This window comes from Pirellulaceae bacterium (genome assembly GCA_029243025.1).
Classification (GTDB): Bacteria; Planctomycetota; Planctomycetia; order Pirellulales; family Pirellulaceae.
Window position 1 is genome coordinate 115,343 of record JAQWSU010000055.1, and the last position, 57,671, is coordinate 173,013.

The following is a 57,671-nucleotide window of genomic DNA, read 5'->3' on the forward strand; positions in this document are numbered from 1 at the left end:
AGCCCATGGGCAATCGGGCGGCGGAACATTGATTCCTTGGCAAAGTCGTCATTCATATGGAGCGGATTGAAGTCACCCGTCAAGTGAGCAAACTTGGTGACGTCGGTTTTGGTGACCGTGCGAGTTGGACTGATCCAACGGTCTCCGCTTCGCACATCTTCGAAGTGAAGTACTTCTGACATCGCTTGCTCGCCTCCTAAGCTGGTGCCTTCTTGCCCCGGCCGGTTTGGTTGACTCTCAATGGCAGGCTGTCCATGGCCGCGTGGTTGACAGGATAAGCATCCGAGAGAGAAAAGCCAACCCATACCCGTCCATTGCGGAAAGTCCAACCTTCATTGTTGTCGGCAACGTTTTCCCCGTCCAGCTTTTCTTACTATTCCGCAAAGTTGCCCCATAGGCTCTATTCGAATTCGGTGATCGGTGTCAAGGGAAGTTCGTCGGTTCGCCCGCTTCGAGGAAACCGCTCTTTTCTGCCTCGAATCTTTCGTGAAATCCACGCCCGTCGCGGGGCAGCCTAATGACGTAAGTCAAAAACCAGCCTGCGAATAGACCGAGTGCAATGGCGAGAAGCGAGGCGAGTAGACCGAACAATGTGCCCAGGGGAGAGATCCAGGCCAGGGCTAGCAAACCATTCGACAACGCGACGATTGTCAGCAGAATTCGCCGTCGGCTCGATCGGCTTTCTGCTGGATTCGGTTTGAAATCTGGCCGGCGAAGCATGATGGAAAAAGTTTCCTCCGAAAAAATCTTTTTGAAATTGGCAGCTCTTCAAGCTGAAAGGCTCTCGTTGACCACCTTTTTCATTTTTTCCAAACCGGTTCGAACTACCTGGTGGGGATCTTGTTTCCAATAGTCACGATTGAACAATTCGAGGGATAGCACACCTTGGAAGCCGTTATCTCGCAAGTTCCTGAGAATCTGTCCGATCGGGGCAACGCCATCGCCCGGATAGACACGATCGGCGTCAGAAATTTTCTCGCGGACGATGTTTGGGTAGTCATTCATGTGCATGACATGAATCGGGGTTCCGGAAACAAGACGCAGCCCGTTGAAGGGGGAGCCACCTTTGTAGATGTGATAGACGTCTGGTAGAAGGCAAGCGTTAGGATGGCCACATTCCACAGAAACATACATCAGTTCTCCAAGTCGACTAAGTGACTTGGAGAAGCCCCAAAGCTCGAGTTGAGGTGTGACGCCCGTCTGTTGACCGAGTTCCAGCAAATCGTAATAACGTTCGGCCACCTTCGCCAAATTAAGGTCGGGCTGATCGGTCGCACCGACGGGAGGCGCCGCGATTCGCGTGCCTCCTAGCTCAGCCACAAGTTGCATGTCGCGTTTCATGTCCTCGAAGCCACGAGTACGCTTGACTTCATCATCGACAATCCAGTTTGCGAATCCAATGGCGCTGTCGACTGACAGGCCGTTATCGTTGAGTTGTTTTCGCAGTTCCCTCGTCTTCCCGCCGTTTTCGACATGTTGATGAATCTCTCGCATCCAAGGTTCGATACCCTGGTAACCGGCTTGGCCGATCAGGTCGATCTCTTGGGGAAGGGACAGCTTCTGACCTCGAATTGTGCTGGTGTTCAGGCAGTATCGCCAATCAGCGACCGGTTCCGGTTCGGCTGCTTGGGTGGTGTTGGGAGCTTGAATGATCGTGCCGGCCGCCAGGGCGGCAGTCATTTGCTGAAGAACTTGACGTCGGCATGGCTGAGCGAATTGCGGCATAGTAGTCGATTCGATTTGATTGAGGGATCTCCACTTCTAGGCCGTAATTTTATACGCTGGGGAGTTAGCATGTGAGGCGAATTTCTGAGATTGGCAGATTAAGCCCGCTGGGCGAAGGACCGAAGTATGGACAAAGCGATCATCGCTCTGGTGGCATTGACCGCCATGGAAATCGTGTTAGGGATCGACAACATTGTGTTCATTTCGATCCTTACCGGGCGATTGCCCAAGGCGCAACGTACCTTGGCGTTTCGCCTCGGTCTTGGCCTTGCCCTGATCATGCGAATCTTGTTGTTAGCTACCTTGACCTGGATCATGAAGTTGAGCCAACCCGTCTTCACTCTCGAGGCGTTAGGCATTCATGGTGACTGGTTTTACCGAGCGGATCCCTCGGATCCAGTGGCGATGGCCCATTGGAAGGAGGTTTGGCATCACATCAATGAAGTCTCTTGGAGAGATTTGATCTTACTGGGCGGCGGCCTGTTTCTCGTGGGTAAAAGTGTGTACGAGATCAATCATTTGGTGGACGACAGTCATGGACCTAAAAAACAAGCCTCGCACGCTAAACTGGGAAACGTTCTGTTGCAGGTGGCAATTCTTGATATCGTTTTCTCGCTCGACTCGGTAATTACTGCCGTTGGAATGGTGGACGAAGATCAGCTGTGGGTAATGGTTACCGCCGTGGTATTGGCGATCGGAATTATGGTGCTGTTTGCCAGTAAGGTGGGTGAATTCGTCAACAATCACCCCTCTTTGAAAATGTTAGCGTTGAGCTTCTTGATATTGATCGGCGTGATGTTGATCGCGGAAGGCGCCGGCACGCATATCAATAAAGGCTACATCTACTTTTCCATGTCGTTTGCTTTGATTGTGGAAGTATTGAATATGCGGGCACGAACCGCGCGGAAGAAAAGAGAGGCCGCTGCTGCAACGCATTAACCGCAAAGAGCCGGCTAACAACGGGATTGAGTGCAGTGGGCGGTCAGCTTCTGAGCCTTGACGTTTCGACGATTAACGCTTTTTAAGCTCGATAAGACGTCGGTAGGCAAGTTTTTTCACGGATCCGCGACTGTGACGAAAGGCGGTGCGAAAAAAAATCCGCGCGACTCCCTTTTGACCGCGGGAGAGGTTTTCGTCACCCTGGTGGATGAGTCGCAACGCTTCCTCGGAAGCTGGGTCCGTTTGTTCGCTGATGGTTGGGGCCGGGTTTCTTCTTTTTCGCTGCTTTTCCTCGGAAATGATCTGACGCTGCATCCGATCGATGCGTCGCTGCTGCTCGCCGATTGGTGCCATTTGGGGCCGGCTGGATGCCTGAGCCAAAATTGCCGTGTCGAGCTCCTGATGGTCGATGAGAGTGGTCGAAACGGAGAGCGAATGGGCGGCTATTTGGCGACTCCGGAAGCTGCGGGATGTAAAAGGGTCTGCCTGTCCGGAGCGGGCCGCTCTCACAGACGAGAAGGCCCCGGAAAGGGCTGTGCCCCGATTTGGACTGACGCCTGCCGCTCGAATGCGAATAGTCCGGTAGCTCGGTAACTGGACCAGCTGAGCCACCACGCCGTTGGGGGCGATGATTGCCAGGATCAGAACCAAAAAAGTGCGTTTCATCTTTTTCCCAAATCCGTGGAGAAAAAACGGGAGCTGCCATTCTCGTTACTTGGGCTGCCTGCTCGATTAATTTGCGATTTTTCTGGCGATAGACACCTGTCGGCCATTTTCCTAATTTATGTTCTTCGGCACGGACGGCCCACCCCATCTGTTCTGCCGGTATTGCCAGCCCGGGAGCCGGCAAGCTTTTTTCCAGCATTCAGTGACTCTTCCTTGTCGGGTATTGCTGGATGCGTCATCATCAAGCCAGATCGTTGTGGCAAAATCTATTGTGAATTACTTTTTTCTTCTCGAGGCCGACGCAAATGGGACAGGGCAACTCAAATCATGACGGATGATTCTACAACGGATTTTGCCGTGGGCCTTTCGACCCTCGCGGGACTTGGCGAGGCGGTTGACGAGGTTTGCGCGAAGATTCAGGAAAAAAAAACGACGCCTCCCGATCTGACGGTCGTCTTCGTGACGCATCATCATGCAGGAGCTTGGGATCAGTTGGCCAAATGGATTCAGGATCGGTTGAGTAGTCAATGTTTGCTCGGCTGCTCGGGTGAGTCAATCGTTGGTACCGGTCTTGAAGTGGAGGATTCCCCAGGGCTCGTCGTTTGGTGTGCTTGGCTTCCTAACGCACACCTGACCCCGTTTCGGATTCGATTTGAAAACACTTCCGAAGGTGGTGCGATCGTTGGCTGGCCTGATGCGTTGGCGAGTGACTGGCCGGATCAAGCGGTTGTGTTGATGTTGGCCGAACCATTTTCGTTTCCTGCGGACTATTTACTTGAGCGAATCAATGAGGATCGCGCTGGCGTGGCGGTGCTCGGCGGGATCGCAAGTGGTGCGGCCTCACCAGGTGGGAATCGTTTGTTTTTTGGTGGTGAGTATGTGTCCGATGGTGCGGTTGGCGTCGTTTTTGACAAATCAGTCTCCGTTGCCAGTGTGGTGTCCCAAGGATGTCGACCGATCGGCGATCCAATGGTGATTACCAAAGCGGAAAGAAATGTGATTCATGAACTTGGTGGGAGTTCTGCGTTGGATCAGCTCCAGGGGCTTTTCAATCGTCTGCCGACCCATGAACAACTGCTGCTGCAAAACGGCCTTCATATTGGTCGAGTGGTTACGGAGTATCAGGATCGATTTGAACCCGGCGATTTCCTGATTCGAAATGTTTTGGCCCTCGATCGAGAAACGGGTTCTATGACGGTTGCCGATTTTGTGCGAGCTGGTCAGACCATCCAATTTCACGTTCGCGACGAGTTAACTGCTCATCAGGATCTGGAAATTTTGCTGAAACGGAAATACAAATCGTTTCCTCCACAGGCGGCGCTATTGTTTACCTGTAATGGTCGGGGCAGTCGGATGTTTTCTGATCCGAACCATGATGCACAAACGATTGCCAACGAATTGGGGGGAATTCCGTTAGCCGGCTTTTTCGCTCAAGGGGAAATGGGTCCGGTGGCCGGTAAAACGTACCTCCATGGGTTTACTGCCAGTCTGGCTTTGTTTCGATGAAGGATTGGTTATGAATGTTGCAAAGGAGAAACCAAGCGAAGAATCTCCGGACCGACGTGGGAAATCTCGACGCGGATTACGCATCCTAGCTATTGCTGCAATTATCCTCGTGGTGTTCGTGGTCGGGATGCCTTCAATCGTGGGGAACACGCATGTTCTCAACGCGTTGCTGAAGAGCGGGTTATCGGAAAACGAAATCGAAGGACGTATTGGATCTGCTCGCTTCGGCTGGTTTACTTCGGCGAGGTTGCGTGATATTCGGTTCACTGATCAGCAGCAGCGTTGGACGATCACCGCGAATGAGGCCTCGACAGAACTTTCATTGTGGCAGCTCATTTGGTCCGGAGGCCAACTTGGGGAGTTTCGTATTCAAGGGCCCACGGTGTTGATCGACGCCAGTCGACCGTGGCCGGCGCTGGGGTCGGATGAAGCGACTGATGATGGGGCAGCCAGCGGATTCGGAGCCGATGGAAGGCTTCGAATTCGTATTGAGAATGGCAATGTGTTGGTACGGACCTCTGCTGATTCAACACCTGCTGAGTTTCTCAGAAATCTGAATATTACCGTTGACTATCAGCAGCAGCAGCAGGATCGGCTGCTGGTGGTGGAGCCTGGTCGACCGATTGAAGAAGCCAATTTGACGAAAGAAATGTGTGATTTGGGCATCAAGTATGTGGTACCCATCCTAGCCGACGTTACCTGGGTGCGAGGTTCGATGTCGCTGCAATTAGAGGAGTGTCGGATTCCTCTGCACCGACCCCAAGAAGCGTTTGTCAAAGGGCATTTAGAGATTCGTGCTGTGGAGTCCGGGCTACAAGAATCTTTGGCGGGACAAATTACTCAAATCGTATCGCAGCTTGGAGTCGAGGAGATTCCGGATGCGGTGAGACTGGCTCAGGATTCGATCGTGAAGTTTCAGGTGGCAGATGGACGAGTGACGCATCAGGATCTCGCCTTTGGTTTGCCGGGATTATCCCCACACCTCGTGGTCACAACAGCTGGGTCGGTCGGCATGGATTCCACCTTGGACTTGATCGCCACGCTTCCACCCGTCGGGGAATGGATGGGAGAAGGACTTCTGGGGCAGGTGATGCGTACGAATCGTTTGACGCTTCCTGTTACGGGCACGCTTGAGAAACCGAAAGTGTCTTTGGCGGGCCACCAACAAATCGTTGGCTCACTTTTGGAACAGGTGGCACCCGGGCTGGCAGGTGAACAGTCGGTCTCACCGGAAACCGTTGACGAAACATTAAATCAGGTGGGTGAGGCGGTCGGTGACCTGCTCGGTGTGCTACGCGAACGACGTGAACAGCGACGTGAGAGTCGAGCGGCAGAAGCAGCAGGGGATCAGCAAACTGGAAGCGATTTGGAGCCTGCGGAATCCGAGCTGTTGCCAGGGATTCTGGATCGCATCCGGGAGCGTCGACGTCCGCAACGGTAAACGGCTCGATCACCGCTTAAAGGCATCTCGTTCTTCTGACCGGTCTATTGGAACAAATTCAGAAAGTTGAGCGGGCCCTTTTCCCGTTTTGGTTCCTGGATCTCAACTTGGGCAAAACCGGTGACGCGGGATTCGCCTAAGGTTAACCTTGCGTCCAGGCCACGGAACCAACTCAGAATCGGTGAGACGAAGCTCGGCTCGACTGATTCGCCTTCAGTAAGACGTTCGGGCCAACGTGTTGACGACCAGTAGTCGACTCCTGTCGCATCGCGAACTCGGTCGTATTCGCCGCCTAAGGCGCAAATCAAATGAACGCCTAGGACGGATTCGGCTGCTTCGCGTGCTTCATTGGGTGGGACGCCGAATTGTTGGGATACGGTGTGCAAGAGTCGAGTGTTGCCAATCGAGGCTTGGTAGGCACGCTGGAAATCGAGCGCGGCGATCCAATTCTTCAGTTTCGATTGGGTGAGGTCATCGACGTGTATTCGTAACTGCGCTTCATGTTTGTCAGTCGCGAATGATAGTTCGGGCATCTCTGCTGTCAGGATAGTGCGACGGAAGGCGAACATCGAGAATTTTTTCCCCTCGGTTTTTTGCCACACTCCAAAGGGCAGCCGAGTCAAACCGTCTTGATCAGGTAACGGTGTGTTTCCCAACGGTAACGCTTGTAGGAATCCAATGGTTGGATGACTTCCCAGGTAAGCCGGAGCAGTCCGTATGATTTGCATGGCTCGCAATCTTCGCAAACCGGCAAATTTCACGGGTACATCCTTGTCCTGCATGCCAAAGAATATCTGATGACTGTTGATATCCGGTCGAAAAGCCCCACCTTGGAGCGATGCTTGGATCGTGATCGCATCTTGCCGTGATTGTTTGACGACCGATTTGGTCGGTGGACCAATGACCGAAGTAACGCGAGGATAATCATCGCGTTCAAAAGGCGCCATCTCCGCATCAATGACGAGCTGCTCTCGTCCGTTCTTAAGCGGTTTGCGGCGAAGTACCATTACCATGGGCGCGATGTTTTTCCAGGTTGACTTGTGACGGTCTGATAAATTCTGGTAGACGCGAACCTCTTCTGTGGTGACTTTTTCCAAGGGCACGTCTGGAATAGGGAGGAATGTGCCCCGAGCACCCCGCAAGGAATCAACCAATTGGTCGGCGTGTCCCTCAATTCGACTCTCGTCAGGCCGCTCGCCAAAATGAGCCGGCAGCAATCCCGTGAAGCGAAGATCTTCAATTGATTCGTGTGGGAGCTGTTCGTGGCTGGCGGCCAACTTGGCCATCCTTACTAATTCAAGTTGGACATCGGCATTGAGTCGACGCCGTAGTTCGATTTGGTAGTGGGGAGAAACGAGATTGTGGAAAAAACTCGGCGGGACATAAGCAAACAAAGTGGCCTTTTCGGAAGCTGGATGATGAGAGCGAGCGAGTAAGAAGGCGGCAGTCTCACCTAAAGATGCTCGTTTTCCTGCTTGGGTCTCAATGAATTCCTGGACGAGTTTCCGAGTGTTTGTGACCAAGTGGTAGTTGCCAATCGAAATATAAAATGATCGCAATCGATTGTCGGGCGTTGTCGCGATCGACACCGTGTGGTTGTCGATCTTGATATTCTTGATTGTCGCATTACTGTTGCGGCGCTTTTGAACCGCATTGCTTCGTTGTTTGATTAACTCGGCTTCCAGTACCTGCCGACTGCGAGATTCAAACAGCACGCCAATTGAGGCGCCTTCGCGTAAGTAGGTGTCATGCCCAATCATTGCGATGTCAGATATCAATTGTGGCCCGAGTATCGTGGCGAGACTGCTTTCCTTTAATCCCAGTTGGTCCTGAATCCGTTCGGCAGAACTTGAGTCCTGACCACGTAACGTTAAGGTGCGTTTTACACTGCCGCCATTCTGTTCAAGAAACTCTTTCATCCAAAGATAGTTTTTGAAATTACCATAACGGATGTAAAAGCAATCTTGAGGAACACGTAATGCGATGGGCTCAACCTTGGTCTCCGAGTCGCGACCGACGGATTGGAGCTTGGTTGCGTGGGACGCGGCCCAGTCAATCTTGGCCGGCAGTTTTTGATCGGCCCTTGTTCCGACGAGGGTCGGCTTCATCAGTGATTGTTTCATCGCCCTAACACGCGTCGATTCACTGTTGAGAATTAAAAGCAACGACATCTGCGGTATCGAATCGTGCTGATTCTCCAAGTCGCCGATGCTGTTTGAGTTCAAATCAAGTCGTCGTGATAACATCGACGTCAAATAGGTTTCCATCACCGCCGGGTAGTCGTTGAGGCTTCGATTCAGCGCTGCAACGGCGACGTATTGACTCCACCAATTTTTTTGCAGTTGTCGGAAGAGGGCGTCGTCGTCTTTTGGAACGATTACCACGGTGTTCTTAACCGGGGTCATGATCGTCGCTTGAAATGGCGAGTCGCCCTTAAATAGGAAAAAAACGCTCACTGTTGATCGGGGGGCTGGGCTCTGCATACCGATCAGTTGTCGTAACGCGCTGAGAACGCGGGTGTGTCCAAAAGCAGGATAAAAGATGCGTCCGTTGGACTCGGCAATCGTGTAGCCGTTCGTCGAGATCGGACCACTCGCTTCGCGGGAATCGAGTTGGAGTGTGACCCGAGCCACACCGAAGGGTTCGCCGACTGCAGCCTGAATAATCGGGTTGGATTGTACCGATGAAACGGTGACCCAGCTGATCAAAAACGTCACGCTGCTGATTAGTATCCGTTCCCGTGACATGATCACTCCCTCGACAAACGCAGCTGGAAACAAAAACTCTTTTGTTGGTTCGATATGGCAATAGGCGCAGGATTGTACGCCAATTCGTACTCGATACTAGAGAAGTTTGATGGTCGATCGACGGAACGGGCAGTGAGTCAAAGATTAAGTGGGCGAAAATAAGTGGCCCGGCAGGGGAGGGCCGCCGTGCACCGCGTCGATTGACGTCGTGCGGTAATCTCAGCTCCGTCAAAATAGCGGGAACGGTCTTTGCCGGAAAGCATGAGCACGCTGACTCTCAGTGACCGTTCGATCGTAAAAACTGGAATGAATTTCAGCGAGTGAGGTTCGAGGGAACGTCGATCTTGGTCTGGCTTGCGTGCTAGCGTTTCGGCGAAGTTGACGCCCGGTCGTTTCAGCGCGGATCGTTTCAGCGCGGATCGTTTCTCTTCGTGACGCAGTCACCGAATCAGGTTTTCGAGCCGCTTTGCGGTTGGAGCGGGTCGGCCCAGTAGCAGTAGGTTTTGTTCGCGAAGAAAATAGGGGATTTCACCGAGGACTTTTATCCGTTGGGTGAGTTGAGGTCGGAGTTCCTCGTAACGATCGCGGGTTGTGATCAAGTAATGGTGAGGTTTTTCTGCCAGATAGTTTTGGACTTGTTGGCTGTCGTCACTGCGGAAAAAGGGGACGGTTTGACCGGCGTAGAATACCCAACTTGGTTCATGCGTCGCATAGGTTGCGATTTGGGGCGATGTTGAGTGATCAATGAAGGCCAGTAATTGATCAATTTGTTGATGGCGGCTAACCCGTGGCGCGACAAAAGCAAAGAGCGTAATCACAAAGGCGATTGCGGCAGTCGCAAAAGCGGTCATTGCGATTGATCGCTGCGCTTGTCTCATCGCGATCAACGAGATGAGACCTCCAAGGAGAGGAATGCCACCCACGACTCCCAGCCATTCGTCACCTGGCAAGTATTGATGAGCTGCGATGGGTAGGGCGAACAGGAGTGAGATTCCGACGACCACTAAGCAGGAGGCTGCGACTGCAGGCCACCAGGTCGCCAGTGATTGGTCGCTGAGGCGTCGCACGTAGGCCGAAATGAAACTGCCGACCAGAAGGGCCACAGCAGGGTAGGTCGGTGTGATGTAACTGGGAAGCTTCGTTTGCGCCACTGTGAAGGCGGTCAAATAAACACCGACCCAACAAACAAGCAGAGTAAAAGATTGCCGATTGGCCGGAGTTCGAATTGCCTGTCGTACCCAGAGGGTGACTGGGAGAGCGAAGACGGACCAGGGAAAAAAACCCACTAATAATGCGATTGGATAAAAAAAGATTGAGCCCTGATGTCCCTCGCGGGAATCCATGGCGCGGCCCAGATTGTGCTCAAAGAAAAAGCCTCGGAGCCATGCGCCGTTGGTTTCAATTCCGACGGCCAAATACCACGGAACTGCCACGATGGCTGCCACCATGATTGCCGTCAAAGGTCGCATTTTCCAGCAGGTTTGCCAGAAATGTCGGGGAGTAAAGGGGCTGAGGCAGGTTCGGAGACGCTGAATCCAAACGTCTAACCGAGTCGTCGGCATGCTTGAGTTCCGCCTAGCTGATGGCTGTCGAGCGATTAACAGGAACATTCCCAGCACCGCCGTCGGAAGCACGATGCCGATCGGACCTTTGGCCAAAATGCCTAGTCCCATCGCTCCATAGATTCCCAGCGTCCAACCGATGGAATGAAAGTCAAAGACAGATCGATCTTGTTGGCCGTGATGATTTTGCCAAGCCTTGATCGGAATCGAATAGACATAGAGGCAAATCGCAAGTGTGCCGCAAAAGATCAGAGTGGAATCGGGAGTGGCCGCACGAGCGGCAACGTTGAACATCAATGTGCTGGCCAGGATTATCCCACCCCAGAGCCCAACTTCTGGACTGAACAGGCGTCGTCCGATGAGGTAGGTCAACAGCGTGGTGCCTAACGCTAACGCCGATGAAGCAAACCTTGCCCCAAACTCATTGATGCCAAACGTTCGATAGGAGACCATCGTCAACCAATAGAGCAAGATTGGTTTGTGGGTGCGCAATTCGTCGTTAAAAGTAGGCACGATCCAATCGTTACGCTCAAGCATTTCACAGGCGCAACGCGCATTACGAGGCTCGTCTCGATCCCAGAGTTTAGCGCTTCCAAGTCGAGTGAAACAAATAATCGCTGCGAGAAGCGTCAAGCCGATTAGATGACGTGAAACGAGCATGAATCTGTGGCAAGCCTTGTCCTGTGCATGCAGTACGGTCTCTTCCGTCTTAAAGTCTGGCGGTGGGCGCTTGTGAGCTGCCTGTGGGGCCGGACTGGGGCGAGAGTCTAGATACAAATCCTGTCAGCTGCAAGTGCGAGGATGGTTTTGCTAGCAGTTGACGGAAGACTCTCTTTTTTTTTTTTGAATGACTTGCTATGGTCTCGCCGCTTCTGCGAATTCTCCTAGACGTGTTTCTTTGTGAAAGGTTTGTCAAAGAATGCGACAGTCGTGCCGGATGTCATCTGGAGTTGCTTTTTTTGCGATGGTCTTCATCGGGTTTGTTTGCCTACCCTTTGATGTTTCCATTGCGAAGGCGATGCTGAATGATGTGACGCCTGGGGAGTTGCGTGGGCTTTTAGCACGCGGAGAAGTGTTTGGGCATGCCTACGGAATGGCTGCGATTGCTTTTACGATCTATTTGTTGAGCCCCAAAAATCGATTGGTTGTTCCGCGATTGATTTTGAATTGCCTCACGGCCGGCCTCACCGCGGACCTGCTCAAATTGGCGGTTTGGCGGGTACGACCTCGTTCTAATTATTCGTGGGAGGCTAATTCAGATACTTTTTTGGGTACCATCTTCACCGCCAATGACTGGAATTGGGCTCAGTTACTCGACTCGAACCGTCATTCGCTCCCCTCGGCACATACGGCCGTCGCTGTGGCATTTGCAATTTCGCTGGCAAAGCTTTTTCCGGAAGCTCGTTGGTGGTTTGCCGTGCTCGCCCTGCTTTGTGCCTTGAATCGGATTGATGGCGGCGCCCATTTTCCGAGCGATGTATTTTGGGGAGCCGCCGTTGGCATTGGGGCGACGGCTTTTTGCGATCGATCCCGAACGGTCAGGTGGCTGCTAAGTCGCTGGGAAAAGGATGAGGGATCGGCAACACAAACCCAGGCGACGATTTCTTATCGCAAAGCTGCGTAAACACAACAGCCGTTGGACGAAGGTGTGAAACCGTCCCGGTGTGAAACGGCCTTCGTCATTAAGTTTGCGAACTGGTAAGCTTTTCAGCCGCATGGCCTGTCAGCTTTCTCTGGGGTTGGGTGTTGACCGAAGCCTCGCATTGGTGGAAAGTGATGAACTCAGGTTTTGACACACGAATGACGGGGGTGTGACCATTGACTAGCTGCTCAGATCATGGTTGGAGTTGGCGAAGATCGGCTGAGCGACATGGCTTGGTGTTGTTGATGTTTTGCGCGCTAAGCTGCACGGCGGTCGAGGCGGATGAATCTGGCCTTCGCCAACCTTCAGGCAGTGAAAGAAAATTGCCGAATATCGTGCTCATCATGGCCGATGATATGGGCTACGAATGTGTGTCCGCGAATGGTTCAATAAGCTATAAGACTCCCCACATCGATCAACTCGCCAAACAAGGGATGCGATTCGTGCACGCACATTCGCAGCCAATTTGCACGCCCAGTCGCGTGCAAATCATGACGGGCATTTATAACGAGAGAAACTATTTGCAATTTGGCGTGTTAGATTCTCAGGCGACGACCTTTGCTCATCTGCTTCAGCAAGCGGGTTACGCGACTTGCGTGGCGGGTAAATGGCAACTGAAGGGAGGGTCGCGCGCACCGCAGCACTTTGGCTTCGATGAACACTGCCTCTGGCAGTTGACGCGTCGTCCAAGTCGGTATCCCAATCCAGGTCTGGAGGTGAATGGGAAAGAGTTGGATTATTCGAACGGGAAGTACGGTCCAGAGCTGGTCAGTGACTTCGTTTGCGACTTTATCGACCGCCACCGTTCGGAGCCTTTCTTTGTTTATTACCCCATGATTCTTCCTCATTGGCCCTTCGAGCCAACTCCCGATAGTGCGGATTGGGATCCGGCTGCCAAAGGTGTATTGAAGGGGGTGGGTGAGTTGAAATACTTTGAAGATATGGTGCACTACACTGACAAGATAGTCGGCAAGATTGTTAGCCAACTTGATCAGTTGGGATTGGTGGACAATACCATGGTGATTTTCACGGGTGATAACGGCACCTATGTTCGAATCGTCAGTCAAACCGTAGATGGTCCGATCCAAGGAGGCAAAGGTTCTACGCGAGATCAGGGAACCCATGTGCCTTTCGTCGTGCGTTGGCCAGAACGTGTGCAAGCCGGCAAAGTTTCTGAGGCTTTGATCGATTTTACGGACTTACTACCCACGTTGGCAGAAGCGGCGGGAATACCTGCCAACCGATGGCGTAACGAAAAGGCAAAGGGGGCGCAGGCTCGTCTCGCTCCGCAATTCGATGGGCGAAGTTTTTTACCTGTGCTCGAAGGTCGATCCGACTCGGTGCGTGATTGGATTTATTGCTGGTATCACCGCAATGGGCGACAGGATTTGGCGACCCAACATGTCAGGGATCGGCAGTACAAACTCTATTCGTCAGGTCAGTTTTTTGACGTCGTCACGGATCCCAACGAAGAAGTTGATTTGTCTCAGCGTCAGCTTTCTGATTCCCAATACGCTGCCCAGAAACGCTTGTCGACAGCTTTGAGTGCTGTGATGACGGGGTCTCGTAAGACGCCCGCTGTCGTGAAACACCGTAGAATAAGCGATGGCAAATGAATAACTCGCGAATCGTTGTCCGCGTTCTAACACTCCTGGGCATTATGCTTGGCTTGCTTTGGCTGTTCGGTGGGCGAACCATTTCCTGGTCGAGAAGCTTCGAAACGCAGGCGGCGCCCGATCGTATCTTTTCCTGTCTGATCGATCCTGAGCTGAGACTGCAATGGATGGAAGGTGTCGTTGCGATTGAGCCGATTACTAATTTCGGGGCTGCAATCGGTGCGAAACATAGGATCACTTTGAAGCAGGAAAAACATGAAGTCGTAATGGAAGATGAAATCTTGGATTATCACCAAGATCAACTGCTGCGCCTGGAAATTGAAAGTCCCAGTGTCGTGATTACTAGCATCTTTACCATTGAGCCATTTGGCGAGCAAACCCGTCTGGGCCAGCAAATGCGTGTACGCTATCGTGGAATGGCCCGATTCTTTGCGCCTTTCTTGGGGGGCGAACTCCAACAGCAACTCGATCGGGATCAGAAATCATTACGAGAGTTACTGGCGAAAGAGTAAAGTGAGTCGGCACAGGGCAGACGGTCGCTGCCGATCCGCTGGGGTGGATCGGCTCATCGAAAGAGTTGACTGACGCCCGCTTACTGAGGGATCTGTCTTACGGTACCTGGCACAACCGGTTCGTGGTGATCCGCGCTTGCCACCGCAGCAAAGCAGAGTGCCAAACTGTTCAGGTTTCGTCGTGCGTCGATCGAAGGTCGTCGGTTTTGTTCGATGCTGCAGAGCAGTTCTCCCATGGTTCCATGGAAGCCGTCGGGAAACCAACTACCCTCTAAATGCGGCTGGCAAGTTCCGTCTGCGGTTGTCAGGGTCAATGTTTGGATCTTATTGCCGGGACCCACACTCGAGATGGTTCCCTTTGATCCGGTGATGAGGGAGCGATCTTGTTCACCAAATTTGGTATGGGCGTCGAAGGACAGGGACGCTTGTCCATTTTCGTATTCGATCATCGCCTGCCCCAGCAGGGGGGGCCCGATTGTCTGGGAGGCCGACTGTACGGCGGATGCGTAAACACGAAGGGCGGGGCGATCACCCATTAAACAGGTCACCATGTCAAACCAGTGAATGGCGTAATCGTAAAGAATGAGATGGTGTATCTTGGCAAACTCGGTGCCCTCAACCCACGAATGATCCCAATGAACCGAGAGATGGATTCCTGATAACTCCCCTAACAAACCGGCCGAATTTGCTGCACGCATGTAGCTAAAGTGGGGTGCCCAACGACCGTTTTGATTGACAGCCAGATGGAGGCTGCGCTCTTCCGCCAATTCTACCAAACGCAGTCCTTCGTCTAGGTCGAGCACGAAAGGTTTCTGGCTCAGAACATGTTTGTCGGCCGATAATGCAGCTTCAATAATGGGGGGGCGTTCAGGAGGATGAGTCGTGATGTCGACAACGGCTACGTTGTCGTATGCCAACAAATCAGTGTAACTTTCAAACACTTTGGCCGCCGGGAAATAGTCGATTTGCCGTTGTTTCGCGCGAGAAAGATCACGATCACAGAGTGCGACGACTTGGTATCCCGCATCTCGGTAGGCAGTCAAATGGTCTTGGGTGATCGCGCCGCAGCCAATCAGTCCAATTCCGGGATGGTAGCTTTTGGGGTCCCGAGGTTGGTAGTCTAGATTCGGGGCAGGGCACGAGTTTGTTGGTGATTCGCTCATGAAGTTTGTCGATTCCAGAGGAAAGAGGACGGCTTGATCACTCATCTTTGTAGCGAATCTTGTTTCGGCCTGTTAGGGACTTGACGCGATCAGGATCGAGCGGGCGGCGTTGATTCCTCGCACGATCCCCCCTTGTTTTGCTCGTTTTTTCGTAAGACACTGGTCGAAGAGCGAGTCCGAAAGCGTGACACCAGCCTGGCCGGGTGAGATCGCACTGCATTCTTTCGCCTGTTATCATGAAAGTGTCTTGCGAGCGAACTGAGGAGGGAACAGCATGGCAGCAGAAGAAAAGTCGCCTACCCCGAATGAAACTACAAAAAAACGCATTCTGCTTGTCGACGACGACGCCGATATTATCGAGGCTCTGAAATTCGCGTTGTCAGCACAAGGGTATGAAATTCTGGTGGCGCGGGACGGCAATCAAGGATTGGCGACCGCCGAACGCGAAGATCCGGATTTGGTCATTCTCGATATGATGATGCCGAAACGAAGTGGTTTTCTGGTGCTCGAAAAGTTGCGCCGATCACGCGCCGTGCCGATGCGAGTAATTATGATTACGGCCAACGAGGGGAGTCGACACAAGGCCTATGCAGAAATGTTGGGCGTCGATGATTACATTCGAAAACCGTTCGCAATGGACCGCTTAATTGAGAGCGTGGCGCGGCTTCTAAATGACGGTGCTTCCAAATAGCGAGCCTTCCCCACCTGCCTTCCCCGTTTCATGACGCAAATGCTTCCCCCTCTTGTGACGGAAACCATCGATGGTGCCGCTCCTAGGCGTCAATCGTGAAGTGTCCCGTTCTGGCAATTCACGCCGGAGACTTCGTGACAAAATTCACAATCAATCTCTTTCTCTGTCTGAAATCGAGGACATGTTGAGCATGCGCCTCATAAAACGCCGCAAAATCGGGCTAAATGATAATGCGACTTATGATGGTGGGCGCTATATTCATTGAAGGGAAAGCTAACTCCAATTGGCGGATCTGAAATTCGGAGAAAACTTTCTCTTGTCGGATAGCAATCTTGTAACGATACTAGACTTGCATTGAGGCAAATACGGAATTCCGGACACGGAAGTTTGCCACTTGAGTTTGCCTTGCTTTTCGCGACCGATCTTTTCCAACTTCTCGGCGTCCCGCGTAACTCTTCATGGCGGGTGTGATATTTCGCCGCCAGCTTCCGTTGATTGCATTCTTCGATGTGATTCATGGGGATTACGGTTGCGCGTTTCGTCACACTCGAATTGGGTTGAAATGAAAGAGCGTTAGGTGCTGCGCTGAGCGAACTTGTCGACCAACGGAATGGATGGATGAATTGAGAGGAGGATTTGAGGACCGCGCGAAAAAAATTAGTTGACCGTCAAGACTAAGGTTGCCGTTCTGGAAACAAAACTTAACTGATCGGAGTTTGGTGTCCCGCAGCTGAGATTGGGGATCCTGTGTGAACAAGACCCCAAATCGGACATCAACCCGCCGAGGAGAGTCGCTATGAACGCTGGTCGGGAAATCATGTCACGGGTCGCACAACGACAAGATCTTGAAAGATTTCAGCGCGAGCACTGGGTGGGCACCTTTGAGGAGTACTTGGACATTGTTCGTGCTAATCCTCAGGTGACGAGAAATGCCTATCAGCGGGTTTACGACATGATCATGTCGTATGGTGCTGAGGAATACGAAGTCTGTCGGCAGCATCGACATCATTATCGATTTTTTGATGATCCGGATGACGGTGGCCGAGATGCGATCTTTGGCTTGGACCGGATTCTGCAGGAGTTGGTTTTTGCTTTGAAGAGTGCTGCACACGGTTATGGAATCGAAAAACGTGTGTTGTTGCTTCACGGACCTGTTGGTAGCAGCAAAAGCACGATTGCCCGATTGTTGAAAAAAGGGATTGAGCGATACAGCACGACGGATCAGGGAGCTCTCTACACGCTCGGTTGGATTGATTCGGAGGGGGATGATCCGAACTCGGTCCAGTGGTGCCCCATGCATGAAGAGCCGTTGCATTTGGTACCCGCCAAGGATCGAAGCCAGATCCTGTCCTATCTCAACGCGGATGCGAACGGCGATTTTCAAGTCTCCATCACGGGCGACTTGTGTCCTTATTGCCGCTTTATGTACGCAAATCGTTTGCAGAAATACAACGGTGATTGGACGCGAGTTGCCAAAGATGTCCGCTTACGCCGATTGATTCTGAGCGAACAAGATCGGGTCGGCATTGGGACATTTCAGCCTAAGGACGAAAAGAATCAAGATTCGACGGAGCTGACGGGGGATATCAACTATCGCAAAATCGCCGAATACGGCAGTGATAGTGATCCGCGGGCCTTTAATTTTGATGGCGAATTCAATATCGCGAATCGAGGCATTGTTGAGTTCATCGAAGTGCTCAAACTGGATGTGGCTTTTCTGTATGACCTGCTGGGTGCCAGTCAGGAACACAAGGTTAAACCTAAGAAGTTTCCGCAAACGGATATCGACGAAGTCATTCTTGGCCATACCAACGAACCGGAGTATCGTCGATTGCAAAACAATGAGTTTATGGAGGCGCTGCGCGATCGGACAGTCAAGATTGACGTTCCCTATGTGACTCGGCTGTCAGATGAAATCAAGATTTACGAGAAAGATTACAACAGTGAAAAAGTCTTGGGGAAACACATTGCGCCGCACACCATTGAAATGGCCGCCATGTGGGCAGTACTCACTCGCTTAGAAGAGCCAAAGAACGCGAGTTTGACAATCTTGCAGAAAATGAAACTGTACAACGGCAAGTCTCTGCCAGGATTTACGGAAGAAAACATCAACGAGCTTCGGGAGGAGTCGGTCAATGAAGGCATGATTGGAATCTCGCCTCGCTATGTGCAAGACAAGATTTCGAACGCCCTTGTGGCCTATCCCGAAGCTCGCTCGGTCAACCCCTTTATGGTGCTCAATGAATTGGAGTCGGGGCTCAAGCACCATTCGTTGCTCACCAGCGATGAACTGCGGCAACGATATCGCGATCTTTTGAGCGTTGTCAAAGAGGAGTATGAAAATATCGTGAAAAACGAAGTGCAACGCGCAATTGCTGCGGACGAAGATGCTTTGAAACGACTCTGTGGAAATTATATCGACAACGTGAAGGCATACACGCAGCATGAGAAAGTAAAGAATAAGTTTACCGGAGCTTATGAAGAGCCCGACGAACGGCTGATGCGGTCGATTGAAGAGAAAATTGACATACCAGAAAGCCGGAAAGATGATTTTCGCCGTGAGATTATGAATTATATCGGCGCTCTCTCAATTGATGGCAAGACCTTTGACTACAAAACGAATGAACGCCTTTGTAAGGCGTTGGAATTGAAATTATTCGAAGATCAAAAGGACACGATCAAGCTGACGAGTCTTGTGTCGAATGTGGTGGATGCAGAGACCCAGGTGAAAATCGACGTGGTCAAAAGTCGCCTGATTCAAAATTGTGGCTATGACGAGGAAAGTGCCACAGATGTGCTGAATTACGTTGCCAGTATTTTTGCGCGAGGTGATGCAAAGGATTCGTAAATTGGTCAGTCCAGTGTCGCTCGGCTTGTCGCCGTCCGACGCTCAAATCAATTTGGATCGACAGTGTGACCCGACATGATAAAGTCGGACGGGAGTCATGCATGGCTACGAAGATCGAACGCGACGTCACTCGATTTCGTCATATTGTGAACGGAAGAATCCGTGAAAACATGCGCAAGTATGTGACGCACGGAGAAATGATCGGTCGCAAGGGGCGGGACGTTGTTAGTATCCCTGTTCCTCAACTCGACGTGCCTCGTTTCCGATATGGAAAAAATAAGTCCGGCGGAGTCGGTCAGGGGGACGGAGAAGCCGGACAACCTGTAGCTCGAGGAGATGACGAGGGGGGGGTCGGAGAAGCTGGTAGTGATCCGGGAGCCCATGTTCTTGAAGTGGATGTGACGCTGGAAGAACTCGCCGATATCCTCGGTGATGAATTGCAATTGCCACGGATTGAGCCCAAAGGCAACGCGAGTATCTCGGAGCAGAGGGCACGTTACGATAGCATTCGACGAACCGGTCCTGCCTCGCTTAGGCATTTTAAAAGAACTTACGTTCAGGCCTTACGCCGACAGATTTCCACGGGCGTTTACAATTATCAAAAGCCTCGCATTGTTCCCGTTCGCGAGGATATGCGATATCGCTCTTGGACGAATATACCTGAACCTCAGGCCAGCGCCGTGATTCTCTACATGATGGATGTTTCGGGATCGATGACGGATGACCAAAAGGAGATTGTGCGAACGGAAGCCTTTTGGATCGATGCCTGGTTGCGCCGACAATACCAGGGGATTGATCGTCGTTACATTATTCACGATGCCGCGGCCAAAGAAGTTGACGAAGAGACCTTCTATCACACACGCGAAAGCGGCGGTACGCGAATCAGTTCCGCCTATCGAGTGGCGATGGATGTGATCGAAAAGAACTATCCGGTGACCGACTGGAATATCTACTGTTTCCAGTTTTCAGATGGAGACAACTGGGGAGAAGACAATAAAGAGAGTTTGCGGTTGATGGAAGAATCGTTACTGCCGGTCTGTAACTTGTTTTGTTACGGTCAAGTCGAAAGTCCTTATGGAAGTGGTGACTATATTCATTCCCTGGAATCTCGGTTTGGGAGCGAATGCGAATCATTGATTCTGTCGGAAATTCAAAATAAGGATGGGATTTACGAATCGATCCGAGCCTTCCTGGGGACCGGGAAATAAGGTTGGGGGCAGCCTGCCTGAGGGTTGTCTGGTCATGGTAATTACTGGGTTCTTGCACGAGGAACGACAAAATGATCGACATGAATCGGTCCAAGTTTCCGACTCGTTATCGCGTTTCCGTCGGACATGCGAGTGTTACGGTCGACGGTTGTTCGCCTGCCGAGGCCATTCGCGTGGCGCGCATTCGACTGAGCCTCGATCTGCCGAGGCTTTACGACGTCATTCACTCGTTGGAAGACGATCGATTTGAAGTCACCAAGCTGATTTCGAAGAACACGAGATAATTTAAGTCAGGATTCATTTATGGCCATCGCCGACCTGCGACCGCTACCTCAAGAATTGGTTGACGTCCAAGTTGAAATGGAATCACGGGCTGCTGACTATGGCCTGGATTTCTTTCCGACCATCTTTGAGGTGGTTGATGTTGACCGACTCAATGCGGTCGCCGCCTACGGCGGCTTTCCAACCCGATATCCCCACTGGCGATTTGGGATGGAGTACGATCGTTTGCGCAAAGGTTACGCGTACGGATTGCAGAAAATTTATGAGTTAGTGATCAATAATGACCCCTGCTATGCCTATCTTCTAAGTAGCAATTCGATGACCGATCACATGATGGTGATCGCTCACGTGTACGGGCATTGTGACTTTTTTAAGATGAACTACTGGTTTGGCCAAACAAATCGAAAGATGGTCGACGAGATGGCGAATCATGGAAATCGTATTCGTCGTTATATGGATCGATTTGGCGTAGATGTGGTTGAGTCGTTTGTTGATGTGTGTTTGAGTATTGAGGATCTGATTGATATTCATTCGCCCTTTATCAAGCGATCGAGTCGAGATGCTCGCGGTGGTTTTCATGATCCAACCGATGAGCCGGGGCAATCGAGTGAACCGGCACGCTTTCGTGCAAAAGGTTATATGGATCGGTTTATTAATCCTCGGGAAACGATCGAAGAGCAATCGCAGGGCGAAGTGGCAAGTTTGTCGGAACAATCCGCCGTTGAACCCGAACGGGATGTCATGTTGTTCTTGCTTGAGCACGCTCCGCTCAAACCCTGGCAGCTTGATGTACTGTCCATTATTCGCGATGAGTCCTACTACTTCGCTCCGCAAGGCCAAACCAAAATTATGAATGAAGGTTGGGCCACCTACTGGCACACCACCATTATGACTCGACATGGTTTGGCCGCCTCGGGTGACGTGATCGCTTATGCGGATCATACGTCTGGAACTCTGGCAAGTTCACCAACTCGACTTAACCCCTACAAGTTGGGAGTGGAATTGCTGCGTGATATTGAGGATCGCTGGAATCGTGGTTGCTTCGGTCGCGATTACAATGATTGCGATGACCTGGAAGAAAAACGACGCTGGAATACGAACGCTGGGCTGGGTCGCGAAAAAATCTTTGAAGTTCGACGTATCCACAATGACTTGACATTCATCGACGAGTTTCTGACGCTCGATTTTTGTAAACGCCATAACATGTTTTCCTTTAGCTACAACGAGGGGTCAGGCTATTACGAAATTGAAAGTCGGGAGTTTGAGAAAATCAAACAACAGCTCCTCTTTAGTTTGACAAATCTCGGTCGACCCACGATTCATGTCCAGGATGCAAATCACAAAAATCGTGGCGAACTATTGCTCAAGCATCAATATTGTGGTCCGGAATTGAAAGCCGATTATGCTGCGGCGACCCTGGAAAATGTATATCGAATCTGGAAACGGCCCGTGCACATTGAAACGGTGATGGACGGGCACTTTACTTTGCTCAGTTTCGACGGATCAGATCATTCGGCGAGTCAATCAAAAGAACCTTATGAGTCCGAAGAACAGGCTTGATCGCCTAGGGGGTGTGGGGTGTCAATGCAAATCGTATTGCAGCGAAGCTTGGACGATGCGGCTCAACAGGGCAGAGCTGCGACTCTGGTCGCCGATGGCGACCAAGAACGCGTTGAAATTAGCTTGGTCGAAATTGATTCGATTGGTTGTGCTTTTGATCGCTTGATCTATCGGGCTGCGCGACTTAATCAGCTCGATGCCAAGCAATTACGCGCCATTGGTGCCCAGTTAGCGCAACGCGTGAACTATCTTCTGGAGCCGTTGCGAACAATTGAAATGGATGGCTCTGCCTCCACGCTGCAACTACGTTCCGAGCAGCCTCAAAAATGTGAGAACGGAAAACGATACTATGAAGTGTTCGCTCAGACGGGGCTGATTCGGCTGTGTCGGTATGAAAAAATAGCCGGACAAGCGAGAGCTTGTGTGCCAGCCAACGTGACTCGTGAGGTTCTCATGCAGCTCGTCTGCGACCTTTCGGCTCTGAACCGTGGCTAACTCTGCGGTTGGAGTCCTTTCTGCGGTCAGCCGTCTTTGTTATCATTCTCTGCTAATCTTGATGGAAACCAACCGGATCGATTGTGTAGGGAAATCATGAGTGACCGACGACCTGCGGCGAAGCCCGTAGAACCCTCTTTAACGCCCGGTGACGGCTGGCATTGCAGCCACCTTTATTACCGGTTTAACCGTGGTGTATTAGCCAGTATGTCTGCCGAGCAACGCGACAAGGCACGTACTGACTTAATTGCATGCCTCGATCCACTAGCGGGAATGGCGCCTGAACGATTGCAGACTTCAATTGTGAGTGGTCACAAAGCCGACTTTGGCCTGATGCTGATGGACCCAGATCCATTACGCGTGGATTCCGTCAACCAACGCATGATGCAGTCGGCAATGGGGCCGGCGTTGGAGTCGACTTATTCTTTCGTCTCGTTGACCGAGATTTCGGAGTATGTGCCAACCGTCGAACAATACTCACAGCGAATTGTTGCCGAAGGAGAAGTTGAGGGTAGCGAGTCCTACCAAGCAAAAGTGAGTGCCTATGAACGACGGGAACCAATGATGCGGCGCCAACGTTTGACGCCCGAATTTCCTGAGTGGCCCGCTACTTGCTTTTATCCGATGAACAAGAAACGAAAAGTCGGTGAAAACTGGTTCACCCTTCCGTTTGAAGATCGTAGTCGGATGATGAGCGAACATGCCAAAAGCGGCATGGCGTACGGCGGGCGAGTTTCGCAGCTGATCTCCGTCGGAGTTGGCTTGGACGATTGGGAATGGGGGGTGACGCTTTGGGCTGCTAATCCGCAGTTTCTAACCCATATCGTTTACGAAATGCGTTTTGATGAAGCGAGTGCCCGTTACGCCGAATTCGGACCCTTTTATACCAGCTACTTGGCCAAACCTGCGGAAATGCTGCAGCACTGTCTTGGCTAGGCGATTGCTGCGGATTGTGAGTTGTGCCTCAACTCAAGAGACTACTCGGTGCGCGGCGTGAGAATCATTCGCACGTCCGTTCCAAGTGAAGGAATCTTTTCGGTCAATGCTTCAAAAACCAGATTGGCGTTCGCTTGCGGGCTCTCGACATTCAAATCCATCATGGCTGTTGAAAAATTCGAGAGGCAAATCATTTCGCCACCCTCTGCTTGATAGTATTGCTTTCCGGAGTTTTCGTCCTTCCAAAATCCACTGCCAGCGAAGACCCAATCGTCTGACATCGGTTTGCGGGTTCGCACATGCCGAATCATCTCCTGAGCTTTCCGCTTGATCGTCCTGCCGTTCTTATCGCGCCAAGCTATTTCGACGTCAATAATTGGCCCGGTCGCAGCTCGATACTCCGGGTCGTATCGCACGGGTGACCCCGGTTTGGCTCCAATCGCAAGCAAGCCGGCGTGAACCAAAGATGATTTTCCATTGACCGCGACAATCGATTCGTGCTCTTTCGTGCCACGCGGGCAGGCGAACATTTCCAACAAGCCTTTACGAAGGCAGATTTTTCCACCGGCGATCACACGTTTATTGCGTTTGTCTACCCAAACCTGTTCGGTGGGAGAAAGTTGGACCCAGCCTGCGGGAACGGTCGGTGGGGATGGCTTTGTTGGGCTCGCTGAGGAGCTCGAAGTTGTTTGAGCCGTCTCCTCATCCGTTTTGTTCGCGTGGACAAGCGACGCGCTGACAAAGAAGCAGAGCAGCATCGCTAACATCGGTCGCATCATTATCAAGGTTCCCAACTGGTTCCAGGCTCAAGATTCTAGTCGCTACTCTAAGTTTAGTCCCTCTTGAGAGATGGGTGAATCGGAATCCTGCCCAAGCCTTGCCCCAGGGAGCCGAAGTAAGTTGTTTTGTGAGCAAGTCATGGTGGCGACAACAGGCTGAATAGGTTCGGTTTGAGCCGATTTTCACGTTGCTTGGGCTATCGACCGAGCCTCCATTCTTTTGTAACCTAATTGTCCTAACTCCTCTTGGGGTGGCAGGTTCCCGTGATTGCCTAGCCTCGTCAGCGGTCGTCCGATCGACACTGACGCCAGGCTGAACGGCCCGGTGTCGCTTTCAAAGGGGCAGGTCGGTTGGATGAATAGGCCAGTTTTTCTTCGACAGGATGTACATCGATCATGACTTCGACCGCCCGTGCCCGCTCACGCAGCAAAAGTGAGAAAAAACAAAAAAAGGCAACCGTCGCTCCGGTGACGATCGATTGGGAACAGGGGCAGCAGTTTATTGCTGACCTGGAGCAGCATGCACCGTGGCAGACCTGGGCTGAAAAGCTGGCGTCGAGAAAACGCCCGACGACGCTACGTAAACTGATGCGGCAAGACCGCAATCCGCTTGAATGGTCGCTGGATGCCGAGTGCGAAACGCCCACGAGGGAGCTGTTGAAACGGTTGGATTCCGTCAAGCGACAGTGGCATGATGGCGAGCCAGCAGATTGGTCGGCTGTGGTAGACGATTGGTTGTCTGCTGCGGCGACTCGCAAGGCTTCGGTTCCCTTTGCTCTTGAATGTCTCGCTTGGGCCAACACGTTGGCGAGGCTTGCAACCCGACTTCCTGCCAAAAATTGGTGGGATTTGTTCGCGTTCTTGTTGAACACCGCTTTGGAAGCCCAGGTGGCACGCGAGCGACAAGTCAATCATGCGCTCGTCTCTCAATTATTCTCAGCTGAATTGCCACTCACTTTGGCCTATTGGTTTCCCCCCGTCGAACTTTGTTCCGCCTTAGCAACTCCCGCACGTAAGGCGATTTCGGAGGCGATGGTCGAACTTTTGGACGGGGAGGGTATGCCCCAGGCTCGTTACGTGCGTCAGTGGCGAGGTTTGTTAGCAAGTTGGACTCGTTGCGTGCAGATGGATGGCGAGGTTGACGGAGGTCGAATCGACAAGCAGGCAAAGATGCATTACGAGTGGCTTGTCCGCCAGACAATCCGCTGGCGACGTTCCAATGGCAGCTTTGTGTTCGAAGAAAACTCCAAACCCCGTTGTGGAGATGAACTGTTAAAAGCTGCAATTCGCTGCGGCGGTGATCAACTTGACCAAGATTGTTTTCAGTGTGCGATTGGCAAGTTGGAACCTCGACAAAGTTCGTTTGATTTGCCGAGTCCGGGGGAACACTCGGAGTGGGCTGAGTCGGCCATTCTCAGAAGCCAATGGGGACCCAAGTCGATTTATCTTGCGATGACCTTCGACTCGTCTCGTCTCATCACCGAGTTGGGCGATCGGGGGGAGGTGATTTGGTCGGGAGATGATGTGCCTGAGATCCGTATTGAGAATGAACCGCTGCAGATTACGTCGGATTGGGAGGAGTTGTGTTGGTCCTCGGATGACGATATGGACTACATCGAGTTGGAGGTGCGGCTCAACGATTCTTGGCGTCTACAGCGGCAAATTTTGCTCGCCCGCCGAGACCGTTTTCTGTTTTCCGCCGATGTGCTCATCGGTGGTACGGAGCCGAGTAAAATTCACTACTCCCGACCGATTCCACTCAACGACCAAGTCGAACTGGTGCATGACGACCAGGCTTGTGAAATCGGGATTAAATCGAAAAAGAACCTTGGCTGCATGATGCCACTGGCGTTAAACGAATGGAAAGCCGGTTGTCATCTTGGCCAATTTGACGGTCAATCCTTGCAGAGAAGCGCTGTGGGGGTTGGACTTTACGTGCCCCTTTTTGTGGATCTGGATCCGAAACGCCAACGGAAGTCCCGAACCTGGCGTCAATTGACGGTCGCCGAGCAATTGCGACTCGTCAATCATGATGAGGCGGTTGCCTTTCGGGTCCAGATTGGACAACAGAATTGGGCCTTTTATCGATCCTTATCGGGATCGATTAATCGTACGTTCTTGGGTCAAAATGTGATCAACGAATTCTTGGTGGCTCGATTTCTCCGAGATGGTGAGATCGAGACATTGATTGAAATTGAATAGGTTTCCGGCAAGATGATCAATCCGGGCGACCAGATTTCCGCCAATCTTTCGCGCGTGCGTGAACAAGTTGCTGCTGCCACACGACGGAGTGGTCGTTCTGACGATGCCGTCAAGTTGGTTGCAGTGACCAAATATGTTTCGGCCCACCTGACTCGAAGTCTTGTGGAAGCCGGTTGCCATCTGCTCGGCGAAAGTCGCCCCCAGCAACTTTGGGAAAAATCCAAAGAGCTTGCCTCGCTGCCGATCTCCTGGCATATGATTGGCCACCTGCAACGGAACAAACTCAAACGCACACTCCCTGTTGTCTCCCTGTTGCAATCGGTCGACAGTCTTCGACTTCTGAAAAGCGTCCAAACTTGGGCGATCGAAAATCAGCAAAAGGTTGCGATTCTTATTGAGGTGAACATTTCGCGTGACGCGGAAAAGCACGGATTTGCGCCGGACGAAGTCGAAGCTGTTGTCCGTGCGGCACATGATTCAGAATGGATCGACGTTCAAGGACTCATGGGGATGGCCGGTTTGGCCGGTGGCCCGGAGGTGGCCCGAGCGAATTTTCGTGAACTTCGGCTCCTGCGCGATACGACAGTCCGACAGTCGCCCGCTGGGCCAGCCCTGTTGGAACTCTCGATGGGTATGAGTCGTGATTTCGAGCTTGCTATCGAAGAGGGTGCGACGCTTGTCCGTATTGGAACGACCTTGTTCGAAGGTGTTGACCGGTCCCTTTGAGCTGCAGTTGAGGAAGTCTTCGTCGAGTGGGTTGAATGGCGCGTCTGGGGTAAATGGGTCTTCCTTGACGGAGCGAGCGCAAGTCATAACAGAATCGATCATCCGGTTGACGATGGTATGGATAAGCGACCGTCCTGCCAGGTGCGGGAACTCTTGATTTGCAATCCAGGGCTGGGAGATGCGATTAATGTTCGATCGACGAAGAAGACTTTGCTGCCTGACCCTTGCCTGCATGGGAATGGTATCAATCGATCTCAGAGCCGAACCCGCACAGGATCTTCCTCCCCAGCCGATCCCCGAGAGTGTGCCATTTCCCTTGTATGATTGTCCGACTTCGGAGCAGCTTCGGAAGACGATCAAGCCGATCGGCGGGATTCGCGCTTCACTTCGCGTCGATCCGAAGTTTGTCAAACAAAACGGACTTCCGGTCAATTGTTCCGGATTTGTTTTTCAGGAACGACAACGGCCTCGCGCGCTCTATTCGGAGTTGGTTGAGTTCAACTGGGAGCCAACGAACTTCTTTCATCAACCATTGTATTTCGACGATCAACCGCTTGAGCGATATGGACAGACCGTATGTCCACCCTTACAGCCTGTCATTTCTGGTGGGCGGTTCTTCATGACATTCCCGATCGTTCCTTACAAGATCGGGCTAAATCCGCTGCACGAATACGTGACAACCTTAGGCTATCAACGACCTGGCGAATGCGTTCCTTGCGTTCGGGAAAAAGTCATGCCTGTCTTTGAGGTGGACGCTGGATTGTTGCAGACGGGAACAGTGCTGGCGTTGATCTTTCTGCTGCCCTGATGGGGTTCTGACTGATTCGATCGTTAGCGTCTCCACGGTTTAATGGGACCCATCTTTGGGCCCGCTGGCAAAGCAGTCGCGTTAAAACAGGTAGAATGCGTTGTCTTTATGGGTTGCAGTGACTGTACGGGCTCTAACTGTTGTACTGCTGAGATGGGTCGAAGGGGTCCGATAAAACGTGACACGTGAATCTTCTATCACCGCGTTTTGCACGGACTTCACAGCATGAATCGCCTCACTTTCGACCGTGAGTTCACGCAGCTTGTTTGCTGGAGTGTCATTTTCCTGATGTCCTTTGCATTTCTAGGTTGCCGATCCAAGCCAGAGGTGAAGTTTGATGGGCCTGTCAGCTATTCACCGATTTCGACGGAGATCGACTATCCGGATACGTGCATGACCACCGTCTCCGCCGTAGAGGATGTAGCGCCGCCGCGAACGCTTCGGGAACCGGGACCGGATGACTACTGGGACCTGACCTTAAAAGAGGCAATTCAAATTGCCTTGGCCAATAGCGAAGTGATGCGAGATATTGGCGCACGCGTGTTGAGTGCACCGGCTGCTACCCCCACCGTTTTTCAGCCTGCCCTTCAGCAAACTGATCCTCGTTCAGGTGAAGAGGCGGCGCTGAGTGCTTTTGACGCACAATTTGCCACCAGCCTGCTCTTTGATCGAGACGAAAGAACGTACAACAATCCATTCCTCGCTGGCGATCTGCCTGATCCGAATCGGGCGGCGACGCAACATCGCAATACGGCCTTTTTTGATCTGGAAATCAATAAGGTAGCTGCCACCGGTACTCGGATGGCATTGCGGCATCGTACGGATCGCACGAGCGCCAATTCTACGGTGAATCTGTTTCCAAGTTACTACGATACGCTGTTCGAGGCGGAGGTTCGACAACCGCTGTTACAGGGGAGTGGTATCGCATTCAACCGAATTGCCGGTCCTAATAGTACGCCAGGAAACTACAACGGAATTCTGATTGCGCGGGTCCGCACTGATATTGCCTTAGCGGACTTTGAGGCGTCCGTCCGCAATTTCATCGAAAATGTAGAGCAGACCTACTGGCTGCTCTATTTTACCTATCGCGATCTTGATGCTCGGATTGCCGGTCGAGACTCAGCTCTGGAAGCTTGGCGCGTGGCAAGGGTAAACTACGAAGTTGACGAGAAATACGCGGACGAGCCTCTCAGCCGTGCTCAGTATTATCAATTTCAAGCGCAGGTGGCCCGTGCGTTGAGTGGCTCGGGAACAAATTCTGCAAGCCTTACAGGAGGCCCGGGTGTCTATTCCATCGAACGTCGACTGCGATTGTTGATGGGTGTTGAAATTAATGACGGTCGACTGATTCGTCCTGCACAGGAACCGTCGCGGGCGGAGTTAGTGTTTGATTGGGGGGAGGCTCTGAACCAGGCGTTGCAACGGCGAGTTGAGTTGCGGCGTCAAAAATGGGTGATCCGTCAGCGAGAGATGGAATTGGTGGCCGCTCGTAATTTTCTCAGGATGCAATTGGATTTGGTAGGAGCCTATCGATGGCGTGGATTTGGAGATGCTCTGCTAGGTCGAAGAGCCGACGGAATTGATAGTTCCGCCTTTGCAGACCTCTTCACGGGTGATCTACAAGGCTGGCAATTGGGACTCCAGCTTTCAACGCCGATTGGAAACCGCATCGGTCATGTGGCTACCCGAAATGCAGAGTTAAACCTACGTCGCGAGCGAGCCATTTTGGTCGAACAAGAACGGCAGGTTGCGAAAGAGTTGAGTGATAGTTTTGCAGATCACGACCGAGCCTTTAAGTTGGCCCAGATCAATTTCAATCGTTCAATTTCCTCACGACAAACTGTTGAGATTGAACGTATTCGCTATGAAGCGGGAGAAAGTCAGTTGCAGTTCGTCCTTGACGCTGAAAGTCGACTGGCCGATGCAGAGAGCCAGTTTTTTGGGGCATTGGTCGAATACAACCTGGCGGCCGCTAAAATTCACTACGCGAAAGGCACCTATTTGGATTATCTCGGGGTTAGTTTGGCAGAGGGGGCCTGGGTCGCGCAAGCCTATCAGTCCGCCGCCAAAGAGTCACGCCGCTACGCTCCCAGGCACTTTGACTATTGTGTCACCAAGCCTGGTCCTGTCACGCGCGGAGGTTACCAGCAGCATATTTTGCCGAGAACCGATTCCGAAATACTGCCACTACCTCCGGTCGATTCGCAACCTAACGACTCTCCCACGCCGGCCGAATTGCTGCCGCCCGAACGGCTGCCGGAATTCTAATTTGAGCGCGTTTTTTTGCCGCTAACTCGGAAATCACGCGGTTTTCCCTGCTCTTTCGGGTGCTCAGCGGCGATTTGTTCGCTAGGCCGATCCATCCGCGGACCTCTTCTAAAAATCAGGTTGGCCTTCTGCTTGCCTCTTAGTACGAATCGTTTCAAAATAAGGCTAAGATTTACGTAAAGGTATTCAATAACCTTGTTCGTTGCCTCGGCTGTTAACGACCAACTTGTTTTTCTGCCATCGGAGATTGTGATGCGTTTTTGTCATGTAAGGTTTTTTGCCATCGGACTAATTGTCGTGATGGGATCGACAGCTCACTCAAAAGACGACAATCCAGCCTACAACAATGCGAAGGAAGCGGGAGCGGACTACGACGTGCAAGGCGAGTATGTCGGAATGCTTGAGGATGGAAATCGTTGGGCGGCTCAGGTGATCGCTGATGGAGACGGAAAGTTTACCGCAGTGGGCTACATGGGAGGATTGCCAGGCGATGGTTGGTCGCGAGGGGATACCTCAGCCAGCCTGAAAGGCAAACGTGACGGGGACGAAGTCATCTTCGAAGGCGCAGAGTTTGTGTTGCGAATTAAAGACGGGCAGTTGGGTGTCGAATCAGTAGAAGGGGACTCTTTCGGGTCGCTGAAGAAAGTTGAACGAAAGAGCGACACCTTGGGCAAGAAACCACCCGCCAACGCGAAGGTGTTATTCGATGGATCCAATGTTGATCATTGGACGAATGGGAAAATTATTGAGGGTAAATTGCTCGGTGCAACGAATGTCGAGTCGAAAGATAAACTCGGTGATCACAAGTTGCACCTCGAATTTCGAACCCCGTTCATGCCGAAATCACGAGGGCAAGGACGAGGTAATAGTGGGGTGTACCTTCAAGGACGATATGAAGTCCAGGTGCTGGATTCGTTCGGTTTGGAAGGCAAAGACAACGAATGCGGCGGCATCTATTCCATTAGTCCTCCCGATGTCAACATGTGCTTGCCGCCATTAGCATGGCAGACCTACGACATCGATTTCACCGCGGCAAAATACGATGGTGACAAAAAGATCAAGAACGCTCGTGCGACTATCAAACACAATGGCGTCGTGATTCATGACGATTTGGAGTTGCCAAACGGCACACCTGGGCGTCACCCCGAAGCGCCCGGTCCCCAGGTCCTGTTCTTGCAAGATCATAGCAATCCGGTTGCTTACCGGAATATTTGGGTCGTTGAAGAGTAAGTCGCTTGACTCAGGCAGGTCGGTAACGGGCTGCCTTTTTTGTTGCGCCCCGGGTGAGAAAAATCATGTCACGTCGATGGTTGATACTTGTTGGACTTTGTGCGTTACCCGTTAGCGATGTGTTGCTTTGGGCCTCAACCCCTCGCGTGATGAAGGTAGGCGAGTTGCCAAAGGATCGTCGACTCCAGCCTCTCAAAGATCTGGATGGGTATTTTCCGTTTCAGGTCAGTGATACACCCGTCGAATGGCAGCGTCGTGCGGAGCGGCAACGAACGGCGATCAAGGTTGCTTTGGGACTCTGGCCGATGCCGACTCGCCTGCCTCCCAAGGCTGTCATTCATGGCAAACGAGATCTGGGCGATTACACCGTTGAAAAGGTCTATTTGCAGAGCTTCCCGCAATTTTACGTCACCGGAAATCTCTATCGACCGAAAGGGGAAAAGGAGGCATGTCCGGCCGTGCTTTGCCCACATGGCCATTTTCCGGATGGTCGTTTTGGCGTGGCCAGCGATCAAGAGATGCGACAGTTGTTTGTGCAGGGTGCCGAACGATTTGATCAGGGAGGACGCAACTGCATTCAGGCACGTTGTGTGCAATTGGCGCGGATGGGATGTGTCGTGTTTCAATATGACATGGTGGGCTATTGCGATAGTCATCAGATTTCCTACGAGTTAGCTCACCGGTTTGGCAGGCAGCGGCTCGAAATGATCGGGGGAACCCAATGGGGGTTTTTTAGTCCCCAGGCGGAGTCAAACCTTCAAAGTGTAATGGGCCTGCAAACTTACAATTCGATCCGGGTGTTGGATTGGATCGAGACGCTGCCGGACGTTGATTCGAGCCGGATTGCGGTGACTGGAGCCAGCGGTGGTGGCACGCAAACTTTTATTCTTTGTGCGATCGATCCGAGACCCGCCGTTGCCATTCCAGCGGTGATGGTCTCGACTGCGATGCAAGGTGGATGCACCTGCGAAAATGCAAGTTTGTTAAGGGTCGGGCGTGGCAACGTGGAATTTGCGGCCCTGTTTGCGCCCCGACCCCTTTGCTTGTTGTCGGCCAATGATTGGACGGTCGAAATGAAAACCAAAGGGTATCCAGAATTGGCTCAACACTATCGAATGCTAGGAGCCCAAGACCAGATCGTTCATCATCCTCTTTTGCATTTTGGGCACAACTACAATTATGTCAGTCGAGCTCGAATGTATGACTGGATCAATCGACAATTTGATTTGAAACACGAGACGCCGATTGTCGAACAAAATTACGACCTGCTTTCGGCCGATCAGCTCTCCGTGTGGGATGACGACCATCCTCGTCCCGAAAACGGACCCGCTTTCGAGCGGCGTTTACTACGATGGTGGGCTGATGATGCGACCTCCCAACTTTTTGATTTAACGCCGACCGATTCGAAATCACTCGAACGTTATCGAGCGGTTGTATCCCCCGCCATCAACGCGATTTTGGGTCGGTCATTGCCTGATCTCGGGCAAGTGGAATTCGACCAAAAACGAAAAGATAAAAGATCATCACACTGGCTGATTTCCGGCTTGCTTCGAAATCATGCACATGACGAATGCGTTCCCATTCTGTTTATTGCTCCAAATGATTGGCAGGGTGCCGTTGCGATTTGGTTGGATGAAAAAGGTAAGGGAGGCCTGTATCAGGGATCTGCAATGCGTCCTGCAGTTCGGAGACTTGTCGACCATGGTGTGGCCGTTGTCGGTGTGGATCTGCTGATGCAGGGCGAATTTCTTGCAAACGGAGAAACGCATCGGCAAACTCGCCGTGTGAAGAACCCTCGAGAGGCTGCGGCTTATACGCTTGGTTATAACGATTCCCTCTTTGTGAGCCGCGTGCACGATGTGCTTTCCGTCACCGGGTTTGTCTTAAACCATGAACGAAAACCTGATCGTGTGTTCCTAATTGGACTTGATGGCATGGGCCCCTTGGCTGCTGCTGCGCGTGCCCAAGCTGGGGAAGCAATCGATCGAGCGGTGGTCGACACCAGGGGCTTTCGTTTCCAACAAGTCCGGGATATTCGAGATCCGAATTTGTTGCCCGGTGGTGCCAAGTATTTTGATTTGCCGGGTCTGCTCTCGATGTCCGCACCCTACCCAATCTTAGTGGCCGGTGAGGATGAGATGGGAGTCTGGATTGCCAGGAAAACTTTTACAGCCGCCAACGCAACCGAAAATCTGCAATTGCTATCAGGTGAAAATCGTGACCTCAATCAGGCGGCCGTCGATTGGTTGTTGGCAGAATAGCAGGCTCGATGTCTGTAGAGGCATCCTGCGAATAATCAGCGATTGAAGGATCTCTTGGTAGTTTCCATGGAACCGAACTCGGTTCACACCCCTCCCTCACTCAGGTTGATAGGGTGTGACGAGGTAGAACCCAAGCTTGAAGCGCGAACCAGGCGATGAAAAACGCCAAGCCGGCGATGATCTCCGGTTTTGAGAAACCTTGTCGCATGTTGAGGGCCCGTGGATGAATGGGAAAGCGGGGCCAGGTCAGGGGGTCGATCAAGTATTCGACAACGGGGCCAACGGTTATTATGACCTCAATCTGTTGGATTGGCGAGTTCTCGCTTTTGTTTTTCTGAATGAACGGCGCATTTTTTACACGGAGATTCAGCTTTGAACAAAAAACATTCGCACCGGACTTGCGAAGTTTGTATCGACTCGCGTCAGGGGGCTGTGACTGCGCACCAGTTCGGTGCCGATCGAGTGGAACTGTGTGGCAATCTGGTTGAAGGAGGGACAACGCCAACTGCGGGGATGATCGAATCGGTAGCGGCAGCGACGCCGCTTCCCGTGATGGTCATGTTGCGCCCCCGTGGAGGTGATTTTTGTTTCGATCGCGACGAAGTAGGGGTGATGCTGGCTGAGCTGGATTTCGTCAAACGCCAAGATATTGCCGGGATTGTGATCGGTGCCCTCTCGCCGGATGGAAATCTTGATCTACCAACTTGTCGGGCGTTGTGTCGACATGCCGATGGTTTGGAGATCACGTTTCATCGGGCATTCGACCAAACCGTTGATCCGTTTGCGACGCTCGAGCAGTTGATTGAGTTGGGAGTCGATCGTATTCTTACCTCCGGACAGGCGCCTTCCGCCGAACAAGGGGTGCTGTTGCTCAAAAAACTGGTTGAGCAGGCGGACGGCCGTATTTCCATTATGCCTGGAGCGGGTATTTCAGCAGACAATGTAGGTTCGATCATGACTCGAACCGGATGTCGCGAGGTGCATTTTAGTGGGAGCCAGCTTGTTCAGAGTCCAGTGACCTTTCGACGCGATTCGGTGCCGATGAGTGCGGAACGGACGCCCGGTGACGCCTTCCGGCGGATTACCTCTGAAAAGAAGGTCAAATCGATTGTCAGAGCCGTCGACGCATGCTTGAGTCAAAACTGACTTTTCCACCTACACAAGATCCCCTAAAAGCCGTATGCTTCCCGTCACGTCGCTCGCCGAAATCGCGCTAATTGCTGAAAACCGGTCGTCCAACTCTTCAGGTAGTTGGGGCGATCGACTTAGTTCGATCGGGTTGAGGTCAGCCAAGATGAAGTTCGCTTTCTGGTGGCTTCCCGCCTGGTGGGACCAACGCGAGCTTATTTTGAGCAGGGAAATTCAATCGCATTTTGGATTTAGGAAGTGAGGGTCAGGTATGCCAAGAGGAAAGACATACGATCAGGTGACGGGAGCCATTGGCGAAACTCCGATGATCAAGATCAATCGCCTCGTTCCGGATGATCATGCGACCGTCTTTGCTAAATGTGAATTCTTTCAGCCGCTTAATAGCGTCAAAGACCGCATTGGTGTGGCGATGATCGAAGCGGCTGAGAGGGCGGGTATCATCAATGCCGATTGCCATATTATTGAGCCGACTAGCGGTAATACTGGAATCGCTTTGGCTTTCGTTTGTGCGGCGAAGGGATATCGGCTTACGTTGACGATGCCGGAATCGATGTCTCTTGAGCGCCGAGCACTTTTGCGAGCGATGGGAGCGAATTTGGTTTTGACTCCTGCAGCAGAAGGAATGAAAGGCGCGATTGATGCGGCGGCAAGTTTGGTGGAGAAAGACCCTCACGGATGGATGCCGCAGCAATTTGAAAATCCAGCAAATCCTGCGATTCATGAGGCAACGACAGGTCCTGAAATTTGGGAAGATGCAGGGCATCAAATCGATGCAATTGTCGCCGGGGTTGGCACCGGTGGGACCATCTCGGGGGTTGCTCGCTACATCAAGTCACAGAATCCTGATTTCAAGGCGATCGCCGTGGAGCCCGCGGCTTCGCCTGTCATCGGTGGGGGAAAGCCTGGCAAACATCGCATTCAGGGAGTGGGGGCAGGTTTCATTCCAAAGAACCTCGACATGTCGATCGTTGACGAGGTGGTTACCGTGGAAGATGAAGACGCCTTCGCTTGGGGAAAACGCCTTGGTCGTGAGGAAGGGATCATGGCGGGGATTAGTAGCGGCGCCAACATGCACGCAGCAGCTCAGATCGCAGCTCGTCCCGAGTTCAAGGGGAAACGGATCGTGACGATCATGTGCAGTCTCGGTGAACGCTACTTGTCCACGCCATTGTTCGATGGCCTGACGGGGTAATCGCCTGGCGATGATGCTATCAATTCATCGCCTTGGATGTTGTGACGCCACTCGCTCAGAACAGAGCGGCTGTCGAGTGAGTTGGCCGCACCGAGAGTCTCTCTCACGCGAAGGAATTGGCTTCCGAGGTGGTTGGGCCAGGGTCGTCGTCAGAGGGGGGCGGCGGCGGCGTCACGAGCTGCTTGGTGATCCGGCGTAAATAATCCTCGGAAGGCGGGCCATAAGGGCGGAATTTTTCGCTTTGGCCTCGGTCATCGTCATAGAGCAGAGCTCGGAATGGCCCCAGGTGACTGGCGGCTGCCGAATCCATCAGGTTGCTTGAGTCGACCGCACTCATTTGAAACAGCACTCGATAGGCAAAGTCACGCAGTAAGGCCCGCTCAAACCATCGCGTTACGTTGTTGTAGCTGTCGGCCCAAATCAGCACGTGTACCCCCAACGCCGGGCCGTCACGCAGGATTTCAGCGAGTTGACCGGCGGGATTCTTGGGCTCGTCTTCCCCAAAACTTGAAAAACCAAAATCATCCGCGGCCGGTTTAAGTTCGCGGAAGCGGGCCAAGTCGTAGATCAACACATACTGAGGTTCGAACTTTTGATCTGGCTGGTCTCCTCGGTTGCGAATTTGTTCCGCAAGGTTCGTGATGATTTCTTTTGCCTCTCGGGGGCCATGGAAATTGATGTCCAGGGGCATATCGGCCGGTAATCGATCTTGAAATCGGAGTGTGGTGGGATTGTCATGCTCCCCGTCGAGAACGTGGAAACGAACCGACCTAAGCTTCGTCCCGTCTTGTCTTAGCGGGCGCGTCGCGGACAGGCTGAGGAGGCTACTGATGAACATGCCTAAGGCGAGATCTTGGTCTTGTCCAACAATCAGTAGATTGGATCCGCTCTGCGGGCGCATGACCACCGAGGTGGGATCTTTGATCGCCACGGCGGCTCCCAGCCAGGCGCATTCTGTCGGAGTTGTTTCGTTCGAATCGCCCAGACTCAGGCATTGGTTTAGTGTTTGATTTTCACTTGGATCTGCTGCAGCGTGCCCTTCGAAAACGATCGCTGGCCCGTAATCATGACGACTGGTGATTGCCAAATTCTCAATTTTCTGGAGATATTCGCTACGTTCTGCATCTGGAAGCCAGACGACTTGGAACGGATGATTGCCCTCGAACAAGCCATTCGCATCGTTGTAAATCGCTTCTCCAGGTCGACCCAAGAGGCGGGCGGCCGTGTTGTCTTCGCTCAAAATGAGGTGCGCGTCAGCAACGCTACACTGAAGAGCGATCCGAACTGCCATTTGCCCGATTGTGCTGCGAGCTAGCGAATAAGCACCCGCAAGTGTTTGCGATCCCAAGATCAAATGCATTCCGAATGCTCGGCCTTGTCGAACAAGGCGATCGAGCAGAAGCGAGGCTTCGTGGGCGACTTTGTCATCAGCAACAAAGAACTCTTGAAACTCGTCAACCACCAGTAGAATTCGTGGCATTGGTTGAGCGGGATTCGTTTCTCGGTAAGCTGACAAGGACTGTACGCCAGCCGTGCGAAACAGCTCGCCCCGTTTTTGAAGTTCTTCGTCGAGATTTTGCAGGACGCTTAAGCCAAATTCCCGTTCACTTTCAATGGCCACCACTCGGGCGTGCGGCAAACGTAAATCTGCGTAGGGTTTGAATTCGACTCCCTTTTTGAAATCAATCAGATAAAACTGCAGTTGTTCCGGACTATAACGCAGCGATGCATTGGTAATTAACGCGTGCAGTAGAGTTGACTTTCCGGAGCCGGTTTTCCCCGAAATGAGAACGTGTTGGGAAGTGCCTCGTCCAAGTTTCATCGAAAGTTGCTGGGTTGCCCCCACGCGGCCTAGCGGCACGTCGAATTCACGGGCGCAGTCACCTTTCCACCAGTCACTGCGAGCGGGCGTAACGGCCGAAAATGGCACTTCGACTCGGTTCGAGTCTTCGGCATGACGGCCAACAACCTTGATCATCGAGGTCATTGTTTCGTCATCGGGTGGACTATCAAGCTCTAGGGGAAGGTCGACGAGTGTCTCGTCCTCCCAATGAAATCGATCCCGATCCCAAACCAAGCAGTTGTGGTGTGTTTGGAGATCCTCCAGGCGGATATGACGGGGCAGTGGCAGGCTGGTGTCAACACTGATCAACGTGTAGACGCCGCAGCGGGCACCACTGTTGACGATACTGATTAGACGTCGTGCGGACTCTTCTGTGAAATGAGTTGGGAAATTGGCGATGACCAAGACACGAAATGGTTCCGCAACTTCGCCGGCGTGTTCGTTGTACTCTTGGATGGATTGGAACTCATTCCGGAGGTACTTTTGAATCACATTTTCCATGTGCTCGGTCAGATCAGTGAGCCGCTGCTGGATTTGGTTGGCTTCGGTCCAAATGCGATTATTGACAAGTCGTTCGTCGTGGTCTGCCAAATGCATAAACGCAGAGAAATTTTGGCCCAAACCCGTGGGGTCGAAGATGGTGAAGCGTAGTTTTCCTGCCGGGATTGAGACGAGGTAACGCAGCATGACATTTTGCAACACACGAATGGCAGCTTTGCGTCCGTCGTCGTGTGCCTTGAATAACAATGATGCGTTGTTGGGAAACGCCAGTAGCGCCGGTAGTTGCCAGATCGTGGTTGCTTTTTTGTCTTCGCTTCGCAGACCTTCTTCTAAGACCAGTTCGGATGTGCCCAACGGGATCACCGCGGGGACGGTTGCCGGAGGATCCCAGTTCTCAATCTTGCCATCAGGCCAAGCTTGTCTTTGTTGTTGTGATGCGGCCTGGGCGGCTTGCTCGAAAGCAGAAAAGTGTTGAAGTCGGTGCTGCCACTTCGACTGCATCTCCGAGATTCCTTGCAGCCGCTCTTCGTCACATCGTTTTTGCTGATCGGCGAATTGTTGCTTGAGGCTGTTCGATTGTTGTTGGTAATTTGCTTTGCAGGTTTCCAGTTGTGGTAGGAAATGGCTGCGAATGGTTTCCGTGTCTTGGTTCCAGGCGACTTGGAGTTCCTGGTATCGGTGCTGGTAATCCGTCTCAAGTTGTTTCCGTGTGTTGGCATAATCGGATTCGGCACGCGCGGAACGTTGGTTCAATTCGTTGTCGTTGGCTTCTAGATGCTGTTGGTATTGGGAATTGAGTTGCGCAATTGTGGACTCGGTTTCCTGGCGTACGGCAGACTTCGCCTGAGTCAGTGCTGTTTTCGCTTTCACGAGCTCACCATGTAATGATGGCATTGCGTTGCGAGTTTTTGCCACCAGCAGTCGTTGAGCGACGGCACGGAAAACCACGGTCAAAATAATGGTGGTGACCAGCACGGCGGTTAGCCAGGTGAGCCTTTCAAATCGTAAGGCCAATCCGACGGGATAACTAATCAAGAATCCGATTGCGATCGGGATAAAGATTGCCCAGATGCTGTCGATGATTTTCGACAGTGGCCAGCGATTCATCGCCTCAAGCTGATTGCTTGACTGAGTCAGTGCTGATTTGAATCGTTTGATACAGGCAGAACTTCTATCGTCCGACTTTTCGTGGGTCGGGTTGACTGCCTGAAGTGCAAGGCTTCGTTTGTCGAGATGTTCTTGAACCCATTCAATCAACTCTTCCAGTTGAGCAAGGTATCTGCGACATTGGCCTGCGGATTTTTTCTGTTGTTCGTTCGCGGCTCCGGTATCGAGTTGTAGGGAATCGTGAAGTTGTAACCGGGTAGCTTCAAAATCCGATTGCGTATTGGCAATCTCATCGGCCCGACGGCGCGATGCTTCATCCGACGTTTGATTGCGGATTTTGTTTAATTGGTCGACGTGTTCCTCAAAAGCCAATCGAGAGGCTTCCAGCTTCTCGGTATAGCTGGCGTCAAGTAGTGCATGTTGCTGTTCAAAGACTCCTTCTAATTCCGTTGCAGCCTGTTCATGTTCTTGCTTGCCGCCTGCGGATTCACGCGTGTATCGGTCTTCCAATTGTTGGATGCGTAGCGTTACATCGGACGCATCCGTCTGGAGAAGACGGATTTCATCTTGCTGTGCCGCCGTCGAAACGTCATGTTTCATCGCTCTGTGCCTCGCTCTGTCGTCATGGCTGTCTTGACGAGTCTGGGGTCAAATTGATCCTGCCGTACTATCGTTCTAACTCCATCTCATCACGACAATCGCGTTCTGCCTTTTGCAGAGTGTCCATCAGTTCGGCGGCGTGGGCTAGGAGGAGCCGCACGCTTGGGCTGATCGGTTGCAAATGTCGCTTCTCGAATTCCTGCCTTGTCTTATCATTCCATTGCTCACCCGTCTGTTCCCACTGCTGCACTAATTCGCGGGTTGCCTTCTGTAACCGACCCGTGCCACTGCTTAAATCACAGACTGACATTTATCCTTCTTTCAAATTGTTGGGTTGTTTTGCCGAAGAATCCGACCGAACGCGAGCTGCTTTATCACCCTGACTTACCGATCTCTGCTTGGCATATTTGTCCAGAGCTTCAGCCATGCGATTCAGTGAAGCCGCTGCCTTGGGAATGTCGTAATCCGAGAGACTTTGCATTTTGGAGAGTAATCCTCGAAATTCATCAACTTCCTGTTTGACCACTCGTAGCCAATGGCGGGTTTTTTGGATGCGATCTTCGGCGTAGCGGAGTCGGTTACGAGCCACTTCGACCGCTTTTTTCTCTTCATAACAGGATGGTGAATGAGAACCATCGATCTTCAGTTGCTTCATGGCAAGCTGATTTTTGGCCTCATTTAACCGGTTGCTTGCTTTGCGGACTTCAGCGGGCCAGTAGGACGTGCGGTCTTGCTCGAACCATTCGACGGCCCGATGGACTTCGTGTTGCATCACAGCGACGATGTCTTGGACCGTTTCTCCATAGCCTTGCAGGGAAGCTTGGAAACGGCGCAAACTATCGATCGATGAAACGTCGACTTGGCGGTTCATAGTTTCGCTCGGTCAGGACTGTAAGTACTCGTCAATCTGATCTGCTTTTCGAGCCAAATAGGGTACGTGTCGATCCGACACCTCCAAGAACCGCCCGATCATTTTGATATGCTCGTCGAACTGTTCTGTGAATCGTTTGTGTTCCTGGTCACGCCACGTCGATGCCAAGGCAGACATGTCGCCGTTTAAGGATGCCAAGCGATCGCGAAGATCGCTATTGAACTTTTTGAGTTTCCGTGCGAACTGGCGCAACTCATCAGGGTCCACGACTGCCTGTGGCATGTTGGTTGCCTCTTCGTTTGGAGAGATGAGAAAAATGAGTGGAGCCGACCAACGCGGCTGGCGGTTCTCTTAATTATATCGCTCGAATAGCGATTCGCTCAACTTCCTGGCAGATTCAGGCAGTAGGCCGTCTGGCCGGTCGGCCGGATGGACAGCAATCGAGGGGACAAACGTCGTGGCTCGGACCGTCTGTGCCGAGAAAACGGCGTTCCAGGCCATCGTCCAGTCGTTCTGCGATCAATTCACGAATCATTGATACAAATTTGGGGTGGGTTCCCGCCGTGGCAGCTCGCACGAGATTCATGCCCAATTGATCGCATAGCTGCTGTGCCTCGGTGTCCAGGTCGAACAAAACTTCCATGTGGTCAGAGATAAAGCCGATCGGTACGATTATGATATTCCTGGCAGCTTGATCTTCGTGAAGTTGTTGAAGGTGATCGCAGATGTCCGGTTCGAGCCATGGTTGATGGGGCGGACCGCTACGACTTTGATAAACGAGTTCCCAGTCTGAGTGCTGGAGTTGTTCGCTGACTAATTGACAACTTTCTTGTAGTTGGTCGACGTAGCGACTTCCATCTGACATCGCCATCGGGATGCTGTGTGCGGTGAAAAGCAGCTTGATCTGCGCACGATGCTCGGCGGGGAATCGCGCCATCGCATCCGAAACTCGTTCGGCCATGGTTTCCACGTAGGCGGGATGATTGTAAAAAACACGGATTTTGTCAACGACGGGGACGGTTCCCTTCACGCTTTCCTGAGCCTTCAGGATGTCTTCTCGATACTGACGGCATCCGGAGTAGCAGCTGTAGGCAGATGTAACAAAAGCTAAAGCTCGTTTCACACCATCATTCGTCATTTGTTGGAGTGTGTCGCCGAGCATAGGGTGCCAATTCCGATTACCCCAGTAGATGGGTAGCTCGGGACCGTGTTGTTTGAGTTCTCGCGTTAATGCCTCAATCAATGCGCGGTTTTGACTATTGATGGGGCTGACGCCATCAAACTGCTTGTAGTGCTCTGCGACTTCCAGCATCCGCTCGTGCGGGACGTTTCGACCTCTCAGGACGTTTTCCAGAAATGGCATCACATCGGCCTGACCCTCGGGACCACCGAACGAGACAAAGAGGACCGCATCGTAGTTTTCTGACATGAAAGAATTCCGCTGGCGTCGAGGAAGTGTGTAGGACGCGGCGTGTGCCGTGAGAACACGCCGTAAGCGAGGGACATTGTAGGATCTTCACCTGTTCTGACAACCATTCGTCAGGTCAGCACGTTCTGCGCAGCGGTCAAAAATCCTCCTGGCATCCTCCTGGGCCAAAAGCGCCCTCTGGCTCCCGAGCAGCCTTGACTGTCGTGTGCTGCTGATCTTAATTTTTCATAGTTGCAGAGGGTTTTGGGTTCGATTGGCATCTGCTTTAAGGCCTTATTTGTCCTGAGGGCCTCCGTCAAGGCGATCAAACTTTCGCAGTGTCGGAAGCGATAAGGCGGTCAGCGCGACGACAACGATCGTTCCAATGCCGCCGCTGACAACGGAGACCACAGGGCCGAACCAATGAGCGACGACTCCCGATTCGAAACCGCCCAACTCATTTGAGGCTCCGATGAAAACGCTGTTCACCGCCGATACACGACCCCGTAATTCGTCGGGCGTCAAAGTTTGAACGAGAGTGTGACGGATCACCACACTGATGTTGTCAAAAGCGCCGGTGAGAAAAAGCATCAGTAGCGAGAGCCACATGATTTTCGACAATCCAAAGACAATGGTGGCGGCACCAAAGCCAATGACTGCCCAGAGTAAAACGATGCCAGTGCGCCTGAGCGGTGGTCGATGTGCAATGATGATTGCCATCATTAAAGCGCCCGCGGCGGGAGCCGCTCGCAACCAGCCTAGCCCCTCTGGCCCCGTCTTTAAAATGTCTTCGGCAAACACGGGAAGTAAAGTTACCGCGCCTCCTAATAAGACGGCAAATAGGTCGAGTAATAGGGCGCCCAGCACGACCTGTTGACGACGAATGAACTGGAATCCAGCTGCCAGTTCTTGCAGGGTCAGATTTCGCTGAGTGACTTGCTTTTTATAAAGACGCAACATCGTCAACAGAACCACGAAGGTAGCCGCAGCGACCACATCAAAGATGTATACCCAAGTCGGACCATGAAACCATTTAATGAAGAAACCACCAGCGGCTGGTCCTAAGACGGATGCCATATGGAATCCAGTGCTATTCCAAGTTACGGCGTTGTTGAATTCTTCACTCGGTACAATCAGCGGCAAGAGGGCCGCACGGGCCGGTTGCTGAAATGCACGAGCCACACCGATCAAGAAAAGGCAACCGAAAATGAGGCGGGTGTCTAACTGATAGTAAGAGATCAGCGCAAGCCCCATGGAAGCAATGGCTATTAGCGAGACCGCGCAGGCGACAACCCATTTGCGATTGAAACGGTCGGCCACATGTCCGCCCAGCAGGAACAGTACGATGACTGGAAAGAACTGAGCAAGCCCTGCAAGTCCCAGCGCTAATTTCGAATCCGTGCGGGTATAAATGTCCCAACCTACGGCGGTCGTTTGCATCTGAACGCCAAAATAAGCGATGAAGTTACCGATGAAATAGAATCGGTAATTCCTGAGACGCAGTGCCGAGTAAGGGTCGTGTGAATTCATTTTAGCGGTTAGCCACCCATCGTTCGCTCGCGAGCGGGAGATTGACGCGGACGACACCGACGAGGGTTTTGCGTTTGAAGCTCGGTGAAATCGAGCTTCAATCGAGTATTACTTTACATGGTTGAGCGGTGACGATGCTCGTTTCTACGGCATGTGCAAAAGCCATGTACCGAACACCGGTAGAAAAATCGGTGAATTGGACCCGTTCTTTACCCCGAATCGCATTAATGAATTCCTCTTCCACTCGCCAGTCTCCCTGTTCTTCCGGTGGGATGGCGATTGGTTGAAGCACCGAATCGGTGGCATTGGCTGCGAGTAGTTTATCCTCCGGGCCGAACAGGCAGTGTAGAGTCCCTTGGCTTCCGTACAGCTGGATTTGAGGTGCGGGGCCGTGATACGTGGCACTATTCAGATGGTAAGTGGCACTGGCACCGTTGGGAAGTGTGGTGAGAATATTCAGACTGTCGGGTGATCGTACGTCGGTGCTCCGACCTAGATTGGGGTCGAATCGTTGTTTGGTGAAAGTACGTGCCGTGGCAAAGACGTCCGTTGGATCGGGCGTCCAACGAACCAACGTTTCGTGCAAGATTCCCATTGCGAGTTTGTTCAGGCCGTTGAGATTAAGGTCCTGCCGCCAATGCATTTCAGTTTCTGCTCTGGCAGTTGAGCTGTTCGTCCCCAGGACAATAATGTCACGTAGTTCGCCGAGGTGCCCTGCTTTCAACATGCGTAACACTGTTTGGTGGATCTGCAAACCGAATGGGCTGGGCACGATTTGAGCGATCAACTGATGGTTGCGCTGAAAGGCTGCGTTCATTTGATGTGCTTCTGCCAAGTCACGTGACATGCGTGCTTCACACAATACGTGTTTGCCGGCGTCGAGCGCGGCGACCGTGATGTCACGGTGGAGGTAAGGCCAAGTACCGATGACAACCGCGTCGATTTCGTTGTCATGCACAAGAGCTTGCCAGTTGTCGTAACGCTTCGGGATTTTAAACTCGGCCGCGACTGCGGACGTCGATTCTGGTGTGCGATTGCAAACACCGTGAAGGGTTACATACTGACAGGCCCGCAGCCCAGGTACATGTCTCAAACGGGTGTTGGCTCCCAAGCCGACGATGCCAATGTTGATGTTATTCATTTTTTTGAGCCCTTTTCCCGTGATGCGTTCTCGTTTGAATTGCGTTTAAGCCAATCCTGGAAGTCAACATCGGCGAGCAGTTCGGTGGCCAGATGTTGGTAACCTTCATCGAGCGGATGACTTGCGTCACCATACAAAACCGATGGTAAAACGTCGGGGGCCGCATGATTCACCTGATGCGAGCTGAACCAGCGAGATATCGAAGCCCTAAGCTGACTCCATCGTTGCTGACTGTCAGCTTCCAAAAGATGAGCGTTGATCGGCCCCACCAAAACGAATACATCGCATTCGCGAGATTTTAGTTCGACTAGCGTTTTTTGAAAGGCTTCCCATTGAAGTGAATCGTTTAAGTCAACCCAAGGATAGGATTGGCGAGATATACCACGTTCGGTCCAGGGAATTGGTTGGTGTCGCAATTTGTTTTGTGGAAGTCGTGAGGTAATTGTCTGAGGCGGTACGGGAGTGCCTGCTCGTCGTAAACGACCTCGCTGGAGGCTCCAGGTAGGATAGGTGAGGCCAGAGAAATAGATCGATCGTTGATGTCGGACGAGTTGTCGTAACGAAGAACGCTGGAAGACAAGATTTCCGAGTCGGTCAGAAATCGTTGCGTGGTAACAAGGGATCCAAGGATCGAATTGCGGTACCAACGTGGGATGGTTGAAGGGTAGTTCCTTGGTTGTACGAAGGTCACGATCAGGTGAACTTAACCACAGTAAGTTACAATGAAGAAGCACCGGACTCGATTGCACGGACTGAGCGAAATGCTTTACCAGGCCTTCCATGGCGAGAGGATGCATGCCGTTTACGCCGCCGTTGGCGAATTCCAATTGTTCCTGCGAGCGATTTAAATGTCCCGCCAGTGAATGATTGGGCAGCACATATTCGCCCCAAATCACCGAGTCACCGAAGATCGTCACTTGATTTCGAGCACTCGTCTGCTGAGTGAACTCTGAAAACTGCCAATAGTCGTCACTGAGTACTATCGGTGTGCGATAGTCACGTGGAGTGACAAACGAGTCCGTGTTTGCCCAAACCCAGGGAAAGATAAGCCAGAGCGTCAAGGTGAATCCAATCACGGTCAGACTCCCTCGAACGGAAAGGCACGGGCCGATGATCGGTAGAGAAGTTTCGTTTTGAACCAAATCTGATGGGGACATGGTAATTCAACAGGTTGTCAAAAGGAGATTTTAGAACTGGAAGTAGATAAACGGATTGTTGGATTCGCCCGGGACCAGGCTCAAATACAAGACCATGGCGAGGAAGCAGGCGAACTGGATCCAGTGACCGACTCGACTGTCTAACTTGTGAAGCTCGGCCAGTCCTTGGTAAATGAGAATGGAAACCACGAGGAGGCCGCAAAGTAAGGGGAAACCGGGGCGGTTCCAACCCGTCGTGGCGATCCGATTGAGGATTAGCAACGCATCCGACGTCGTTTCGGCTCGGAAAAAAATCCAGGCGAAGCAGACAAAAGTGAACACAGCGACTTGTTTGACCAAAGTTGGCACCTTGTTGCGATACCAGTGGGATTTTTCCAGAGATCGGGTCACGAGGATACCAATCCCGTGCAACGCACCCCAAATCACAAAACGCCAGGCTGCGCCGTGCCAGAGTCCAGACAAGACCATGGTCAAGAACAGGTTGCGATACATCTGGAGTTCTCCCCTGCGATTACCCCCCAGCGGAATGTACACGTAGTCACGAAACCAAGTGGACAAACTAATGTGCCAACGTCCCCAGAAGTCGCGTAATCCGGTTGCGAGATAGGGGTGATTGAAATTGAGCATCAAACGAAAACCGAGCATCTGCGCGACACCCCGCGCCATGTCCGTGTAGCCACTGAAGTCAAAATAAATTTGCCAAGCAAAAGCGATTACCGCTAAGGTGAGTGTAGCGGATTGATAGTTGGATGGATTTGCAAAGATCGGATCGGCATAGTTGGCAAGATAACTGGCCAAGGCCACCTTCTTGAACAATCCGGTAATAAACAAGGAGATGCCGTTGGTTAAGTTTTTTCGCGTGATGGCAGGAGCTGTCTTAAATTGTGGTAGTAGCTCTCGGGCTCGTTCAATGGGGCCAGCGACTAGCTGAGGGAAAAAAGAAACAAAGGTGGCGAAACGAACGAAATTGCGTTCGCGTTCAATTTGGCCTCGGTAGAAATCAATCGTGTAACTCATCGACTGAAAAGTGAAGAAGGAGATGCCGACCGGAAGTAGCACATCCGGACCCCGCAAGGCGTAGCCGATTCCTATCGAGGCCAGGAGCTGATTAATGTTGTCCGTGATGAACGCGGCGTACTTGAAGAAACCCAGCAACGCCAGATTGTTGACGAGGCTGATGATGAGCCATAGTCGTCGCCTTCGGCTTCGGTCCATGAATATCACGCAGGCATAGTCCAGCAGCGTGGAATATCCGACCAAGATGAGGTAGAGCGGATTCCACCAACCGTAAAACACATAAGAGGTGATGAGAAGCCACGGTAGCCATAATTTCGTCGGGCGCAGGGCCAAATAGACCGCGTAGACGACGATGAAAAAAACAAGGAATTCCCAGGTGTGGAACAGCATGCTTGCCGCTGGCCCCGTCGGTGTGTTTTATGAAGATTGGGGCTAATGGACTGCCGGGAGTCCGATGCGTTGACGTTCTTCAGCATTTAGTTGTCGGACGCAACGGAAGCCAAGCGTGTCACGTGTGAAGCAGGCATCGTCAATTCCGGGATTATCTGATGCACGAGCGGATGGCCGGCAGGCGGCTGCACTCGACTTCCAGGATCCGCCACGGATGACGCGCTTTGCGCCCGTGTCTGGGCCTTGGGGATCGTGGGACGGTGCTGCTTGATAAAAGTCAGCTCCGTAGATGTCATTGCACCATTCGGCAACATTTCCCAGCATGTCATGTAACTGGAATTCGTTGGCTCGACGCATTCCAACCGGATCCGTTTGTTGGGTGGAGTTACCGGCGTAACAGGCTTTCGAATCAATTTTCGGAGAAGGTCCGCTGGATAAATCGCGAGTGTCTCCGGCTCGAGCTGCGTATTCCCATTCAGCTTCCGTCGGTAAACGGTATCCGTTCGCGTCAAAATTGCACGCGAATGTTGATTCGTTGTAACAAGGTTCCAAGCCTTCGGCTTCAGAACGGATGTTGCAGAGAATGGCAGCTTCTGACCAGCGAATTTGTTCCACGGGTCGGCGGGGATCTTTAAAGTGGGAGGGATCTGGTTCTTGCAAACGGGTGAGCAGATCCTGTGTGAATTCGTACTTGTCGATTGCAAAGGGCGTGACGGTGACCTGGTGAGGCGGTCCTTCGTCAGGCTCGTTTTGCGAACTCCCCATTGTGAACTCGCCGCCGGATAAGAGCACCATGGGAATTTCCAATGAACTCTTGATTTCAACGATCGAGGGGGCATTTTGAGATGACGCCGATGGGCTCTCACAACCAAGTGTGAGCATTGAAAGGGGAGCCCACAGACAGAGACAAACCGATCGATGCCTTGTGAGCCGAGGATGCACGGCCTGAATGTTCACGATGCAGTTGTTCCTTCTTCAGTTCGTGCGAATCCAATCGGATTCCTTATTCGACGTTTCTGGGGATTGGGTGACTCGAGTGGGTTCTCCTGGCTGATCAAATTCTTTGATGTAGATATCCCAGTTGCCGCAAACGCCCACCATTTCGGCGACTTCGGCGTGGGTACCAGGACCTTTTGAAGCTACTCGTCCGCCCGGACCGTAGCTGAACGTGATGAATCTACCATCCGGTGAAAATTCTGGGTGATAAAGATGCATCTTGTCGTGATGGTAGACGATCCGCGAGTTACTGACCTGAGGTCCTTGGTCCGTGTAAGTGATGTCTGCAACGTTAACGGTGTGGTCGTTGCTGCTCCATGTCAATCGCTTACCATCGGGGCTAAGCGTCGGTCGACAGCCGGATATTTTGAGGTCCACAATGCGGTCACCGTTGACTTCAATTCCAACGATCGCGTGTCCAAATCCCATCCCTCCATGAACAGTCGCGATGATCCAATCTTCATTGGCTGACCAAGTCGGAACGTAAATATGCTCAATCTTTTTATTCGGATGGACCCTTGTTTGTCCATCTACAAGATGATGGAAGTAGAGATATTTGGTGACGTAGTCTTTAATATTGAACTTGGAAAACTCCTGCTTCGCGAAGGCGATTTGTTGACTATCGGGACTCCAGCAAGCATGTCTTGCTCCATCGGCCAGCTTGCGGCGCTCAGAGCCATCGCGGTTCATCACCCAGAGACTTCTTGACGTGTTTCGCCCACTCCCTTCGTCGACAAGAAAACAGATCTTGGTTCCGTCCGGAGACGCTTGGGGATAGAGTTCATGGATATCGTTCGTCTGCGTGATGTTGGTCCTTCCGGTACCGTCCGGATTGATTTGCCAGATGTCCCAATTTTTGTCCGCGTAGGACTCGAACAAGACCTTGTCGGGTAATGTGCTAAGATTTGCACTCGTTTCGCCTCGCGTGGCGTCACTCCCCATGAACGTGGTCGCGATGAAGCAGGCGAAAAGCGGAAAAACTCGCTTGTGCATGGTCTCTCCAGATCGGTTCGAGGCGGCATCCTGGGCGGTAAAAAGGCCCGAGTCTGCGAGGATGACGATTTGGAATCGCGAGACATCAGGCTTGTTACGTTGTATCTGGACCCATTGTAACGAAATAGAATTATTGCGTGTGGGGTGATCAACAATCGGGCGGTTCAGTCCCAATGAAAATGAGCCCGATTGGCCCGTCGTGTGGAGGATACGGTTAAGTTGTCTTGATCTTGGCCGAATCAGGAGCAGGGAATGTCTAGAATTGGCACGGCCACCTGCTTATGATGGGCCCAACGCTGTGAAATCTTCTGGAAATGCATCGTGATTGGAAAGGTCTATGGAAGCTCGTAACCGCGTCTTGATGATTATCGTCTTGTTGTTTGCTGCGCTGGCAACGGTCAACGTCCAGGCTCAAAACCCTAAGCAGGCAGCGACTTCACCCTCCCACGCCGACGCTGACTTTACCTTTCTCGGTGAGTATTACGGCTGTGTTTCGGGGCACGGCATGATTGGTTTACAGGTGGTGCCACTCGGATCCGGCCAATTTTCTGCGATGGTTTATCGTGGGGGCTTGCCTGGAAACGGGTGGGATCGAACAACTCGGTTTCAACTTGCAGGGAAATCGAAGGGAGATTCGCTGCAATTCGAAAACTCTGACCTGCAGATTGACATCCGGGGTGTCTACGCCCAAGTTGAGGGGCCTACCGGCAAAGCGTTGGGCCAACTGCGAAAAATGAATCGACGTAGTCGCACGCTCGGCCTGCGACCTCCTGCCAATGCGCAGGTTTTGTTTGATGGACGTGATGCGGCAGCCTTCAAGAATGCACGGGTCGAGAACGGATTGTTGCAGATCGGTACTGAGCTGATTCCTCGGTTTCGTGATTTTCTGTTTCACATCGAATTCATGGTCCCCTATATGCCCCATGCGAAGGGCCAAGGCCGTGGAAACAGCGGCGTTTATTTGCAGAGTCGCTACGAAGTTCAGATTCTGGATTCCTTCGGATTGGAGGGGAAATTCAACGAGTGCGGTGCACTCTATCGCTACCAGGCTCCGGATCAAAATATGGCCTTTCCACCATTAAATTGGCAAACTTACGACATTACTTTTCAGGCGCCTCAGTTCGACGGAAACGGCCAAAAGATCGCGAATGGCAGGATTACCGTGTTGCACAACGGCGTGGCTGTCCACAGCCAATTTGAGCTTGAGCGAAAAACGGGCGCGGGACGGAAAGAGGGGCCCAAACCATTTCCAATTAAACTGCAAGATCACGGCAATCCTGTGCAATTTCGCAATATTTGGATTGTCGACCGCAGTGGATGCCGACCTCGCTCGATCGTCCAACGTCGATTTCGCTAATCAGGTTCGCGGAGTTTCGTGGGGCTGGTCGGAAGACGCCGAAACTTGCCCCATCGGTTTTAGAGTAACCGGTGTGTCATAATAGACGGCACAGCCACCCGCGTCTGTGACCTCGGCTTTGATCAATGCATTCGCACATCGGCCCGAGTGAAGCCACCCTCCTTTGTCCATCAAGACAACGTCTGGTCGTTGAAGCTGGTTGAATTTAATTTGGACCGTCAGCTCCCCCTGTTCGGAGACGAGAATTGCTAATTGACCGTCTTGGAACTCGGGCGCTGCTGTGGGGTGCACCGTTGCCTGGGCCGGCCCCTCTTGTTCGTGTGGCTGCGATTGTGATGACTGGGTGGCCTGGGTTGAGAGCGCGGCGAGTGTCAACCGAGATGTGCCGTTGTTGTGAGTCAATGCTTCCGGTAACTCGTGAATCAAGTTTACCTTCCCTGTGGGTGTCGCAAATTTCCGATCGGCAAAGATGACCGATTTTGCAAGAGGGTTCTTGATCGCACCTGCCTTTACTTGATCGAGCGTGATGCCGTGTTCCGCCAATCGGGCCAGCAGGCGTTTTTGCCAAACGGTTACGTCGTGGTTGAATTCATCACCAAGACCAACGCGTTGGGCGAGTTCCTGAATGATCGCGTAATCCGATTTGACTCCAGCGGGTGGATCAGTCACCGCTTTCATGGCTGTGAGCCAGTGGTGGCCGTAGGCACCGAGTAAATCATCTTCTTCTAACATCGTGGTTGTCGGCAACACGATGTCAGCATGGCGTGCGGTATCCGTTAAGAACGAATCTACCACCACGGTTAGCTCTCGACTTTCTAATGCATGAGCCACGGTTTTTGATTCTGGCAACATGGCAACAGGATTCGCTGCAGTAACCCACACCATGCGAATCGGCGGATCGGTTTGTGCGAGGATTCCTGGACCGATCAGCGGTTCGGGGATCTTGCGTGGTGCCGAGTCGGGGTCGCTAAAAGAAAAGTCGAAAGCTCCGCGACGTTGGAAATAATAGGAGGCGCCTCCTCCGGGGATACCGATATTGCCAGACACCGTCGCCAACGCATCGATGGCCCTGACTGTGGCCGCACCGAAGCGACGCCTTTGCATTCCCCAGCCAAGTAAGATGGCTGCCGGGCTATGCGCATAGACTTCGCTCAAGGCTTGCAAGTCGCGCGCTGTCACACCTGCTGCCTGAGACCAATCTTGATGCGATTTTGAGAAAACTAGGTTTTGATAAGCTTCAAAGTGGTCGCAGTAACTCGGTGAAACCGGGTCGATTAGGTGTTGTGTGAACAACCAACGCGCGACGCCACACGCCAATGCTGCGTCCCCGCCCGCTCGAGGCTGGATGTAGAGGTCTGCAATTTGATTCGTCTGGTGATGGACTGGATCGATGAGCACGATTTGAGTGCCGTTTTGCTGAGCTTCGCGCAAAATCGGAATCAAATGAATGCTGCTGACGTAAACATTCTTGCCCCACAGAACAATGGTCGAGCTGTGTTGGACATCAAACAGGTCGTTGCTGTCCACTTGGCCAAAATCAGTGGCTTGAGCCGCCTCACCGGCCCCAGAGCAAATGTCGCCCGATTTGACGGTGACGGGACCGAATCGTTCGAAAAAGTAGTCACTCACATGCTTCATAATGCCAAGTGAACCACCGCAACGATAGTGAAGGATCGAGGCCCCTCCGGATTCCGTTCGAAATCGCAGCATTTGCTCTGCAATCTGATCGAGAGCCTCGTTCCAGGAGATTGGCCGAAAATCGTTCCCGTCGCGGGCGAGTGGAGTCAGAAGGCGATCTGAGGAATATTGCCGTTCTAAAAAACGACTTGTGCGATGGCAGAGATAGCCCTGGGTGACGGGATGCTGAGGATCACCTTGTAGACGCGTGATGCGGCCGTTTTCAATCGTGGCGACGATTCCGCAAGCGTCGGGACAGTCGCGATTGCAGGCTGTAATCTTCTGGGTGATTGTGTTCATGAAAATTTGTGTGGGATGGGTAAGGTGCTCACCGATTGTGCAATTGCCGTTGTAGCATTTGCTGCTGGCGCCGGTCAATAAAGTCGATGTTTGTGTGGAGTCTTCATCTTGGCAAAGGTAAGTCAAACGTCAAAAGATTACTCGATGCGGAAGCTTCAGTTTGTTATTCTGCGTAATAGATCGCTTGTGTCCATGTCACGCTTCAAATCATGATATTGAATGCCCCGATTGTGAAAGATACCATGCTGAATTGCTGCCAAACCACGCTGATGCTGGCTATCCTTGCCGTGTTTACTACCAATGGGTTTGCCCAGCATTCTAACGACAATGCACGAATCTTGTTCATGATTGGTGAACGCGAATATAAAACGGAGCAGAGCTTGCGCCGTTTTTTCACGGAAGATCTAGCCCGTCGCGGGTTTCAAGCCACATTTGTCACGGCACCCAGCAGCGGTGCTGACAAAAATGACTTCGCTGGAATATCGGACTCTTTGCCTACGGCTGATCTGCTCTTTTTGAGCGTTCGTCGCCGAGCTCCCAGCTTGCAGCAGCTGAACGCCGTGCGACAACACTTGCAAGCGGGAAAGCCGATGGTGGCGATTCGCACCGCGAGTCATCCTTTTGATACCAAGGGCAAGGCGCCCAAAGGACACGGTGAATGGTTGGATTTCGATTCTGAAGTGCTCGGTGGAAAGTACAGCGGTCACTATGGAGACGAGAAGTGCGAAGTGGTGGTTGTTTCCGATGCCGAGTCAGATCCAATCCTCAAGGGTGTGAAGCTCGGGGGAAGTAGTAAACTGTATCAAGGGAAGGTTACATCGGCAAAGGCAACTCTGTTGGTGAATGGCCGAGTTGAAGGTGGCCCTTGGGAAGCAGTCGCTTGGAAAAATGTTTATGGACCTCAAGCCGCGAAAGTGTTTTATACGTCGTTAGGTATTGCCTCAGACTTTGAACAAACAGGCTTTCGGCAAATGTTGCTTAACGCGATTCGCGATTCTTTGGGAATAACGGTCGATTTGAGGGATCCGATCTGAACAATTAAGCCTGCGCCCTGATAAAGATGAGGTTTGCTTGCAGAATGCGAAAGGGCAGGGCGAATCAACGCGAAATACTGATCGACTGAATCGATTGACCCCGATGACTCAGCATGATCTATTTGATGAATCGTAGCCTGCTCGATCGAGTCCCACTTGTTTGAAAGCAATTGTTGTTTGCTGAGGAGATAAAAAGATGATTCAGATTTCACGCCGCTCTGCCTTGAAAGCCTCCGTTGCTGCCGGTGTCGGTTACTGGACTGGTGGGTCACTTTTGGCGCGTGAAGAATCACCGAATGAGAAACTGAACATTGCGGTGATTGGACTTGGCGGGCAGGGTGGAAGTAATTTGAAGGGTGTGGCTAGCCAAAATATCGTCGCACTATGCGATGTGGATGATCAACGGGCCGGAAATGCTTATCAGCGATTTCCAAAAGCGAAAAAATACGCCGATTATCGGCGGATGTTTGACCAAATGGATCAGCAGATTGATGCGGTCGTAGTTAGCACACCCGATCACACTCATTTTCATCCTTCCATGATCGCCTTGGACTTAGGAAAACACCTCTACTGTGAAAAGCCGATGGCTCATTCCGTATGGGAAGTGAGGCAAATGACTCAGTTGGCTGATAAAAAAGGGGTCGCCACGCAATTGGGAGTTCAGCGTCACACCATTGCGAACGTGCATCGCGTTGTTGAGTTGATCCAGAGTGGAGCGATTGGAGACGTAACCGAATGCCACTGTTGGGTCGGTGGAGACCGGGGTATGCCCGCCGCGCCCAAGGGGACTCCCGCTATCCCAGCTCATCTCGATTGGGACCTCTGGTTGGGACCGGCTGCAAGTCGTAGCTATAGTCCGGATTACTGTCCCTACAAATGGAGATTCTGGTGGGACTTTGGCACCGGAGAGACCGGGAATTGGGGATGCCATATTTTGGATATCCCGTATTGGGCGCTTGGCCTGACGTTTCCAAACCGTGTCGATGCGTCGGGTCCTGAGATTGACGCCCAACGCACACCGAAATCGATGGCTAGTCGGATGGTGTTCCCAGCATCAGAGGGTCGCCCTGAGGTAAATCTGCACTGGTATCAAGCAGCACAAGGTCCTCCGATCTTAAAACAACACAATTTGTCGCATCAGGGTAACAATACGCTCTTCATTGGTAGCGACGGAATGCTGCTGTGTGGTTTCGGGCAACGAAAACTGTATCCCGAGGATAAATTCGCCGACTATGCGGCTCCTGAGAAATCGATTCCTGATTCTCCCGGTTTCCATCGCGAATGGTTTGAAGCCTGCAAAGGCGGAACGCCGGCGACCTGTGATTTTTCCTATTCGGGGCCGCTCAGCGAAACGGTGTTGCTTGCCAATGCAGCCTATCGGGCAAATGGTGGTTTTGATTGGAATGCCCAGTCGCTCGCGGCAAAAGGTAATCCGCAAGCTGATCAGTATCTCTTTTCGAAGTTTCGTAAAGGCTGGGGACTGAACTTGATCTGAGCGTGGTTGTCGCGTTAATGCATTCTGCTCGATTGGCGGAGACGATGCGCGGACATTGCCTTGGCACTTGGTCCGTTACGTGAGGTAATCCATTAAAACGCTTGATTCGAAAACTCCCTTTGTACCCGGTGTTTGGAAATCTTTTTGCATTGGACCTGCATATGACTCGTGTCATTGTGTTCGCGATTGGGCTGGGCTGTTGGTCCACTGTCGCTTTTGCTGATGAGGCCGGAGAAACGTCCTCCTTGCTTGCCTCGGGAGATCGAGTTGTCTTTATAGGCGACTCGAATACCTATGCGGGTCGCTTTATCTCCGAAATTGAAGCTCAATGGCTGAAGCAGTTCCCAGGTCAGTCTGTTGAATTCATCAATGCGGGATTGCCGAGTGAAACAGCTTGTGGACTTTCAGAGCCCATCCATCCGTTTCCGCGACCTTCGGTGCAGGAACGGATCGATCGGGTTTTGGACAAAATGCAGCCCGACGTTTTGGTGATCGGTTATGGGATGAACGATGGAATCTATCACCCGTTCGACAAAACGAGATTTGCCGCGTATCGAAAGGGTATTAGAACACTGGTAAGAAAAGCGAAAAAGCAGGGCGCGAAAGTCGTGCTTCTGACACCTCCTCCGTTTGATCCTTTACCCCTCAAAAAACGAGGTAAACTCCGCCCCCAAGAGGCGGAGGAGTTTAGCTGGATGACGATCTATGAGGATTATGATGAGGTGATGGATCGTTATGCGACCTGGACTCTTAAACAGCGTGCGACGGTGGATGCAGTGGTCGACATACGAAGCCCGTTTGTCGAATATCTCGCGCGAAGAAGAAAGAGCGATTCCAGCTATATGATGTCGGACGATGGGGTTCATTTTAATGGGGATGGCCATGCGATTATCGCTCAGGCAATTCTCGATCGTTGGGGAATTCCCTTGGTGGATGTGTCGCGCAAGTTTCAGGACCAGGTTCATCAGGCACAGATGATCGTTCGCGACAGTGCCGTTTCCCATATCGGCCACAAACGTCCCGGAATCAAACCGGGATTGGATTGGAATTCAGCCGTCGAAAAGTCAAAGCAACTCAAGCAGCAGTTTAATCCATCACCCAAGTCGGGCGGCCTGTAACCGCGTCGCTTGCCTACTCAAGGAATGGTGGCAGACGAGTCGATTAGATTTCCGCTCTTCGGAAATCTGAGTTGTAGACTAAGCTGTAGGCCACGGGGATCACGACCAACGTTAAAGCGGTGGCGAACATCAAACCGAACACAATCGCGCCGGTCAATGGTTGCCAGAATTCGGCCCCGCCAGTCAAATTGAGCATCAAGGGTAACAAACCACCGATGGTGGTGATCGTGGTCAGTAGCACTGGACGAAGGCGATTCTGACCCGCTTCGATCAACGCATTGCGAAGGGGAAGCCCGCCGCGACGAGACTGATTGATGAAGTCAACGACCACAATTGCGTCGTTGACGACGATTCCCGTCAAACTGACCAAACCGATGAAAGATGCCAGGCTGAATGGAAAGGAGCAAATCCACATGCCGATCACGACGCCAATGAAACTGAGCGGAACAGTTAGGAGTACGATAATCGCTTGCCGAAAACTATTGAATTGTAAAACGAGCATCCCGAATATCAAAACCACGGCGATCAGCATGCAGAACAAGAGGTAACGGAAATTTTCGTCACGTTCTTCATTTTCTCCCGTAAACTCTGCACGTACTCCGTCAGAGATCGTACCTGTCTGGCCAACAAAGACTGTGTTGCTTCCTTTGACGGGTTCGAATCCCATCTGTGGCAATAAATTCGCGCGGACAATTGCGAACACGTCGTCAGGCGTCGTGTTTGGTTTCTTAACGTCGCATCGAGCGGTGACCGAACGCGTTTGTTGATAACGGTTGACGGCGTACACGCCAACGTTTCGGGTCAACGCACCGAGTTCTTCCAGCGTCGCTTTTTTTCCTGTGTTACCGGTTAACATGATGCGACCCAGGGTGGAGGCGGCTGACTGATACCTGCCGTCAGCTTGAATTCGTAACTTGATATCCTCGTCGTTTAAATTCAATTCGATCGATTCATCACCGTGGATAGCCATTAATACGGCTTG

Annotated in this window: 47 protein-coding genes (2 of these 47 running past the window's edge); 26 read left to right on the forward strand and 21 right to left on the reverse strand. The window is 52.1% G+C overall.

Annotation, left to right across the window (positions count from 1 at the left end; genetic code table 11):
- From P8N76_26975 to P8N76_26985, 3 genes are all read right to left on the reverse strand, one after another.
- Positions 1-182 carry the 5' end (the start) of a MaoC/PaaZ C-terminal domain-containing protein gene (locus P8N76_26975; protein ID MDG2385343.1) on the reverse strand. Its footprint begins 310 nt before the window's first position, so the window shows 182 of its 492 coding nt (coding positions 1-182); the start codon lies at positions 180-182; the stop codon falls past the left edge of the window.
- A 241-nt stretch (positions 183-423) separates the two neighbouring features.
- Positions 424-720 (reverse strand): hypothetical protein, encoded by a 297-nt coding sequence (locus P8N76_26980; protein ID MDG2385344.1) that lies wholly within the window; start codon positions 718-720, stop codon positions 424-426.
- A gap of 48 nt (positions 721-768) precedes the next feature.
- Entirely contained in the window at positions 769-1,725 is a 957-nt protein-coding gene (locus P8N76_26985; protein ID MDG2385345.1) for a sugar phosphate isomerase/epimerase, read from the reverse strand.
- Positions 1,726-1,851: 126 nt separating this feature from the next.
- Between P8N76_26985 and P8N76_26990 the strand changes: the two genes are divergently transcribed.
- On the forward strand, positions 1,852-2,664 hold the full coding sequence (locus tag P8N76_26990; GenBank protein ID MDG2385346.1) for a TerC family protein: 813 nt from the start codon (positions 1,852-1,854) through the stop codon (positions 2,662-2,664).
- 72 nt (positions 2,665-2,736) lie between these two features.
- On the opposite strand, the gene P8N76_26995 is transcribed toward P8N76_26990, so the two are convergent.
- Entirely contained in the window at positions 2,737-3,330 is a 594-nt protein-coding gene (locus P8N76_26995) for a hypothetical protein (GenBank protein MDG2385347.1), read from the reverse strand.
- Between the two features lie 327 nt (positions 3,331-3,657).
- Here P8N76_26995 and P8N76_27000 point away from each other — a divergent pair, with 327 nt between their 5' ends.
- Together P8N76_27000 and P8N76_27005 are read left to right on the forward strand one after the other, a co-directional pair.
- Positions 3,658-4,836, forward strand: a complete 1,179-nt coding sequence (locus P8N76_27000) for an FIST N-terminal domain-containing protein (protein MDG2385348.1) — start codon at positions 3,658-3,660, stop codon at positions 4,834-4,836.
- 10 nt (positions 4,837-4,846) lie between these two features.
- The gene (locus tag P8N76_27005; protein ID MDG2385349.1) at positions 4,847-6,277 is read left to right on the forward strand and encodes a hypothetical protein; all 1,431 of its coding nucleotides are present in this window, start codon (positions 4,847-4,849) and stop codon (positions 6,275-6,277) included.
- 44 nt (positions 6,278-6,321) lie between these two features.
- Here the strand turns inward: P8N76_27005 and P8N76_27010 are convergent, their stop codons facing one another.
- Both P8N76_27010 and P8N76_27015 read right to left on the reverse strand, forming a co-directional pair.
- Positions 6,322-9,024 carry a hypothetical protein gene (locus tag P8N76_27010; GenBank protein ID MDG2385350.1) on the reverse strand — a complete coding sequence of 901 codons (2,703 nt, stop codon included), beginning with the start codon at positions 9,022-9,024 and terminating at the stop codon, positions 6,322-6,324.
- A 440-nt stretch (positions 9,025-9,464) separates the two neighbouring features.
- Positions 9,465-11,099, reverse strand: coding sequence for a glycosyltransferase family 39 protein (locus P8N76_27015; protein MDG2385351.1), 1,635 nt, complete (start codon positions 11,097-11,099; stop codon positions 9,465-9,467).
- Between the two features lie 424 nt (positions 11,100-11,523).
- Between P8N76_27015 and P8N76_27020 the strand changes: the two genes are divergently transcribed.
- The 3 genes from P8N76_27020 (at position 11,524) to P8N76_27030 (ending at position 14,356) form a co-directional block, all read left to right on the forward strand.
- Entirely contained in the window at positions 11,524-12,210 is a 687-nt protein-coding gene (locus P8N76_27020) for a phosphatase PAP2 family protein (GenBank protein ID MDG2385352.1), read from the forward strand.
- Between the two features lie 263 nt (positions 12,211-12,473).
- Positions 12,474-13,844 carry a sulfatase-like hydrolase/transferase gene (locus P8N76_27025; GenBank protein ID MDG2385353.1) on the forward strand — a complete coding sequence of 457 codons (1,371 nt, stop codon included), beginning with the start codon at positions 12,474-12,476 and terminating at the stop codon, positions 13,842-13,844.
- Complete coding sequence (locus P8N76_27030; GenBank protein MDG2385354.1) at positions 13,841-14,356, forward strand: SRPBCC family protein; 516 nt, start codon at positions 13,841-13,843, stop codon at positions 14,354-14,356. The genes P8N76_27025 and P8N76_27030 overlap by 4 nt, the downstream gene beginning before the upstream one ends.
- Before the next feature lie 80 nt (positions 14,357-14,436).
- Here P8N76_27030 and P8N76_27035 read toward each other — a convergent pair whose 3' ends face one another.
- A complete protein-coding gene (locus tag P8N76_27035) occupies positions 14,437-15,519 on the reverse strand; it encodes a Gfo/Idh/MocA family oxidoreductase (protein ID MDG2385355.1) in 1,083 nt (360 codons plus the stop codon).
- Positions 15,520-15,793: 274 nt separating this feature from the next.
- On the opposite strand from P8N76_27035, the gene P8N76_27040 reads away from it, so the two are divergent.
- The 7 genes from P8N76_27040 to P8N76_27070 all read left to right on the forward strand — a co-directional run bounded on the left by P8N76_27040 (position 15,794) and on the right by P8N76_27070 (position 23,539).
- Positions 15,794-16,210 carry a response regulator transcription factor gene (locus P8N76_27040; GenBank protein ID MDG2385356.1) on the forward strand — a complete coding sequence of 139 codons (417 nt, stop codon included), beginning with the start codon at positions 15,794-15,796 and terminating at the stop codon, positions 16,208-16,210.
- Between the two features lie 796 nt (positions 16,211-17,006).
- Positions 17,007-19,058: a serine protein kinase gene (locus P8N76_27045; protein MDG2385357.1), complete on the forward strand. Its 2,052-nt coding sequence runs from the start codon at positions 17,007-17,009 to the stop codon at positions 19,056-19,058.
- A gap of 101 nt (positions 19,059-19,159) precedes the next feature.
- Entirely contained in the window at positions 19,160-20,266 is a 1,107-nt protein-coding gene (locus tag P8N76_27050; protein MDG2385358.1) for a DUF444 family protein, read from the forward strand.
- Between the two features lie 71 nt (positions 20,267-20,337).
- Entirely contained in the window at positions 20,338-20,550 is a 213-nt protein-coding gene (locus P8N76_27055; GenBank protein ID MDG2385359.1) for a hypothetical protein, read from the forward strand.
- A gap of 19 nt (positions 20,551-20,569) precedes the next feature.
- Positions 20,570-22,108, forward strand: coding sequence for a SpoVR family protein (locus P8N76_27060; GenBank protein MDG2385360.1), 1,539 nt, complete (start codon positions 20,570-20,572; stop codon positions 22,106-22,108).
- 24 nt (positions 22,109-22,132) lie between these two features.
- The gene (locus P8N76_27065; protein ID MDG2385361.1) at positions 22,133-22,603 is read left to right on the forward strand and encodes a hypothetical protein; all 471 of its coding nucleotides are present in this window, start codon (positions 22,133-22,135) and stop codon (positions 22,601-22,603) included.
- 96 nt (positions 22,604-22,699) lie between these two features.
- Positions 22,700-23,539, forward strand: coding sequence for a heme-dependent peroxidase (locus tag P8N76_27070; protein MDG2385362.1), 840 nt, complete (start codon positions 22,700-22,702; stop codon positions 23,537-23,539).
- A 41-nt stretch (positions 23,540-23,580) separates the two neighbouring features.
- On the opposite strand, the gene P8N76_27075 is transcribed toward P8N76_27070, so the two are convergent.
- Positions 23,581-24,318 (reverse strand): YdjY domain-containing protein, encoded by a 738-nt coding sequence (locus tag P8N76_27075; GenBank protein ID MDG2385363.1) that lies wholly within the window; start codon positions 24,316-24,318, stop codon positions 23,581-23,583.
- A gap of 396 nt (positions 24,319-24,714) precedes the next feature.
- Between P8N76_27075 and P8N76_27080 the strand changes: the two genes are divergently transcribed.
- The 9 genes from P8N76_27080 to cysK all read left to right on the forward strand — a co-directional run bounded on the left by P8N76_27080 (position 24,715) and on the right by cysK (position 36,154).
- Entirely contained in the window at positions 24,715-26,520 is a 1,806-nt protein-coding gene (locus P8N76_27080; GenBank protein ID MDG2385364.1) for a hypothetical protein, read from the forward strand.
- Positions 26,521-26,532: 12 nt separating this feature from the next.
- Positions 26,533-27,246 (forward strand): YggS family pyridoxal phosphate-dependent enzyme, encoded by a 714-nt coding sequence (locus P8N76_27085; GenBank protein MDG2385365.1) that lies wholly within the window; start codon positions 26,533-26,535, stop codon positions 27,244-27,246.
- Between the two features lie 187 nt (positions 27,247-27,433).
- Positions 27,434-28,054 (forward strand): hypothetical protein, encoded by a 621-nt coding sequence (locus P8N76_27090; GenBank protein ID MDG2385366.1) that lies wholly within the window; start codon positions 27,434-27,436, stop codon positions 28,052-28,054.
- A 225-nt stretch (positions 28,055-28,279) separates the two neighbouring features.
- Positions 28,280-30,322 (forward strand): TolC family protein, encoded by a 2,043-nt coding sequence (locus P8N76_27095; protein ID MDG2385367.1) that lies wholly within the window; start codon positions 28,280-28,282, stop codon positions 30,320-30,322.
- Between the two features lie 252 nt (positions 30,323-30,574).
- Positions 30,575-31,552 (forward strand): DUF1080 domain-containing protein, encoded by a 978-nt coding sequence (locus P8N76_27100; GenBank protein ID MDG2385368.1) that lies wholly within the window; start codon positions 30,575-30,577, stop codon positions 31,550-31,552.
- 65 nt (positions 31,553-31,617) lie between these two features.
- Positions 31,618-33,813 (forward strand): alpha/beta hydrolase family protein, encoded by a 2,196-nt coding sequence (locus P8N76_27105; protein MDG2385369.1) that lies wholly within the window; start codon positions 31,618-31,620, stop codon positions 33,811-33,813.
- A 223-nt stretch (positions 33,814-34,036) separates the two neighbouring features.
- Positions 34,037-34,189: a hypothetical protein gene (locus P8N76_27110; protein MDG2385370.1), complete on the forward strand. Its 153-nt coding sequence runs from the start codon at positions 34,037-34,039 to the stop codon at positions 34,187-34,189.
- Complete coding sequence (locus tag P8N76_27115) at positions 34,186-34,959, forward strand: copper homeostasis protein CutC (protein MDG2385371.1); 774 nt, start codon at positions 34,186-34,188, stop codon at positions 34,957-34,959. Before P8N76_27110 ends, P8N76_27115 begins: the two co-directional genes overlap by 4 nt.
- Before the next feature lie 253 nt (positions 34,960-35,212).
- Positions 35,213-36,154, forward strand: coding sequence for a cysteine synthase A (cysK, locus tag P8N76_27120; GenBank protein MDG2385372.1), 942 nt, complete (start codon positions 35,213-35,215; stop codon positions 36,152-36,154).
- 103 nt (positions 36,155-36,257) lie between these two features.
- Here the strand turns inward: cysK and P8N76_27125 are convergent, their stop codons facing one another.
- From P8N76_27125 to P8N76_27175, 11 genes are all read right to left on the reverse strand, one after another.
- The gene (locus tag P8N76_27125) at positions 36,258-40,205 is read right to left on the reverse strand and encodes an FtsK/SpoIIIE domain-containing protein (GenBank protein ID MDG2385373.1); all 3,948 of its coding nucleotides are present in this window, start codon (positions 40,203-40,205) and stop codon (positions 36,258-36,260) included.
- 67 nt (positions 40,206-40,272) lie between these two features.
- Entirely contained in the window at positions 40,273-40,515 is a 243-nt protein-coding gene (locus P8N76_27130; GenBank protein ID MDG2385374.1) for a hypothetical protein, read from the reverse strand.
- Entirely contained in the window at positions 40,516-41,076 is a 561-nt protein-coding gene (locus P8N76_27135) for a hypothetical protein (GenBank protein MDG2385375.1), read from the reverse strand.
- 12 nt (positions 41,077-41,088) lie between these two features.
- Complete coding sequence (locus tag P8N76_27140; GenBank protein ID MDG2385376.1) at positions 41,089-41,358, reverse strand: WXG100 family type VII secretion target; 270 nt, start codon at positions 41,356-41,358, stop codon at positions 41,089-41,091.
- Positions 41,359-41,473: 115 nt separating this feature from the next.
- On the reverse strand, positions 41,474-42,505 hold the full coding sequence (locus P8N76_27145; protein ID MDG2385377.1) for a ferrochelatase: 1,032 nt from the start codon (positions 42,503-42,505) through the stop codon (positions 41,474-41,476).
- Between the two features lie 273 nt (positions 42,506-42,778).
- Positions 42,779-44,014 carry an MFS transporter gene (locus P8N76_27150; protein MDG2385378.1) on the reverse strand — a complete coding sequence of 412 codons (1,236 nt, stop codon included), beginning with the start codon at positions 44,012-44,014 and terminating at the stop codon, positions 42,779-42,781.
- Positions 44,015-44,111: 97 nt separating this feature from the next.
- On the reverse strand, positions 44,112-45,155 hold the full coding sequence (locus tag P8N76_27155) for a Gfo/Idh/MocA family oxidoreductase (GenBank protein MDG2385379.1): 1,044 nt from the start codon (positions 45,153-45,155) through the stop codon (positions 44,112-44,114).
- Positions 45,152-46,231 carry a hypothetical protein gene (locus P8N76_27160; GenBank protein ID MDG2385380.1) on the reverse strand — a complete coding sequence of 360 codons (1,080 nt, stop codon included), beginning with the start codon at positions 46,229-46,231 and terminating at the stop codon, positions 45,152-45,154. Before P8N76_27160 ends, P8N76_27155 begins: the two co-directional genes overlap by 4 nt.
- 111 nt (positions 46,232-46,342) lie before the next feature.
- On the reverse strand, positions 46,343-47,719 hold the full coding sequence (locus P8N76_27165; GenBank protein MDG2385381.1) for an MBOAT family protein: 1,377 nt from the start codon (positions 47,717-47,719) through the stop codon (positions 46,343-46,345).
- Positions 47,720-47,761: 42 nt separating this feature from the next.
- Complete coding sequence (locus P8N76_27170; GenBank protein ID MDG2385382.1) at positions 47,762-48,514, reverse strand: SUMF1/EgtB/PvdO family nonheme iron enzyme; 753 nt, start codon at positions 48,512-48,514, stop codon at positions 47,762-47,764.
- Between the two features lie 180 nt (positions 48,515-48,694).
- A complete protein-coding gene (locus P8N76_27175; GenBank protein ID MDG2385383.1) occupies positions 48,695-49,708 on the reverse strand; it encodes a hypothetical protein in 1,014 nt (337 codons plus the stop codon).
- 337 nt (positions 49,709-50,045) lie between these two features.
- Between P8N76_27175 and P8N76_27180 the strand changes: the two genes are divergently transcribed.
- Positions 50,046-51,065, forward strand: a complete 1,020-nt coding sequence (locus P8N76_27180; GenBank protein MDG2385384.1) for a DUF1080 domain-containing protein — start codon at positions 50,046-50,048, stop codon at positions 51,063-51,065.
- Here P8N76_27180 and P8N76_27185 read toward each other — a convergent pair whose 3' ends face one another.
- Positions 51,066-53,042 carry a molybdopterin-dependent oxidoreductase gene (locus tag P8N76_27185; protein MDG2385385.1) on the reverse strand — a complete coding sequence of 659 codons (1,977 nt, stop codon included), beginning with the start codon at positions 53,040-53,042 and terminating at the stop codon, positions 51,066-51,068. It abuts the gene before it with no gap.
- 242 nt (positions 53,043-53,284) lie between these two features.
- Here P8N76_27185 and P8N76_27190 point away from each other — a divergent pair, with 242 nt between their 5' ends.
- From P8N76_27190 to P8N76_27200, 3 genes are all read left to right on the forward strand, one after another.
- Positions 53,285-54,076, forward strand: coding sequence for a ThuA domain-containing protein (locus P8N76_27190; protein MDG2385386.1), 792 nt, complete (start codon positions 53,285-53,287; stop codon positions 54,074-54,076).
- A gap of 196 nt (positions 54,077-54,272) precedes the next feature.
- Positions 54,273-55,571 (forward strand): Gfo/Idh/MocA family oxidoreductase, encoded by a 1,299-nt coding sequence (locus tag P8N76_27195; protein MDG2385387.1) that lies wholly within the window; start codon positions 54,273-54,275, stop codon positions 55,569-55,571.
- A 161-nt stretch (positions 55,572-55,732) separates the two neighbouring features.
- On the forward strand, positions 55,733-56,689 hold the full coding sequence (locus tag P8N76_27200; protein ID MDG2385388.1) for an SGNH/GDSL hydrolase family protein: 957 nt from the start codon (positions 55,733-55,735) through the stop codon (positions 56,687-56,689).
- Positions 56,690-56,732: 43 nt separating this feature from the next.
- Here P8N76_27200 and P8N76_27205 read toward each other — a convergent pair whose 3' ends face one another.
- Positions 56,733-57,671: the 3' end of an efflux RND transporter permease subunit gene (locus P8N76_27205; protein MDG2385389.1), read on the reverse strand. 2,244 nt of this gene lie beyond the right edge of the window; only the last 939 of its 3,183 coding nucleotides appear in the window; its start codon lies off the right edge, out of view — the gene reads right to left on this strand; the stop codon is at positions 56,733-56,735.

Excerpts from the sequence above, each read along its gene's own strand:
- P8N76_26980 (MDG2385344.1), bottom strand. The coding sequence starts at position 720 with ATGCTTCGCCGGCCAGATTTCAAACCGAATCCAGCAGAAAGCCGATCG.
- P8N76_26985 (MDG2385345.1), bottom strand. The coding sequence starts at position 1,725 with ATGCCGCAATTCGCTCAGCCATGCCGACGTCAAGTTCTTCAGCAAATG.
- P8N76_26990 (MDG2385346.1), top strand. The coding sequence starts at position 1,852 with ATGGACAAAGCGATCATCGCTCTGGTGGCATTGACCGCCATGGAAATC.
- P8N76_26995 (MDG2385347.1), bottom strand. The coding sequence starts at position 3,330 with ATGAAACGCACTTTTTTGGTTCTGATCCTGGCAATCATCGCCCCCAAC.
- P8N76_27000 (MDG2385348.1), top strand. The coding sequence starts at position 3,658 with ATGACGGATGATTCTACAACGGATTTTGCCGTGGGCCTTTCGACCCTC.
- P8N76_27005 (MDG2385349.1), top strand. The coding sequence starts at position 4,847 with ATGAATGTTGCAAAGGAGAAACCAAGCGAAGAATCTCCGGACCGACGT.
- P8N76_27010 (MDG2385350.1), bottom strand. The coding sequence starts at position 9,024 with ATGTCACGGGAACGGATACTAATCAGCAGCGTGACGTTTTTGATCAGC.
- P8N76_27020 (MDG2385352.1), top strand. The coding sequence starts at position 11,524 with ATGTCATCTGGAGTTGCTTTTTTTGCGATGGTCTTCATCGGGTTTGTT.
- P8N76_27025 (MDG2385353.1), top strand. The coding sequence starts at position 12,474 with ATGTTTTGCGCGCTAAGCTGCACGGCGGTCGAGGCGGATGAATCTGGC.
- P8N76_27030 (MDG2385354.1), top strand. The coding sequence starts at position 13,841 with ATGAATAACTCGCGAATCGTTGTCCGCGTTCTAACACTCCTGGGCATT.
- P8N76_27035 (MDG2385355.1), bottom strand. The coding sequence starts at position 15,519 with ATGAGCGAATCACCAACAAACTCGTGCCCTGCCCCGAATCTAGACTAC.
- P8N76_27040 (MDG2385356.1), top strand. The coding sequence starts at position 15,794 with ATGGCAGCAGAAGAAAAGTCGCCTACCCCGAATGAAACTACAAAAAAA.
- P8N76_27045 (MDG2385357.1), top strand. The coding sequence starts at position 17,007 with ATGAACGCTGGTCGGGAAATCATGTCACGGGTCGCACAACGACAAGAT.
- P8N76_27050 (MDG2385358.1), top strand. The coding sequence starts at position 19,160 with ATGGCTACGAAGATCGAACGCGACGTCACTCGATTTCGTCATATTGTG.
- P8N76_27055 (MDG2385359.1), top strand. The coding sequence starts at position 20,338 with ATGATCGACATGAATCGGTCCAAGTTTCCGACTCGTTATCGCGTTTCC.
- P8N76_27060 (MDG2385360.1), top strand. The coding sequence starts at position 20,570 with ATGGCCATCGCCGACCTGCGACCGCTACCTCAAGAATTGGTTGACGTC.
- P8N76_27065 (MDG2385361.1), top strand. The coding sequence starts at position 22,133 with ATGCAAATCGTATTGCAGCGAAGCTTGGACGATGCGGCTCAACAGGGC.
- P8N76_27070 (MDG2385362.1), top strand. The coding sequence starts at position 22,700 with ATGAGTGACCGACGACCTGCGGCGAAGCCCGTAGAACCCTCTTTAACG.
- P8N76_27075 (MDG2385363.1), bottom strand. The coding sequence starts at position 24,318 with ATGATGCGACCGATGTTAGCGATGCTGCTCTGCTTCTTTGTCAGCGCG.
- P8N76_27080 (MDG2385364.1), top strand. The coding sequence starts at position 24,715 with ATGACTTCGACCGCCCGTGCCCGCTCACGCAGCAAAAGTGAGAAAAAA.
- P8N76_27085 (MDG2385365.1), top strand. The coding sequence starts at position 26,533 with ATGATCAATCCGGGCGACCAGATTTCCGCCAATCTTTCGCGCGTGCGT.
- P8N76_27090 (MDG2385366.1), top strand. The coding sequence starts at position 27,434 with ATGTTCGATCGACGAAGAAGACTTTGCTGCCTGACCCTTGCCTGCATG.
- P8N76_27095 (MDG2385367.1), top strand. The coding sequence starts at position 28,280 with ATGAATCGCCTCACTTTCGACCGTGAGTTCACGCAGCTTGTTTGCTGG.
- P8N76_27100 (MDG2385368.1), top strand. The coding sequence starts at position 30,575 with ATGCGTTTTTGTCATGTAAGGTTTTTTGCCATCGGACTAATTGTCGTG.
- P8N76_27105 (MDG2385369.1), top strand. The coding sequence starts at position 31,618 with ATGTCACGTCGATGGTTGATACTTGTTGGACTTTGTGCGTTACCCGTT.
- P8N76_27110 (MDG2385370.1), top strand. The coding sequence starts at position 34,037 with ATGAATGGGAAAGCGGGGCCAGGTCAGGGGGTCGATCAAGTATTCGAC.
- cysK (MDG2385372.1), top strand. The coding sequence starts at position 35,213 with ATGCCAAGAGGAAAGACATACGATCAGGTGACGGGAGCCATTGGCGAA.
- P8N76_27125 (MDG2385373.1), bottom strand. The coding sequence starts at position 40,205 with ATGAAACATGACGTTTCGACGGCGGCACAGCAAGATGAAATCCGTCTT.
- P8N76_27130 (MDG2385374.1), bottom strand. The coding sequence starts at position 40,515 with ATGTCAGTCTGTGATTTAAGCAGTGGCACGGGTCGGTTACAGAAGGCA.
- P8N76_27135 (MDG2385375.1), bottom strand. The coding sequence starts at position 41,076 with ATGAACCGCCAAGTCGACGTTTCATCGATCGATAGTTTGCGCCGTTTC.
- P8N76_27140 (MDG2385376.1), bottom strand. The coding sequence starts at position 41,358 with ATGCCACAGGCAGTCGTGGACCCTGATGAGTTGCGCCAGTTCGCACGG.
- P8N76_27145 (MDG2385377.1), bottom strand. The coding sequence starts at position 42,505 with ATGTCAGAAAACTACGATGCGGTCCTCTTTGTCTCGTTCGGTGGTCCC.
- P8N76_27150 (MDG2385378.1), bottom strand. The coding sequence starts at position 44,014 with ATGAATTCACACGACCCTTACTCGGCACTGCGTCTCAGGAATTACCGA.
- P8N76_27155 (MDG2385379.1), bottom strand. The coding sequence starts at position 45,155 with ATGAATAACATCAACATTGGCATCGTCGGCTTGGGAGCCAACACCCGT.
- P8N76_27165 (MDG2385381.1), bottom strand. The coding sequence starts at position 47,719 with ATGCTGTTCCACACCTGGGAATTCCTTGTTTTTTTCATCGTCGTCTAC.
- P8N76_27170 (MDG2385382.1), bottom strand. The coding sequence starts at position 48,514 with ATGGTGCTCTTATCCGGCGGCGAGTTCACAATGGGGAGTTCGCAAAAC.
- P8N76_27175 (MDG2385383.1), bottom strand. The coding sequence starts at position 49,708 with ATGCACAAGCGAGTTTTTCCGCTTTTCGCCTGCTTCATCGCGACCACG.
- P8N76_27180 (MDG2385384.1), top strand. The coding sequence starts at position 50,046 with ATGGAAGCTCGTAACCGCGTCTTGATGATTATCGTCTTGTTGTTTGCT.
- P8N76_27185 (MDG2385385.1), bottom strand. The coding sequence starts at position 53,042 with ATGAACACAATCACCCAGAAGATTACAGCCTGCAATCGCGACTGTCCC.
- P8N76_27190 (MDG2385386.1), top strand. The coding sequence starts at position 53,285 with ATGCTGAATTGCTGCCAAACCACGCTGATGCTGGCTATCCTTGCCGTG.
- P8N76_27195 (MDG2385387.1), top strand. The coding sequence starts at position 54,273 with ATGATTCAGATTTCACGCCGCTCTGCCTTGAAAGCCTCCGTTGCTGCC.
- P8N76_27200 (MDG2385388.1), top strand. The coding sequence starts at position 55,733 with ATGACTCGTGTCATTGTGTTCGCGATTGGGCTGGGCTGTTGGTCCACT.